Origin of the sequence: Pseudoalteromonas sp. GCY (assembly GCF_016695175.1) — a bacterium.
Lineage (GTDB): Bacteria > Pseudomonadota > Gammaproteobacteria > Enterobacterales > Alteromonadaceae > Pseudoalteromonas.
In genome coordinates, this window is the sequence record NZ_CP068023.1 from 3242304 (window position 1) to 3299974 (window position 57671).

The following is a 57671-nucleotide window of genomic DNA, read 5'->3' on the forward strand; positions in this document are numbered from 1 at the left end:
TGAAATAGGTACTGGTCACCCGTTCAAAAAAAGTACAGGCATGCCTGAGTTCATACAAGCAAATATCTGATTAAGATTTTTACTCGGTGACTCGATGAGCAATGCCAATCTGCATTGAAAAGTGTTCTATTTACCGCACGTCGTTTCAAACGTTGCACGCTAAGTACATGGCTCATTATTCAGTGTTGATTGAAAAACATTAGGTGCATTAACGCATCCTTTATAAAAATGACCAGATACAACACATTGATTAGATTAGGAAGTACATATGAATTCAGTTCCGAAGGCCGGAGAATTTCTGGGTCACCCTAAAGGCCTCTTCTTATTATTTGGTACCGAAATGTGGGAGCGCTTTGGCTACTACGGTATGCGTGCCATCTTAGTTCTTTATCTTGTAGCACAAGTTCAAAATGGTGGTTTCGGTTGGAGTAATGCCGACGCACTAAGCCTTTACGGCACATTTACGATGGCCGTTTATCTCACCCCACTATTTGGTGGTTGGCTTGCAGATAATGTATTAGGTCAGCGCAAAGCCATCATTATTGGTGGTATTTTAATGGCTGCAGGCCATTTTATTATGGGTATTCCTCACAGCGTTGTGGCAGGACAAGAAGTTAACGTCTTCTACCTTGGCTTAGCACTGCTTTGTTTAGGTAATGGCTTATTCAAGCCTAACATCTCAACGATGGTAGGAGATCTATATCAAGAAGGTGACAAGCGCCGTGACGGTGCATTTACTATCTTCTATATGGGTATCAACTTAGGTGGTGCATTAGGTCCACTTGTTGCGGGTTATGTAGCAGCAGTAGTTAACTGGCAGGCAGGCTTTATCGCGGCGGGTGTTGGTATGATCATTTCCGTGGTTATGCAGCTTATCTTAAGCCAGAAATACCTTGGCGATATCGGTAAAGTACCTTCAGCTAAACTTTCCCAACAGATGTCTGACTCACAGACTAAAGAACCGCTTACGAAGAAAGAAAAAGATCGTATCCGTGTAATTTTCACCATGAGTGTTTTCTCGATTATCTTCTGGATGGGTTTCGAGCAGGCTGGTGGTCTGATGAACCTATTCGCAAACGACTATACCAACCGCATGTTTATGGGCTTTGAGATCCCGGCTTCTTGGTTCCAGTCGCTTAACTCTATCTTCATCATTGTATTTGCGCCATTAGTAGCGATGATCTGGTTAAAGCTAGATAACAAAGAACCAAACTCTCCGGTGAAGTTTGCAATTGGTCTGGTGTTCTTAGCTCTTGGTTTCTTAACCATGATGCTTGCACTTGCGACAGAAGGTGGTGAAGCCGGTGGCACACTTCAGATCAGCATGATTTGGTTGGTGTTGTTCTACATGTTCCACACACTTGGTGAACTATGTTTATCACCAATCGGTCTTTCTATGGTAAGTAAACTGGCACCGCTACGCTTGGCATCACTGCTAATGGGTATTTGGTTCCTATGTACGGCTGTTGCAAACAAGCTTGCTGGTCTTGTTGGCTCTTTCATCGGTGAAGGCCAAGAAGCAATGGAAAACGCGATGAGCATCTTTATTGGTTTAGGCGGCGTAGCCTTACTGTCTGCTGTGTTAATGTATCTATTAAGCAACAAACTTGTAGATTGGATGCATGGCGCTGAGGGCAAGCACCAACCGCATACGCAAGAGCATTACCTTGCGGAAGAGCTAGAAGTATCCGCTGAGAAGCAATAATATTTGCTGTAAACCACGCTAATTTAGCGTGGTTTACCTCTCCCGCAACAGCCTCACGTAAAGATTTAAATACACTTAGCGTCATTTTTCCTCTCAATTTAGCCGTGTGATAAAAATCCTATCTCTCATACAACCCATCAACTAAAAACATAAAAGCCAAATAAAATCATAGCAGTACATAAATAAACTTACAAAATATCACGCAAAGCTCCTTGCTGTTTTTAGTCAAAATTTAAGCAAAAATAATTATCGTCACGCCTGTGTCAATTTTGTGTCTTTTACATGGCAATTGTGCAACTAAATTTACAAAGTCTCCTACTGCTATTTACTGCCTCTAACTTCCCCTTTGCAGTAATTTGATTAATCATCCAGTCATAAATACTAACAAGTCACCCAGTGCTTAATACGGGAGTAAAACAATGAGTGAAGTAAATAATCCACTAGGCCTAGTCGGCATCGAGTTTACAGAATATGCAACACCAGACGCTGATTACATGGATAAGGTATTCACTGACTTTGGATTCTCAAAACTAAAGAAATTTAAAGACAAAGATATCGTTTACTACAACCAGCACGATATTCACTTCCTGTTGAATAACGAGCGTGAAGGCTTCTCAGCACAGTTTGCGAAAAGCCACGGCCCGGCAATTTGTTCTATGGGCTGGCGTGTAGAAAATGCGCAAAAGGCGTTTGATACTGCGGTTGAGCGTGGTGCAAAACCTGCGACTGATTCAACACACAAAGACTTACCATACCCAGCGATTTACGGTATTGGCGATAGCCTTATCTATTTCATCGAAAACTTTGGTGATAAAGGGTCAATCTACGAGCAAGACTTCGTTGACCTAGAAGAGCAAAAGGTTGTTGAAGACAAAGGCTTTAAGCGCATCGATCACCTAACAAACAATGTTTACAAAGGGACGATGGAAACTTGGGCTAACTTCTATAAAAACGTATTTGGCTTTACTGAAGTTCGTTACTTTGACATCAAAGGTCAAAAAACGGCGCTGCTTTCTTATGCACTTAAGTCACCATGTGGCACCTTCTCGATCCCAATCAACGAAGGCAAAGACGACAACAATAACCAGATCGATGAGTACTTAGATGAGTACAATGGTCCAGGTGTACAGCATTTAGCATTTTTGACTGACGACTTGGTTGGCTCACTAGATAAACTAGACAAGAGCACCATTGCCACCTTAGATATCGTAGATCACTACTACGACACTATCTTTGACCGTGTGCCATGGGTTAAAGAAGATAAAGAAAAGATCAAGCAGCACCAAATCCTAGTAGATAGCCAAAGCGAAGACTGCTACCTACTACAAATCTTTACTAAAAACCTGTTTGGCCCAATCTTCATCGAAATGATCCAACGTGTTGACGATGGCGGCTTTGGTGAAGGTAACTTCCAAGCGTTATTCGAGTCGATTGAACGCGACCAAGAGCGCCGTGGTGTAATCTAAACACACATATCAAATTAATAAAAAAGCAGCTAGCGATAGCTGCTTTTTGTGGTTTATCAAATTGCTATTACGACTTGAGTTTTTCACTTTTGACCATAACTCAAGTTGAAAGCCAAAATTAAAGGAAAGGCAATGTCTCAAATTAATGAAACACACGACATCCAATTAACAAGTTGGGTAGCTAGTGCGAATGCGGCTGGAACTGATTTCCCTATTCAAAACTTACCTTTTGCAGTATTTCGTCGTAAGAACAGTAATGAAGAGTTTCGCGGCGGTGTTGCGATTGGCGATCAAGTACTAGACCTTGGCGCAGTTGTTAACGCTAACCTATTTTCAGGCGACGCCGCAGAGGCAGCCGAAGCTGCAAATGCCCCAGCATTAAATGAATTTATGGGTATGGGCCAACAGTACTGGTCAGCACTTCGACTAGCCCTGTCTCGCGCATTACGTGAAGGTTCTGAGCTGCAATCAAGCCTTGAAGGCGCATTGGTCGCACAGGATGACGTAGAATACGCTCTACCTTGCCACATTGGTGATTACACTGATTTTTATACCTCAATCTACCATGCAACAGCGGTAGGTAGCCTGTTCCGTCCTGATAACCCTCTGCTGCCAAACTACAAGTGGGTCCCAATCGGTTATCATGGCCGTGCATCGTCTATTGGTGTATCTGGTCAAACTTTCCCTCGCCCTAAAGGCCAGACCAAAGCACCCGATGCAGATACGCCGTCATTCGGCCCTTGTAAGCGTCTAGACTACGAGCTAGAGCTGGGTATTTACCTAGGTAAAGGTAATGAACTTGGCGACTCTATCGCAATTAAAGACGCTGAAGATCACGTTTTTGGTTTTTGTTTATTCAATGACTGGTCTGCACGTGACTTGCAAGCCTGGGAATATCAACCATTAGGTCCATTCCTTGCGAAAAACTTTGCTTCAACGGTTTCTCCTTGGGTTGTAACCACAGAAGCACTTGCACCATACCGTACTCAATGGCACCGTGATGAAAACGATCCACAGCCACTTGAATACTTAGAATCAACGCAAAACCGCGAGTCTGGTGCTATTGATATTCGCATGGATGTCTTACTAGAGACTGAAAAAATGCGTAGCGAAGGCGCTAAACCAAGCAAACTGTCTGAATCCAGCTTCAAACATAGCTATTGGACGGTTGCGCAAATGGTTACACACCACACTGTGAATGGCTGTAACTTCCTACCGGGCGATATGCTCGGCTCAGGCACGCAATCAGGCCCTGCGCATGTAGAAGCGGGTTCATTACTCGAACTATCACGCGGTGGTAAAGAAACTATCACGCTTGAGAACGGCGAAGAGCGTAAGTTCCTAGAAGATGGCGATAAAGTAATTATGCGTGGTTGGTGTGAAGCCCAAGGCTATAACCGTATTGGTTTTGGTTCTGTTGAAGGCACTGTACTTCCAGCAAAATAATCGCAATTATTCGTGAGTTAATCGCAATTTTATTTACTTTCAAATCAAAGGCATGATGATTTCATGCCTTTTTTTAGTTCTAAAAACTGGAAATTTGACTAAAAATTGTTAGAGTGTAGCGCTGATTTAAATCTGAGGTTGAATGTTGCAAGTACTCAAGCGCCTATATCTAAAGCTGTTTAAGCCGACTCAATTAATTGTTCGTCAAGACGCAACTGTCAAGATGTTGAAATTACCATCTTGGGTTCAAGCTTGCTCGATTTTGATTCTGCTCGCTGTCGCTATTTGGATAGCCAATGCCTCACTCAAATTACAAGAAAACGGTGACAAGCTTACTAAAGAACAACAAAACTTAGCGCAGCTGCAAGCCAAGTGGCAAATAGAAAAATCACAGCTTCAAGCGCAATTAGCGCAGCAAAAAGGCATGCTTGACCAACTGTCACAACAGCACAGTGTGCTTGAGTCATTGCTTGACTCGACCCAAACGACTAACGACAACGTAGTAGAAGGCGAGCTAGAAGAAACACCGACAGACCTCGATAGCTCACAACCAAGCACCACAGTCGAATTTGCTCCACAAGCCAGTCTCCTACTCATCCAACAACGACAGCTCAGCGAACAACTTGGGCAATCGTTCAGCGCTGAAATTGCAGCGATGCAAGAATCCATCGACAGTGCGGGATTACAATTATCATCTGACTTCTCAGAAGCACAAGGTGGTCCCTACTTCCAAGCCGACTTAGAATTGGTAGAAGCCAGCTTTATTAATGCCATTGACCAATACGCTGTTTATGCGCAGTTAGCGACAATGATCGGCCAACTGCCAGACACATTGCCTGTCGCTCAGGAAAAATATTATGTCTCTAGTGCTTTTGGTTTTCGTAAAGACCCAATCACTGGCCGCCGTGCCTATCATAAAGGTATCGATCTCGCAGGTTGGCACAAGACACAGATCGTAGCTCCAGCTTCTGGCACCGTTAAACGAGCGGGGAAAAATGGCGGCTATGGCAACTTTATCGAAATTGAGCACGCCAATGATATCACCACACGCTATGGTCATCTTCACACCATAAAGGTAAAAAAAGGCCAGCAAATCAATAAAGGTGATGTAATTGCATTAATGGGTAGCACAGGAAGAAGTACAGCGACACACTTGCACTATGAAGTGATTCAAGGTAAAAAACACCTAAACCCAATTAAAATCGCTCGCGCATTCAATAAGTAACATCTAATTGCAATTGCGCTGCGGTAGCGAGGAATTCGTGTTTAACTCTTTTAAAAACCAACGAAACGACGTCCCGGCTATTATTGCTCAAAGCACTAAAGTCACGGGCGATATTGTCTGTGAAGGTGAGCTGCAATTAGATGGTACCGTCCATGGTAACCTCGACATCGAAAAACTAATCATCGGCAATAAGGGTTTAGTGCAAGGTAATATCCAAGCCAATGAACTGACGATATTAGGTAAGGTAGAAGGTGATATTCAGGCCAAGCAAGTCACACTGCTTCCTAGCGCTCAAGTATTTGGCAACATCGAACACGAAACCCTAACGATTGAAGCTGGTGCGCATGTCGATGGTAAACTGACGCACCGTAACGAGCGAGCCAATAACGTCACGGCAATTGACTCTGCTGACGATCAAACTGTAAACAATTAAGATCTTTTCGCGCTGATATACATGTTAATGTCGGCGTGAAACACTTTCTCTCCCGCAGTATTAAAAACTTCCACCGGTACAACTAGCTCTTCTTTATCTTGCCATGTTCGCGGGTATTCTATTTGCGCCACGGCATGCAGATCGGTCTCGGCTTTAGCTAAATATTGCACTGACATCCCCTTTGGGATCCAGCGATGGGTTTTATGGTCGATGGTTGCGTCTGTCATGACTCCTGCACACAACTCCGCAAGATTACATTGTGCAATAGCGTGAACCGTACCTATGTGGTTATGAATGGCTTTACGGTTACGAATTGTGGCCCTACAAACGCCGGGCTTCAATTGTGTGATTTTAGGCTTAATGGTGCCAAAGTAAGGAGCCTTACGACATACCGCCTTACTGAACATCCATTTACCAAATGGCAACCAACTCATCCTTTTATAAATTTTTAAAAGTGGTGCAGACATAAGATTTTTCTAAAATGATTTTGCTTAAAATTAACACATCTGACCAGTTAATCAACCGTCTACAATTATCAGCGAATAAAATATCTTAAAAATTTGCTAAATCGGCGCTTTGTCCTGTCTTTTCTCATTCTCCACAATACAATAACGGCCAAAAGGAGACGCCATGACCCAATCAAATTCAAAAGCACTGATTTTTATTCTCGCTTTACTTGTTATCTTTTGCCCTTTAGGTATCGATCTCTATCTACCTGCGTTTGTGGACATGCAGTCCAGCCTTCAAGTATCAGAAAGCCAAATTCAGCAAACAGTGAGTATTTATATGTTAGCTGTGGGTCTTGGACAATTGATAGCAGGTCCGCTTGCGGATAAATATGGCCGTAAGCCAGTCGCACTTGTTGGAATCGTTTTGTTTGCACTTGGCGCCGTGATGGCAAGCACAGTCTCCACTTGGCCGCTCATGATGGTAGCTCGAGTGCTACAAGGCCTGGGCGCTTGCGCCACTTTCGTCAGCGCTTTTGCTATTGTTCGTGATAGCTTTGGACACAAAGGCAGTGGCCAAATGATCACTTACCTCAATGGTATTGTATGTTTTATCCCGGCGTTAGCGCCTATTTTAGGTGCATGGCTAACCGTCGAATTTGGTTGGCAGAGTAATTTTAGCTTTTTGTTTGGCTTTGCCATTGTTGGCCTCATCTTGGTTTCTCTTATATATAAAGAGACTCGCCCCGAAGATACGCATTACAGCGGTCATATCCTAGATTTGAGACGTTTTAAGCCGATGCTCAGTAGTACGACTTTCATTTACAATGCCGCCCTAGCGATGCTTGGTATGGCTGCAATGCTCGTATTTGTGATTTCGGCTCCGGGGTGGATCATGGCAAAAATGGGCGGCAGTGTTTCCGACTTCACGTTTTGGTTTACTGGCAATGCGGCGCTGAGTATTGTCGCAAGTTTTATTGCCCCCCACTTCATCAAGCGCAATAGCCAGAAGTCGCTTACCTTTGGCCTCGCCGTTTTTAGCTTTAGCGGCCTGTTGTTACTGGCTTTGCCACAAACTGAAATAGCGCATTTTGTACTGCCTATGTATATGGCATCAGTCGGCTTTGCGTTTACGATTGGAGCAGCGGCAGGTAAAGCGTTATCTGGGTTTGCTAAACAAGCTGGAACGGCTTCAGCGTTGATTGGGGTACTACAGATGAGTGGCGCAGGGGTGCTTGCAACCATGACGCAACCACTGGCATTGGATGCCCCTATTCAACTCGCGTTGCACTTACTACTCGCACTACCTTTCCTGCTATTGCTGGCTACGAAGCATCGTCACCAGCTTCACAGTGCAGCTTAATTGTAATTGATATAATAGCAATTATCAGTACAGTTCCTTTATTAATAACTACGATGTATGGTTAGACGTCCTGTCATAACCATACATTATATCAAAGTAATTAAATATTCTTATTAATTCCACAAATCTGCATAATTTACTCTTTACGAGTTCTTGTTATTGGTTATATGCTAACCACCGTTAAGAAGTTGTTAGTTTTTATTAACAACAATATTCACGCAATGTAACTGAGAAAATAACAATGAAATTAAACAAGTTAACTGGGGCACTACTCATCGCTGGCGCTTGCGCTATGTCACAAGCACAGGCATCTGACGATCGATACATCATTCAGGTCGATAATTCGAAAAAAGGCGTCGTAAAAGCACTTGCTAAAAAGCTTGGCGCTGAGCTGCACGTTGATGGCGATGGCTTCTTCGCTGCAACTTTTACTGGCAAAGATCTTAGTCAAGTAAAGGGCTTATTAAACAACCCACACATCAAACTCGTTGAAGCAGACCAAAAGCGTTACCCAATGGGGATTTATAACGACGACGCAGGCAACCCAATGCAGCAACAGATTACGCCTTATGCGGTGTACCAATCACAAGCTGATCAACTTACTTTCGATGCGAATGCAGGCATGAAAGTATGTGTGATTGACTCAGGTCTTGACCAATCAAACCCCGATTTCATTTGGGGTAATATCACTGGTGACAATGACAGCGGCACAGGTAATTGGTATGAAAATGGTGGCCCACACGGCACACACGTAGCCGGTACTATCGGTGCTGCTGACAATAATATTGGTGTTATCGGCATGGCACCTGGCGTGCCAATGCACATTATTAAAGTATTTAACGCAGAAGGTTGGGGCTACTCTTCTGACCTTGCTCACGCAGCAAACTTATGCTCACAAGCAGGTGCAAACATCATCAATATGAGTTTGGGTGGTGGTGGCTCAAACAATACAGAATCAAACGCATTTGAAAACTTCCGTAATGCTGGTGGCTTAGTGGTTGCGGCAGCTGGTAACGATGGCAACAATGTTCGTTCATATCCTGCAGGCTATCCTTCAGTAATGATGATCGGTGCAAACGATGCAGATAATCAAATTGCAGACTTTTCTCAGTACCCAAGCTGTACTTCTGGCCGTGGAAAGCGCGCGACTAACGACGAGCATATTTGTGTAGAGGTAACTGCAGGCGGTGTTGATACACTTTCAACTTACCCAGCAGACATGGCGACTTCTTCAAGCATGACCGCTGACGGTGCGGCGTTTGCAAGTTCAGCAATGGAAAACAGTGGTAACGCTTCAGGCTCGCTTTACTTTATGGGCACCGCTGAAGCAACTGATGGTGCTGCAAACGGTAAGGTGTGCCTAATTGACCGTGGTAATATTTCATTCCACGATAAAGTAGCAAACTGTGAAGCATCTGGTGGTATCGGTGCGATTATCGTAAATAATGAAGCTGGCATGCTATACGGCACTTTAGGTGATACTAACAGCACATCAATCCCAGCGGTTGGCGCTGCATTTGAAGATCGCACTGCGTTGATGGCAGCTACAAACGCGAACATCAGCATTGGTACGAGTGATTATGGCTTAATGAGCGGCACGTCAATGGCAACTCCTGCTGTTGCAGGTCTTGCAGCACTGGTATGGTCTAACCACCCAGAGTGTACTGGTGAAGAAATCCGTAGTGCATTAAAAGCAACCGCAGCAGATGCTGGCGCTGCAGGTAAAGACGTGTACTTTGGTTACGGTATCGTTAAAGCAGCAGATGCGAGCGCTTACTTAACCGCTAATGGTTGTGCTGGCGGTGGTACAGGTTCAGGTGACGGTGATAACACAACAAGCGTTGAGCTTTCAGCTTCGGGTTATAAGCAAAAAGGTAACAGTTATGTTGACTTAAGCTGGAATGGTGCAAGCACGTCACAAGTCGATATTTATCGCAACGGTAGTAAAATTGTCACAACTAGCAATGATAATAGTCATACAGACATCATCAGTGTTAAAGGCGGCGGTACATACGGCTACCAAGTGTGCGAACAAGGTAGCACTGCGGCCTGTTCAGCAACACAAACTGTTGTGTTTTAACTCCCAACCAACCAATTCAAGAATGCCGGTCTTTTGATCGGCATTTTTTTATTCTACTACTCTCCCCCATCTTTTGTTGATAGCTTGTTCAGATCCCTCTTAAGATCTGGATAAAACGAGTAAGCCTTTGCCCATAGAGATTTGTTCATTTCCATTTCACTTCTACACTCTATAATGGATATGGACAGTCACAGAAGGAGTTCATGAAATGAGTACATCGGGTTATACCCCACCTAAAGTTTGGCAGTGGCCATGGCAAAGTGGCGATGGTAGTAAATTCGCAAATATCAACCGCCCTACTGCAGGCGCAAGATTCGAAAAGTCCCTACCGCAAGGCAAACACCCGTTACAACTCTACTCCCTCGCGACTCCAAACGGCGTGAAAGTGACTATCTTGCTAGAAGAGCTTTTAGCAGCCGGGGTAAAAGAAGCAGAATATGATGCCTTTTTAATTAATATCATGGAAGGTGAGCAATTTAGCTCAGGATTTGTTGCACTTAATCCAAATTCTAAGATCCCCGCGTTATTAGATACCAGCACCAATGAACCTACCAAAATCTTTGAATCTGGCTCAATTTTGCTTTATTTAGCTGAAAAGTTCCAAAAGTTCATTCCTCAAGACCCCACAAAACGCACGGAGTGCCTCAACTGGTTATTTTGGCAAATGGGGGCTGCGCCACTACTTGGTGGTGGGTTCGGTCACTTCTACGCCTACGCACCAGAACACTACGAATATCCAATCAACCGCTACACGATGGAAGTGAAGCGCCAACTGGACTTACTGAATCAACACCTAGCCACAAGAGAATATATTTGTGGCGATGAATACACTATCGCGGATATAGCAATCTGGCCGTGGTATGGCGTGCTAGCCCAAGGACACCTATATGATGCGGCAGAGTTTTTAGACGTCAATGGCTATGAACACGTGATCCGCTGGGCTGGACTCATCGCCTCAAGAGAAGCGGTCAAACGCGGAAAAATGGTAAATAAAACATGGGGAGAACCTCATGAGCAACTTCATGAAAGACACGACGCCAGCGACTTTGAAACCAGCACCCAAGACAAACTAGCGCCATAACCTTACCTTGGTTTAATTCTTGGTTTAACAAGGGTTAGCTTTATCTATCGGGTTTGATTAATCAGATTTAATCAAACCCGATTGACTGTGTATCAGAAAAGAATGGTGTTAGCACTTTGAACAGCATTTTCTTATTAGAGCGTCGAACACATCTGCATTAGTGTTTACCCAAAGATATGAAATCCACTTTGTAATCTTCCGACGATCGCGACTAAACCGCTTCCCATTATCACACCTATGAGAAGCGTTCCGAAAATAAGACATACATAGAGTAGTGTCCAAGCACTGGAAGATTTTGACCTCTCCTGCTCCTCTGAAGTATTGTAGGAACATCGGTAGATTCTACGCAGGCTTCTTTCCACCCCAAAAACAGTGCCACCGATCAAGCCAAAAAGCAGTGCGACCGCGAAAGTAATAACCCGATACTCTGCATTATCAAAACCATCCCATAAAAGAATAGCCCCGTTGATCCAAGCTAAACCAGTACAACCCCATGAGGCAAGTAGATAGATTATCAGCATGCGTGTCATTGATTACCTACTTTCGGCGAAACGGCTATTGAAAAAGTCTATCAGCGCTAATGATTGCGCTTCAGTTTTATATGCTTCAATATCGTAAAACTTAACCACGTTTTCGTCAGAAAAAAATAGCTAACAAAGCAAGGGGGTTATCTCTTGATAGCTTATTAAGAATTAACCGAGATGTTTCTAATTCTGGAAATTTCACTTAAATTCTCTTTGAATTAACGCCGCAATATGGGGCGTATAAATGCTTGGCTATAATCGCGAAGAATGAGCGCCAGCCAAGCTTTAGACGTCCCATCCATGATTGCCTTGTTAGCCACGGCGGGATCACACTTTGTAAAAAGGCTTTAACACCCGGTCTTTTTCTGATCTAATAACGCCCACATTATCACTATCTACTTGTTAATTATGTCGTTATTTAGCCACCTTGAACTTGTTGAAGATAAGCGTTCTTCTATCAATCAACATCATGATCTTGCTGATGTTTTGTTTCTTATCATCTCGGCGGTTTTATCTGGTTGTGAAGGCTGGAAAGATATCGAGGTGTTCGGGCACAGTAAACTGCCTTGGCTCAGGCAGTTCAGAGCATTTAAGCACGGTATTCCAACGCGACATAGCATTGCACGAATTCTTAAAACAGTGGAGACTGATTCGTTGGTTTTGGCCTTGTTCAGTTGGGTCAACGAACAGCGCTCTCAGTCTGGTAAGCCAATTATTGCGTTTGATGGCAAAACCCTGCGCGGTGCCAGTAAAAAGCGTGAGGATAACTTACACTTGGTGTCCGCTTTTGATTGTGAGTCTGGTTTAACTTTGTATCAGCGAACGGTAGAAAATAAGTCCAATGAGATACCGGCAGTTAGGGCCTTATTAGATGTGCTCGATATTTCAGATTCTATCGTCACACTAGACGCACTACATTGTCAGAAAGCGACACTTTCAGCATTGATTTCAAGAGGGGCTGACTATCTGGTTCAGGTCAAAGCAAATCAGAAAACACTCTATAAAGCAGTCACTTCATGTTTTGAAACAGCCTTTGAAGAAGAAAAGAATTTGCCTGAAGATGTACAAGTCAGCAATGGTCATGGACGTCAGGAAACACGCATCACTTATGTTCTGAAGGCCGACAATCTGCCTGAAGAGATAAGAGAAAAATGGCCTGGGCTTACTTCGCTGGTCGCGGTTGAAAGGCACAAAAAATCCGAGTCGATAACAAAAATAGACACGCACTTTTGTAACTCCACCCAATTTAGTACAGCTATTTCGTAGAATTTTATGCAGCCTCAAGATAACCAATTGGTGTCATATCGCCAAGTGAATCATGAGGTCGCTCATAATTATAAATATCTAACCACTCATCAGTGATTTCACGTACTTCTTGCAGTGACTCAAACAAGTATAAATCTAGCACTTCTTCACGGTAACTCCGATTAAACCTTTCCACAAAACCATTTTGGTAAGGACTGCCTGGCTCTATAAATTCCAACTTGATGTCATTTTTCATTGCCCAATCTTCGAGTGCCGTTGAAGTAAATTCTGGACCATTATCCACTCTAATCTGCTTTGGTTTACCGCGCCAAGCAATAATTTGTTGTAGCGTTCTAATAACTCGTTCAGAAGTTAAGCTTGTATCGACCTCAATCGCCAGTGCTTGTCGGTTGAAATCATCCAGCACATTCAGTGTTCTAAAACGATGTCCATAGCTTAATGCGTCACTCATAAAGTCCATTGACCACGATTCATTATGTTGTGTCGGTGCACTTAATGGTTCAGGTGTTCTTGTTGGAACACGGCGCTTTCCCTTACGTCTCAAGTTTAGTTTTAGCATGTTATAAACGCGTTCAACACGCTTTTTATTCCACGGCTTACCTTTATTGCGAAGCCTTTTGAATAGCTTAGGCAACCCCCACCTAGGATGGCGCTCTACCAGCGCAAGTAATGCGTCGATAACTTCATCATCTGACGGTCGTTTATGTTTGTAATAAAAAACTGAGCGGCTTAACCCTGCCACTTCACAAGCAAATGCGACGCTGACGTTAAATTGAGCTCTTAAATGCTCTACCCAAGCTCTGCGCCTACTTGTTTTTACAGCTTTTTTGCGATGATATCCTCAAGCATCGAGTGCTTTAGGCTAAGCGTTGCAAACATATCTTTTAGCTTACGGTTTTCTTCTTCAAGCTCTTTAAGTCGCTTAACGTCTGAAGCTTCCATCCCGCCATATTTTGAGCGCCATTTATAAAACGTACTTTGGCCGATACCATGTTTGCGGCAGATTTCTGGCACAGGAATACCTGATTCAGCTTCCTTGATCATGCTGACAATTTGGGTTTCGGTGAACTTGCTTTTTCTCATCGTAAATTTTCCTATTTTAGTTAATGGAAAATTCTACTTATGAACTGTTTCATTTTTTGGGGGAGTTACACTTTTATGTCACTTCAGTTGAGCCTGATGCACAGATGTTACAAAAAGCTATCCGCCACCATTGGCACATCGAGAACCAGCAGCATTGGGTACTGGATGTCGTGTTTAAGGAAGATGCTTGCCAGATCAGTGAGCCGATTTCCGCGGAAAACATGGCGCTGTTCAGACGGGTCGTTCGCAATCTGGTAAAACAGCACACAGGCCGTAAAGATTCGATACGTGGTAAGTGTGTTCGGGCCAGCTTTGACGATGAATTCAGGGCAGAGCTTATCTTCGGTTAATGGTCGTTAACGAAGTATGCTCTCACCCTGCCTTGTTAGCTGTGTTGTAGCAAATCACCCGCTTTAGTTTGTTTACTTTCGATTATTTGCTGCATTTTATAGAGAAAATCTATTGCTGCATCACAAAATTGAGCAACGTCAAAAAAGAAATTCCAGTTATTCTTACCTTGGTTTCCACTTAAGGTAATTTGACCACCCCACCAAGTGAAATCTTTGTTGTAATTCCTATTGCCTTGATAATCTAAATGAACTTCATCAGCATGAATGATTTTATTGCAAAGAAATCTTAAATTTTTAGATTCCTTGTTAATTTTGTTCTCATAGATATCGATATCATTTTCTGGTTCGAATGGGCAAAACTCATCAAATGATCTGAGCTTGACTGCTAGTTCTATTAAAGATTCGGACACAGAAAGCTTCAAGGTTTTTGAATATGATTCTTTGTCGTAAATACTAATATTTGATTTATACATATACCTACGACATAAATCCTCACCGGCTATAGCTAGACTAGCAAGATTCATCAGTTGCACATTTAACCTTGATATTGAGATGTAATGAGACATCGATTCTCCGAGACAGCTAACGCCCACTTAAGCGGACAAAAATTGCTGGCTATACTGTGTAGCGAAGCGAAACAAAGCCAGCTGTCTTTGTTCCGACTTAAAGTGCTTGTTATATTTCGCCTGTTTCTTCAGCCATATACTTTTTCATTTCTTCTTCATGAAATTTTCTAACATCGTCTTCGCAGCGATGACAAGCAAAGTATTGAATAGTCTCAACATCTCCAGTAACGAAACTATCACAGTTTTCACAGTCTAGTGCAGTCCAGCCACGATCCTCACATTCAATACAAATCCACATTCCTTCCAGCTTAAGTACTGTTGGTTCTTCAAGCTGACAGTTATGGCAGTACGCTAATGGCTCGGCTCCATCGTCATAGCGAGCTTCAGGGTCTTGCTCTCGATATATTTCAGCATATTTCTCCAGCGCATACTCAGAAGTTAATTCAGTCTGGCACTCAGTACACTTATGATCTTTAACCATTAAGTACTTAACTTCTTTATTGCAGTTTGAGCATGGTATTGAAGTTTGGATTGACTTTAACTTTAGATCTTTCACATCACAGACTAGGCACTCGATATCTTCTCCACCCCAGCTATGTGATTTAAGTACTTTAGCCGACTCTAATCCACATGATGTACATTCGACGATACGATTTCCTTTTTTCTTTTCTATCTCAATTTTATCTTTAATTAAGTCAAATTTCGCCTTGAGGAACTCATGGTTTAATTTAACTTTTATATGTATTTTATCTATCGAATCTTGATAGCTTTCAAATATTTCTGACCAATTATTGGTAAGCAGTTCGTGTAAATGAAACCATGATGCCCAATGTTCAATAACCACTTCGGTTTCTTTACCTGCAAACCCAGTATGAGCAAAGTGTACGATCTGATTTCGATGCTCACCTAGGGCTTTAAAATTATCCATAGCCTCTTTTTTTATTTTGTCACCACAGATATTTTTCAAACGAGTGTGAGCTTGCTCTAGGTAAACTGAATGGAAGTCACCGCTTTCGAATTTTTGTTTATCTGCTGATTCAGGTTTTGAAATGATAAGTGACCAGTGCTCTTTCATTAATCTAGCTTTAAAAAACAGCTCTATTGCAGTGTACAAATCAATAAGAGAACTCTTGGGAGACGATGGTAGATTATTAACTGAAGAGTTAAGAAAAAGAATGCCATTATTGACTACAGCATCAAACCAGCCATCTACATCATTTTTGTTTTGTTTAATATAGTTTGCCACCGATGCATCCTTAAGAAATATAACATTTTAGTATTTATGCGACACGCAGTTTGTGTTGCATAATCGCTTGTTGGACTGAGCTGCTACCCGCTCGATGTTGTCAGAGTTGGTGTTATTTATGCTAAGGGAATTTGCTTTTTGGAGGCTCTCACTTTCCTAGCTAGTGTAATCAGCTTAGCTAGTGTTATGTAAGCTTTCCCTGCATCGCTCAGCGCTTATTATGTATTCATTACACCTAAATTTGTCTTAATAAGCAATTATATTTTTTACGCGTACAGAGGCTGTTAGCCTGAGCAATTAAGCAGGTTAACTACTTGATTTTACAAAGCAGCCATAATCAAACATACCCTCCTTGGCTAATATCAAAGCGCATCCATGCGCTTCTCGTTCATTCTTTTTAAACGACGAAAAAGAACGAACCAAGAAAACGTCGCCCTAGCATCACACTCAATCCTCAAACCCTAATCCGATATAGTGCAACCGTCTTGTAAGGCACGTCCTTGTGCCTGACAAGACTTGGCCGACATCCTGTCGGCACATTGCATATCGGCTTATGCTTTTCGGGTGTGATGAAGGGGGGAATAAGTTGCTTGTGAGATCTTCTACGATTTTTGCGATAAAGCTGTTTGCAAGGGTTACAAAAACTATCAGCGTAGCCTCCTAACTCACAGTCTGAATCGTTTTGTGGGAGGCGGTTCACCCGCCGAGAAGTTACGCTTTTCGGGCGTGGTATTGACTGTTGTTTCTGGTTTTATCTACTAAAGCAGCCGATTAGCTTACAAGCACCAAAAAAGCTCTCAGCACCGTTTTCCTCCCTCATCACACCCGAAAGTAAATTGCCAATGAGTCATTTTTCAACGCATGGATGCGTGAGAAGCGGTGACAGGGCCAAGGATGGCCCTTACACTGCGGTGACGTTCATATTGGCGATTTACTTGAGGAGTCAGTGTGATGTTGGGAGTGCCCTTTCTTTTGCGCAACGATTCTTTGGGCATCAAAGAAAAGTAAGTCGTAGCCCATGGATGGGCGTCGAAACCTGTCAGGAGGACAGGCTGACTTTACGATAAATTTCGAGCTACCAGCCGTTAGCAACATAAACCTCCATGTTTAATATCAAAGCGCATCCATGCGCTCCTCGTTCATTCTTTTTAAACGACGAAAAAGAACGAACCAAGAAAACGTCGCCCCAGCATCACACTCAATCCTCAAACCCTAAGCCGATATATAATACCAATTGCACTAAGTCTCCAATCAATTTGAAGGGTGAAATACCATATTAGCGTCGTTAAAAATTTCTCATTTAGAACAACTAAATAGCAAAATTTTTGCCTAGCTACTAAAGCTATTTCTCCGCTTCAAATTGCTCATTTACCTAATACAATTGGTATCGCAACCGTCTTGTAAGGCACGTCCGTGTGCCAGACAAGACTTGGCCGACATCCTGTCGGCACATTGCATATCAGCTTATGCTTTTCGGGTGTGATGGAGGGGAATCGCGCTGTCTGTTAGTTCCGGTTTTATCCAGTAAACCAGTAAACCAGTAAAGTAGCTGATTAGCTTACAAGCACCACAAAAACGATCGGTGTGAACTCCTAATTAACAGTCTAAATCGTTTTGTGGGAGGCGGTTCACCCGCCGAGAAGTTACGCTTTTCGGGCGTGGTATTGACCGTTGTTTCTGGTTTTATCTACTAAAGCAACTGATTAACTTGCAAGCACCAAACAACACTATCAGCACCGTTTTCCTCCCTCATCACACCCGAAAGTAAATTGCCAATGAGTCATTTTAACGCATGGATGCGTGAAAAGCGGTGACAGGGCCAAGGATGGCCCTTACACCGCGGTGACGTTCATATTGGCAATTTGCTTGAGGAGTCAGTGTGATGTTGGGAGTGCCCTTTCTTTTGCGCAACGATTCTTTGGGCATCAAAGAAAAGTAAGTCGTAGCCCATGGATGGGCGTCGAAACCAGTCAGGAGGACAGGCTGACTTCACGATAAATTTCGAGCTATCAGCCGTTAGCAACATAAACCTCCATGTTTAATATCAAAGCGCATCCATGCGCTTCTCGTTCATTCTTTTGAAACGACGCGATCGAGCGAACCAAGAAAACGTCGCCCCAGCATCACACTTAATCCTCAAACCCTAAGCCGATATATAATACCAATTGCACTAAGTCTCCAATCAATTTGAAGGGTGAAATACCATATTAGCGTCGTTAAAAATTTCTCATTTAGAACAACTAAATAGCAAAATTTTTGCCTAGCTACTAAAGCTATTTCTCCGCTTCAAATTGCTCATTTACCTAATACAATTGGTATCGCAACCGCCTTGTAAGGCACGTCCTTGTGCCTGACAAGACTTGGCCGACATCCTGTCGGCACATTGCATATCAGCTTATGCTTTTCGGGTGTGATGGAGGGGAATCGCGCTGTCTGTTAGTTCCGGTTTTATCCAGTAAACCAGTAAAGTAGCTGATTAGCTTACAAGCACCACAAAAACGATCGGTGTGAACTCCTAATTAACAGTCTAAATCGTTTTGTGGGAGGCGGTTCACCCGCCGAGAAGTTATGTTTTTCTGGTGTGATATTGACCGTGCGTTCTGGTTTTTCTCTCAAAGCAGCAAATTTGCTTGCAATCACCAAAAAAACTTTTCAGCACAGTATGTCTCCCTCATCACACCCGAAAGTAAATTGCCAATGAGTCATTTCAACGCATGGATGCGTGAAAAGCTGTGACAGGGACAGGGATGTCCCTTACACAGCGGTGACGTTCATATTGGCAATTTATTTGAGGAGTCAGTGTGATGTTGGGAGTGCCTTTTCTTTTGCATACTTTTCTTTGGGCATCAAAGAAAAGTATGTCGTAGCCCATGGATGGGCGTCGAAACCTGTCAGGAGGACAATAAACCAATACTGCGGTGACGTTCATATTGGCGATTTACTTGAGGAGTCAGGGTGATGTTGGGAGTGCCCTTTCTTTTGCATACTTGTTCTTTGGGCATCAAAGAAAAGTATGTCGTAGCCCATGGATGGGCGTCGAAACCTGTCAGGAGGACAGGCTGACTTCACGATAAATTTCGAGCTACCAGCCGTTAGCAACATAAACCTCCATGTTTAATATCAAAGCGCATCCATGCGCTTCTCGGGTGTGATGAAGGGAAAATGCGGTTGTTTGTGAGCTCGGCTCTTACTTAAGCAGCTGAACTTTTAGGCTACGTTGAGCATAATGATTCAATATTACCCAAAACAAAATCTTAACAATTCAGTGATGTAGATTTCGCCAGAACCCTGTATTATAAGCCTGTTAAAAGCTTAGGAACGGGTGCGCCTGTACGTTAAGCGAATGGATACTAAAATCAATAACTGTGCTTATGGAACTTTTTGCGCGAATGGAATGATATTATGATCAAGAAAACCGCCATCATCATTGCAATATTGGCTGCTATTAGCGGCTGTAAATCGCTAGTTTATAAAGGTAATAAACTTTACGAAGCGGGAATGTACCGCCAAGCTGCTGAATATTATTCACAAGCACTCGCGGAAGACCCTGAGGATCTTGAAGCGAAACAAGGCTTAACACTGGCACGAGATAAGCTTATAGATAAAGGTCTTATCGATGTACGTATGCTGCGCTTAGCAAATAACTACACCGCTGCTGCAACTAGGCTAGAAGAAATCGTAGAGAACCAAGCACAATGGCAAATGAAGCCGACCGGCGCGATGGCAAATACCCAAAGAGAAGAACTGGATTACGCGAGGCAATGGCTACTCGACGAAGCCCGTTCACTCTCAAATACGCCCTACCCCGATAAGTTTAAGCTGTTTGAACATAACTATCGCCATCTGATCAGTAATGCGCAATTAGCAAGCGCCATGAGCACCCACTATGACACGCTAAGAACGCAAGCTCAGAAAAAGTGTGATGAACTTGCAGGACAGGTCAGTGGGCAGCGCTTCTATTTAAAAAGTTTCACGGAAAAATACTGTCTAGCGTGGCAAACTCCAAAACGTTTACGTGTAGATAACCAAGATAAAAGTCGTTATTTTGCGATGAACATACGAGATCGTGTCGATATTGGCTTGCGCTTTGGCAACTCAATCAGAGGACAATATGGCACATTTATCTCAAGCCTAAATACGGCATTTAATAATAGCCTCTGGTTTGATAGTGATGGCAGTCAACAGCTTTCATTAGAGTTATATGCAGATGCAGACTATTACCGCACTAGCAATCAATATATTCAACGTAAGCATTATCAACAGGAAGTTGAACGACCAGACCCAAATAACTCAGATAAGACGCACACCGTAGAAGTCACAAGAGAGTTCACTTACCCGGTGACCATCTACGATGAGAAATTTGATATCAACGTTAATTATGAGGCGAGTTTAGCCCATCGTTATATCAAAGGCAGTGCAAGCGATAGTAAGCATAATAAAACCCGTGCGCATCAGGCTGATTTTGAGCAACTTGATATCACCCCGCTGTCTCCCGACTTTCTCAATCTTTCACAGATAACAGAAAAGACCTTTGACGAATTACTCAAAAAATTCTCTCAAGATCTTACGCTAACTTGGAAGCAAAATTACTGCGGACAGGCACTTGGCACCAATAAAGGTGAAAATATTCTACGCTGTGCCAAGCTTGAACCTGAGCATGACTATATCAACCGTTGGTTTGACCAGCACTTTGGGATCAAGTACTCAGAAATGACGACTTTATACGGTATTTGAGGCTCAGAATGAGTTTTGAAACTCGCCAAAAAGCCGAAAAATGATTATATTGTGCCAACTTTATTTGTATTAGGAATTAAGCTATGCCAAAGGCAAGTGAAATAAAAAAACATGCCGCGATCGAGTATAACGGCCGCGTAATGATTGTTCGTGACATTGAGCGCTCAGTACCACAAGGTCGCGCTGGTGGTAGCCTATACCGTATGCGTATGTACGATGTAGTAGATAACTCTAAAGTAGATGAAACTTTTAAAGCGGAAGAAATGCTGACACTTGCAGATCTTAACCGCCGCCCTGCAATGCTTTCATATGTAGATGGTGATGAATATGTGTTTATGGATGATGAAGACTACACGCCATACCACCTGAATAAAGAGTCTATTGCTGAGCAATTGTTATTTATCGATGAATCAACGAAAGGTCTATCTATCGTCGTGGTTCAGGGCATGCCTGTTTCTATCGACTTGCCTTCAAGCGTAGAGCTTGTGATTGAAGATACTTCTCCTTCAATCAAGGGTGCATCTGCTAGTGCTAGAACAAAGCCTGCGACATTAACGACTGGCCTTGTTGTTCAAGTTCCTGAGCATATTTCAAGCGGTGACAAAATTAAGATCAACACTGCTGAATCTAAGTTCATGGGCCGTGCAGAATAAGTCCATTGCACTTTTGATAGCGAGCCGTAGTGCTCGCTAGCGTCTAAAAATCCCCAAACTTTCTTTGCCGTAGTAGCTTTCTATAATTTTGGCCTTACTCTTAAAAATCGCGCGAAACGCGGTTTACCAAACTTAGTATATCCTTGATATCGATAGGTAATTTGGCTACCAATCGGTGGTGGTGATGCGCGCTCTTCGTCGCTAAACCCCGACCCAATTTTAAACTCCATACCTTGTTCATCTCTCACCAGTAGCGATCCCATCATCCCTTGGTACTTTCCCTTGCCGGGTAAATGCTTAATCACGATGGCTTCGTCATCAAGGTACGGCTTGTATTTTAATACGTTGGTTGTTCTTCCATCTTCGTGCTTGGCATTTTTAGCATGCAAAATAACCCCTTCACCGCCTCGCTTTAAGACACCATGATAATAGTCGTTTAGCTCATCAACGGAGCCAAATGATAGCTGCTTGACGGGCTTAATGTGCGATAACTCAATATGGCTTAGTAGGCTTAAGTAACGCTCATGACGCTGAGAGAATATTTCTGTAGAATTTGGCGCATCAAATACATAATAAGTCACTTGACGCCAGTGCTCATTATTAGGCGAATGGCGCCTTGCAATCGCGCTCACAAAAGCGAAGTTATTGTACCCAGCCCACAACTCGCCGTCTAACCATGTATCAGGTAGCCCCTGCGTAAACCAGTCTGGTGCCTTAATTAAATGACCACCACGCGTACGCAGTTGCGAGCCATCCCAAATAGCCCTCACACCATCAAATTTCTCACTAACAAAGTAATTAGAAATATCTTCATCGCCTTGATATACCGAAGCAAGTTGGATTTTTGTGTGGGTTTCACTTCCATAAAGAAGATTGGAAAAGCCTAAAAAAAGACAGAACAAGAATGGTACGTATCGCATAGCATAATCCTTTGCAGTGGATAGTTAATACCAGTGCTCTTCACCAATGCCGATTGGTATACTGATGAGCCGTTTAGATTCACTGATATTAAAAGTTAACAAATTTCACACTTAAAGATTACACAAGAATCGACGTTTGTAAAATCGAACAAGCTTTGACTCAACATGCCCTGTTTATACCAATTGGCATTATCTTTCAGGGCAAAGCCAGTTAAAAACCGCTTCGAGATCGGTAAATGAATGATCAGCAAGACTTAAATCTTGTTTATTAGAGTGCATATTTGGCACGACAACCGCGGTTAACCCGGCTTCTTTGGCGGAGGTGAGTCCTGTACAGGTGTCTTCTATTGCCACGGCTTCGTGTGGCGCAATGTTTAGCGCAGCGAGCGCTTTACGATAAGGTTCTGGATGAGGCTTTGGCTGTTCGACATCGTCTTTGCACACAATGACAGAGAATAACTCTAGTAACCGATAATGTTGTAAAACAGGAAGCGCTTCTGCTTTGCTACTTCCTGTCACGAGTGCGATTGGACAACGCGCTGAGGTTAATTCAACCACTTGCTTTGCAAAATGCATTAACTTAGGGAGTACTTCCGCAGCGGTTGCGACAAAGACAACATTTTTTTCATCACATAAATCGCGGGCAGAAGGCGCAAGTTGGTGCCTTTCTTTAAGAATATGCGCGGTTTTAAGCGTTGGCACACCAGAAAACTCATCACAAAAATCATGCTCCGTATAAGTAACCAGATACGGGGCTAACACCTTCATCCAACTTTGGTAATGGAGTGCTTCTGAATCAACTAATGTACCGTCAAAATCAAATAAAACTGCCTGAAAACGCATTTACACTCCTTAATTTGGTTGTATTAATTAACCGTTGATCCCTGCTGGTGGCTCAGCAGTAGCTTCTTCACCGCTATCAACTTCAACTAATGTATAGCCTCGTGGCTGTCTAATCACTTTTAGAATTGGCTTATCGAAAGCTGACTTCAGTCTATCTGCATCCGCTTGCAATTCTTCCATCGAACGACCAAAAGGTGCAGCCCCTGTTTCAGACCAATTCGTTACCTTACCATTTAAGTTATATTCCACTTCATGGATTTGATATAAAGCCGCTTCGTCTTTCGTTGCTTCACAATATATCACTCGATAATTCCAAAAACCTGACATATCCACTCCTAACATAAAAATTTCATTAAAAAGCCCGCTTAATGCGGGCTTTAGTTACTCTATTATAATCACTGTAGCGTGAATTAGAAGAATTTCACTTTGAATTCAGCACCAATGAAGCGTGCTTCATTTAGCATACCGGTGTTGTTATTGAAATCTACACCACCGATAACCACTTGCTCGTCAAATAGGTTACGAACAAAAGCAGATACTTCATATTCGTTATCGCCTTCAGACCACATATAACCAGCACGTAGACCTGTTTCAAACAACGCTTCACCTTCAAACTCTACTGATTTATACAAGAAGAAGTCGATCTCGCTACGGTAAGACATGTCACCATATACGAAGAACTCGCCGTTTTCTAACTCTTTCGTGTAGCGAAGAGTTGCGTTTGCAATCCACTCAGGAGCGTGAGGTAGGCTGTTACCGTCCAAAATTGCTCGAGCTTCTGGACCGTTAGCACCCTCAATTATATAGGTTGGGTCCGTCACGGTACACTGCGCACAAACAGCTACTGCTAAGTTATTATCTTCCAACTCAGTTTTGTTATAGCTTAGGTTAAACGTTGCATTTAGCTCATCCGTTAACACCCACTCTGTATCGAGTTCGAAACCATAACCAGTTGTTTTATCAGCATTCACTAAGCGGTTGAAATTCGATCCACCACCTACAGCCGTTAGCTGTTGGTCATCCATCTGATAGTAAAATACCGTCGCGTTTACGCGGCCTTGGCCATCAAGTACATCAGACTTAATACCAGCCTCAATCGAGTTGGTAGTTTCTGACTTAGCGACAGTCACTTCATCACCGAACAAAATACGACCTTGAACACTTGGTGCACGGAAACCGTTAGCCACGCGACCAAACAAGTTTACGTCATCAGTTAGCTTGTAAGTGGCACTTAAATCCCAACTTACGTGGCTATCGCTTGGATTAGCGGTGCCATCAAGTACGTCAGGAGAACCATTCCAAGGCGTTGGGTTTTTAGTACGCTGAGCATAAAACTCTTTCTCATCGTCAGAATAACGCAGACCAGCAGTTACTTTTAAATCATCAGATACAGTGTAATCAAAAGAGCCGAATACCGCCCATGCCGATGTATCTTGATCTTGGTAAGCGTAACCATTTTGCACGCCATATTGGGCATACGCAGCATCATAACCATTCGTATCGAAGCTGTAGCTTTCAATCATGAGATCTTCTTCAAATAAGAAAAGACCTACCTGATAGTTATAGTCGCCAGAGAAGTTGCTTGATAAACGAAGCTCTTGCGTATATTGGTTGTGCTCAGGAATAACATCAGCTGTTTCAGAAGTGAAAATAATCAAACCAGGACCTGAAACGCCAGCACTATTTGGGCCGTAACCACCATCAACGTCTGCACGAGAGTAGATTTCAGCACTTTCCCAAGCAGTAATTGATGTTATAGTATGCTCAGATAAATCCCATTCAAGCTTTAAACTTAAACCTTGAGTCTCTACTTGCTGCGTTGAACGAGAAGCCGCATCGTGATAAACCACATCGTTATCGTACAATGGGTTAATATTGTTTGTGCCTTTCTCGATTAGATTCGCACGAAATGCAATTGGACGACCATCTAAGTCGCGATAGTGGTAGTTAAGTAGGCCGTTAAAATCATCGCCTTCATATAGGAATTGAACACGAACAGCTTGCTCGCTGTAACCACCTAGAGAATCTTCTTTCTCGAAGCCTGGCGCTTTTACATCGATATAATCTTCTTGTTCCTGCCACAATGCAGAAATACGCGTTGATACACGGTCAGTTACTGAGCCGCCTACTGCGCCTTCAAAGTCTACCGCACCGCGGCTACCATAAGAAACAGCAGCATAGCCATCAAACTCTTGGCTTGGTCTAACTGTGTCAAATTTAACAAGACCTGCTGGCGTGTTGCGACCGAATAGCGTGCCCTGAGGACCACGTAATACTTCAATACGTGCAATATCGAATACAGGGAAGCCTTTTAGAATAGGGTTTTCTTGAACCACTTCATCAACAACCAAAGATACAGGTTGAGAAGCATTTAGATCGAAGTCTGTGTTACCTAATCCACGTACGTAAAAACGTGGGAAAGTACGACCAAACGAAGATTCTACTGATAAACTTGGGATCTTCGCATTCATAAAGCGAATGTCCATACCCGCTGAGCTGTAAGCATTCAAGTTATCACCTTGAAGCGCTGAAACAGACACAGGTACTTCCTGCGCGTTTTCAACACGTTTACGTGCGGTAATTTGAATAACTTCTAGTTGATTTTTTTTGGCTTGCTCTTCTTCAGCAAGTGCAGAAAATGAAGTACCTGCCACAGCAGAGAACAACGTAGCATTAATAAGGGTAGCTAACGTAGATCTTTTCATTGCTTTCATGTTGGTTTTCGACCTTTTAGTGCACTCTTTGTTCAACGGTTTAAAATTTGGGCGCCGTTTCACTTAGGCGTGAACGTTCAATTTTTCGCGATTTGAATATAATAACGCGGACCTTACAGTCGAGAGTGCGATACAACTTTGTAAGGCTGAACGAGACGGCGGTAATTATAGCAGGTAATTTCTACTTTGCTTTATAAACCGAACTAAAAAATCAATTTTTTTGCAACTTTCAGCGACGTTAGCTGACAGTTTACGACATTTAGCAACAAAAAACACAAAAAGGCGGACAATTGTCCTTTAAACTTAATGGTATATAAGTTCCAAAAAACAACTTTACCGATAACAGAACCATAACACAGTGGTCGAAACTGTGCCGGTTACCTAAACAATACAAATTTGCGCCCAAACAAACGTATTGACCATATCGGAAACCATGATTGCAATGCCAATGATATGACACCGGTGTAATGATAAAGTTCAAACAAAATTAAAAAGAGGACATTAGACCGATTAAAGGGAAGTTTTAGCCTTTCTATGTTAATTATGAATAAAAGGTTTAAGGTAACTGCATCGATGTGAATTCAGCGCGGCCAGTCTGTTCATTGTATTCAATTATAGCTACCGCGGCAGTCGAGAAGATAGGCATTGTATCCGGGCACAAACGGTCTACCAAGTAACTAACTATTGGCATATGTGCGACTAAAATCCAGGTTTGGTGTGTTGGATACATAGAGATAAGTGTTTCTAAATAATCGATAGCCGTGTGTGCGGATCCACTCGGTACTATGTCTGAACAGGTTTCAACAAATTTGGGAGTTTGAAGTGCAAGCACTTGCTCCGCGGTTTGCTGCGCTCTGGTAAACGGACTGATTAAAGCGGCATCTATCTCAAAGTACTGTTTCAACCACAGCCCCATATCCTTGGCTTGCTTTAGGCCATGCTCGGTTAAGTTTCTACTCGCATCATCAGCCTGCATAGGCTCAGCCTCACCATGACGCATTATCAAGATAGTCTTCATACTGTTCAGCACCTTCTATTTATATCATCCTACATATATTTACTTAAGCGCGATGAGATCCGCATTTAAACTATTGTCGCTAATGGTCTTTCCCTTTTGTACCACTCACAACAGCGGATCTTATGCTTGCTGACTTCTCAATATATGCAGCTGGATATTATTTTCTTCTAAACCGGTAGCTATCTCACTGGTTTGTTCGCTATATTAAAACAAATGAAGGATTAACATGAAATGAAATTCTAATTACCTTCAGTTATCTTTTAACTAATTTATCGGCAGCAGCATATTGAAACTGAGTAATAATGATAGTCGGCAGTACCAATTACTAACACTGGACAATGGTCTTAGAGTCTTGTTGATCAATGACGATTCAACTGCTAAGTGCGCCGTATCATTAACAGTTAATGTCGGCCACTTTGATGACCCAGAAACGCGTCAAGGGATGGCGCACTTTTTGGAGCATATGCTATTCCTTGGTACTGCAGAGCACCCTGATTCAGGTGGCTTTTCTCAATTTATTAGTCAATATGGTGGTCAAAGCAACGCATGGACAGGTACTGAGCATTCAAGCTATTACTTTGACTGCGACGCCGAACAACTAGACGAAGCGTTAGAACGCTTTAGCCAATTCTTTGTGTCTCCACTACTGAGCGAAAGCGATACCGAAAAAGAGCGTGAAGCTATCGATGCCGAGTTTAAGATGAAAATCAAAGATGATGGCCGTCGCATCTATCAAGTTCATAAAGAAACTATCAATCCTCAGCATCCTTTTGCCAAGTTTTCTGTTGGTACCCGAGACACTCTCGCAGATCGTAATGGTAATATCGCCAGTGAATTACGAGCGTTTTTCAATCAATACTATCAGGCCCAATGGATGACTTTGGTGATAGCTGCACCACAACCGCTGGCTACACTTGCGACCTTTTGCTCACCTTTTACAAAAATTGTTGGCAGCAAAGCGCAAAAACCAGCGATCCAAGCGCCTATGTACCGAGAACAAGACCTGCAGCTAGAACTGCAAATAAAGCCTAGAAAACATATGCAAAAACTTATTGTCAGTTTTGCTATGCCCAACCCTACCGATTTATACCGCCATAAAAGTGTGAGCTTTTTAGCCCATTTGTTAGGGTATGAAGGTAAAGGCTCACTGTATTCTATCCTCAAGTCACAAGGTTGGATCAATGCACTATCGGCAGGTGGTGGGATCACGGGCAGTAATTTCAGAGATTTTAATATCAGCTTTGCACTTACCGATGAAGGGATTGAATACTATGAAGACATAGTGGAAATGCTGTTCGAGTACATCGCATTAATTAAGCAAAATACCGCCGCACTACCACGCCTTTATCAAGACAAAAGTACTTTACTGGATATCGCGTTCGATAACCAAGAAGTCGGCCGCATGTTAGACTGGGTAAATTCAATCAGCGTGAATATGCACCACTATGAGGAAGAAGATTTTCTCTATGGTGATTATCGCATGGATGGCTTTTCTCAAGAGCAGCACGAAAAACTACTGATGCATTTGTGCCCTACCAATATGCGCCTTGTGCTTATCCACCCTAACGTGGAGGTAAATAAAAAGGCCAAGTGGTACAACACACCATACAGTGTCTCGCCAATAGCCAAAGATTGGATTGAGTCGCTCTATAATGTGCATATGCCTTTGCCACAAATGTCGCTGCCACTAATTAATCCATACCTCAGCGCAAAAAATCCACTTCATGATGTAGAGAGTGAACAGGATACGCCGATCCGTCTAGCTGATCAGCCTGGATTTGAATTTTGGTTTAAGCAGGATTTGACTTTTAGAGTCACCAAAGGGCATTTTTATCTCGAAATAGATTCCGCCCCGTCCGTCACCTGTCACAAGCATATGGCACTCTCTCGCCTGTTTGCCGATCTCTTTATGGATGCGGTCGCTGAGCGTTTTTATAGCGCAGAATTAGCAGGGCTTAGTTATCATATTAATTCCCATCAAGGTGGCTTAACACTTCACACCGCAGGGCTTACTGGTAATCAAATCACCTTGGTTTTAGAGCTAGTCGAGGCGCTACTGAATCAACCAATCCATGCAGCTCGCTTTGCGGAATATAAAAAGCAACTTATCCGCCATTGGAAGAATCACAATAAGAATAAGCCTGTTAGCGAACTGTTTAGCCGACTTGGTGCGCATTTAATGCCCTGGAACCCAAGTCCTGAAGACTTAGCCAGCGCACTTAAAAGTGCTAGCTTTAACGAATTTCAACTATTTCGAAAGCAGTTTTTTTCAGCCATTCATGTCAAAGCTTTCATGCATGGCAACTGGCAACTAAAACATGCTGAAAAATTAAAAACATCAGTGCACGGGCTATTTTCAAGTAGCGAAATTTTAGAAGATTTAAAACGTCCCTTAAACGAGTTGACGAAATTAACGGAACAACATATCGAACGCGAAGGCAGTGATTATGCCTTCATTGAATATTTTCAATCACGTACCGATTCCGTTAAAGAAAAAGTCACCATGATGGCGATTAATAATCTCATTAATCAAGATTATTTTGAGCAATTAAGAACAAAGGAACAACTTGGTTATTTAGTTGGCGCTGGGTATGCACCATTCAATACACGTGCAGGTATCGCTTTTTATATTCAATCTCCCAACTTTGATAGTGAACACCTACTTGCACGACACAACCAATTTCTTAAGCACTTTTCCAAACAATTGCATCAGCTCGATGAAGTGAGTTGGCAACGTTCGAAAGAAAGCTTGTTGCTACATATATCGGAGCAAGACAAAAATCTAAGGCTAAGGGCGCAGCGTTTGTGGATTTCAATTACCAATGACTTTCACCAGTTTGATATGCAACAAAGATTAATCCAAGCTTTGGCCGACTTGGAATTAGAAGACATCCTTACTTATATAGATAAGATGTTAGAGCCAAATGCTCCACGACTGATTTTAAAGTGTAATTAGCGTTTTAGAGTAAGCAAGGAGTGCTTATCAAACTTTTGAATGCCTAATGAGACTTTTCTCACCTAGTCCAGTCATTTGAGACCTAATCAAAGTTCAAAAAATACGCAACCATACTCGTTAGCACAATGAATTTAATCTGAAACTTTGTTTCGCTGTTGTGAAAAACCGCAATTAACCTGAATTTCCCCTTAATCAACGTTTTCCTTTTGACTACTACAATGGCTTGATTTAGATTAGAGATTGCAGTTATGAATTACGCATTATATGAGCCTAAAAATAAAAACAATAACAATCAATGCACTACTTTTATCACTGACTCCGCATGTAATTTACGCCAGTGACACAAGTGTATTAACAGGTGCCCAGTTAGCTTGGCTCGTACCATGCGTGATTGCTCTGCTCAGCATTCCTTACTTAGTTTGGTCAAATCACCAACTCAAAAAATCCACTCTTCAACTTAAGCACTCAGAACAACGATTTAAAAGTACGATTGAAGGCAGTGGCGATACGCTATGGGACTGGAATATTCAATCAGGTGAGATTGTTCGGATCAACGACAAATACGGCATGAACTCTGCGAAGCCTGGAAGCGTCATCCCCAACCAGCATAGGATCCACCCACAAGACCTATTAATCGTTGAAAAGCTGATGAAACAGCACTTCGCAGAAAAGACACCATTCTTTGAAGCAAGCTATCGTATTAAAGATGAATTAGGCCAGTATCACTGGGTGTTAGACCGAGGCAAAATTATCGAGAAAGATGCTAACCTCAATCCCTTAAGAATGACTGGTACGGTTCGCGATATCAGCCACTTTAAGAGCACCGAGGAAAGGCTAAACCTGTTTGCAAAATGTGTTGAATCACTTACTGACGCGATCGCAATTTATGACCGACACTATAATTTGGTCGACCTAAATCCGAGCTACCTTAAATTATTTGGTGGTCAACGAGAACATTATCTAAATAAACATTTTAGCTTACCAGGCTATGACAATAAGTTTGTTGCTCAGGTAAAGGCTCAGCTTAAACAAACAGAGCATTGGCAAGAAGAGCTCAAACTTCGTAATGCGGCAGACGTACTCTTACCAATCGAAATTACGATTGATGAAATTAAAAATAACCACGGTCAGATCAGTAACTATGTGGTTGTTTACTCTGATTTAACCGAGCGTAAAAAAGCAGAGTCTCAACTCCACAATTTATCTAATCGCGATCGTACGACAGGTCTTCCCAATCGCAATCTGTTCTTTACCAATTTACAAAAGTTGTCATTACAAGGGACGCACCATGCTCTACTTGTCTTTGACTTAGATAACTTTAAAAAGATCAACGATTCGCTAGGCCACCAGTTAGGTGATACGCTACTTGCGAAACTGGCAATGCGGCTAAATAAACTTGCTCGCCAACAAGATACCTTCTACCGACTAGGTGGTGACGAATTTGCACTGGTGATTTCAGGCACCAATGATATTCACACTATTACACGTACAGCAAAACAATTTCTAGCGGCGATTGCGACACCTTTTAAAATTGCTAATCACGAGTTAGTGATCACCTCTTCTGTTGGAATTGTACTGTGCCCTGAAGATGGTAAGTCTCCTGAAAGTCTGCTGAAAAATGCAGATACGGCTATGTATCATGCTAAACAAAAGGGTAACCATTATTTATTCTTTAATGATTCCATGAACGAGCAAGCGGTTAAGCGTCTGCAAATTGAAAACCTGATGCGTTATGGTCTGAAAGAAGATCACTTTGTTGTCTACTATCAGCCAAAAATGAATATTAAAACCGGCGAGCTGGTTGGCATGGAAGCGCTAGTCCGTTTCATTACCCCAAAAAAGGGGGTGATAAGTCCTGGTGTATTCATCCCTATCGCAGAAGAAACCGGACAGATCATCGAAATTGGTGAAGTCGTTTTAGACAAAGCATGCCGTGATGTGAAGCGCTGGATTGATAAAGGACTGTTCAATGGCAGAGTTGCGGTTAATTTATCAGCAAAACAGTTTAGCTTGCCGGATCTCACCACTCGTATCGACATTATCTTGCAAAAAAATCAACTTCCTTCTTATTTTCTTGAGTTAGAAATCACAGAAGGAACGGTGATGGACGATCCAAAAGAAGCAATTTCGATAATGCGCTCACTTAGTGCTAGAGGGATACACTTAGCCATGGACGACTTTGGTACTGGCTATTCGTCACTGGCTTATCTCAAGCAATTTCCGCTGAATACACTCAAGGTCGATAAGGCATTTATCGATGATATGGGTAACGAGCGCGGTAGAAACATGGTGGACTCTATTGTCACTATCGCGCATAACTTGGATCTTCACGTTGTTGCTGAAGGGGTTGAAAATGAAGAACAACTCAATATTTTAGAGCAGCTAAACTGCCAAACAGTTCAGGGCTATTACTATTCAAAACCGCTTTCAAGCAGGGAATTTGAACAATTTTTAAAGCAACACACCCCGAGTGAAAAGCCAAACCTACAGCTCGTGCAATAGCCCTATTTCACTTGGCCTAACCACTTTACGCTTTCCAACTAACTAAATTTGCGCAGCGACGCATCCACGCTCTGCGATAGTGCACTCGAAACAGAATTAACGCCGCGGGGCCTGTTACTACGGCCAAACTTAACCAGCGTTTTCTTGGCATTCCAGTCCATAGAGTTTGAATATACATTACCATCGCACATAAAACTGAAATTATTCCAAAAGCCACTGATACTCCTCAGTTTTTTTAATTCAATAAGAAAACTAAAACATTCTTTATTAGGAAAGAAACATCACATTTCGATACTATTTACTAATGCGGCCGATGAGTCTACACAACGTTTAATATTTAATCAATGAAGAAATTATTGTTGCATATTTTTGTATTATTTAATTTAATAGCGGACTGTTTAGAGGTATAGCATTGCACAAGGGATGTTATGCCGTAACTTTTCCTAATTTGGGAAACAGAGACAAGTGGGAAATTTTTTACGGTCAACTGGCAATGATTTCCTAGCTTAGTCCACCTAGGTTATGAGTGTATTTTTAGCATAATTTGTGAAGCCAACTTAGTCCTTAACTGGAAATTAAAAGTTAGCTTTTCTAATATTGTAGACGACTGAAATTTTAGTGCTTTTACACACTGTACTTATTTTAATCGTCAACTGTGAGTTAAACCGATATAAAACGGTCAGTTATTCAATAATTGTCTGCGTTATAACGCCATAGTATAGACTTTCTGATAGTTTTTACTGATAGACGATTACAGTATTATCACAAGAGCTGCTAAACTTACTCTCATGTAGTATTAACTGTTACTTCAAGGACACGGGCTATGGATCAGAAAAGCGTACATGAATATTTGCAGGCCAAGCCTGCAACCTTTATCACTAAGCCTTTTGCGCAAGACGTAGATGTGTACAAAGTTCAGCATAAAATGTTTGCAACTCTAACTGAGGGGAAGGAGGGGCAAGTAGATGAAAATGGTGAACCTGTTTGGTGGTTAAATGTAAAATGCGACCCTGACGAAGCATTATTGCTTAGAGACAAGTATTCGTCTGTTGTGCCTGGTTATCACATGAATAAGCGTCTTTGGAACACCGTCATCTTAGATGGCACTATTCCAGAAGACGAAATAAAGAAAATGATCGATGATTCTTATCAAATCGTCGTAGATAACCTACCGACCGCACAACGTGAAGAACTTGCTAGCAAAGTCACGCAACGTTAATTAAAACGGCATTTAGATAGATCTAAATGCCGTTTTACCTTTCTATATCCTCATCCTCGCATTTAATCTCTATCTTTAATGTCGATCAACTTGTCTTCAAATCACTCTGGTATTATACAAAAAGAATAACCAAGCGATAATAGAGTGGCGACATGACGAAAAGGATAGCAGTACTGACAAGTGGCGGCGATGCGCCGGGTATGAACTCAGCGATTAGGGCTATCACGTTAAGTGCCCTGAGGTCTGGATTTCAGTGCTTAGGCTTTTTTCATGGTTACAATGGTCTAATTAATCAAGAGTACACCGAGCTAAGTGCGGTTTCCGTCACCGATATCACCCAACTTGGTGGCACAATTCTAAAAAGTGCCCGCTGCCCTGCGATGCTAGAACCCTCAGGCGTACTTCAAGCCGCAAACGCCCTGAGAAAGATCCATATTGACGTACTTATCGTGATTGGTGGTGACGGCTCGTTTAGGGGAATGCAGGCGCTAGCAGCTCAGTGGCAAGGTCAGCTAATTGGTATTCCCGGTACTATAGATAACGACCTTTCGGGGTGTGACAACACCATTGGTTTTTCCACAGCCATCAATACTGCCACCTCCGCAATAGATAAAATCCGCGATACCGCAAATGCCTTTGAACGAGTTTTTATCACCGAGGTGATGGGTCGTCATAACGGGCATATAGCTTACCATGTGGGCATTGCGACAGGTGCTGAGGCTATCATTTCATTTGAAAACTGCATGGCAGAGAATACCTCTCAGGTCTTAGCTCATCTCAAAAATGCCATAGAGCAGCAACATAAGCACGGCAGCTTTTTGATTATACTGGCCGAAAATCTATGGCCTGGCGGCGCTCAAGCGCTTAAAACAGAGTTAAATAGCAATGCCGATATCAATTGCGCACTTTGCGTGTTAGGGCATATTCAACGAGGTGGGGCACCATCTGTTGAAGATCGAATGCTCGCCACGGAATTAGGGATAGCGGCCGTGGAAGTGATTAATGGTAGCATCAAAGCAAACAATGATGTTGCGACGCCTGTTATGGTAGGAAAAATACATGGTGCAATTGTAATTACTGAAGTCGAGAAAGTGCTGAATATGGATAAACCAGTATCACAGGAATGGGTGCAACGATATCAGCACTACCTCGCCGAGCAATAAATACTGTGAGAGTGAAGCACATATTTATTATTCACTCTCACTACACCTTGTGTAAGCGCTAGCCAAACACGCTAAAAGCAGATTCGTTAAGCCACAGGTGACATAAAATACTCGCGATATAACCAAGCAAGATCACGGGTGCCCATTTTAAGTGCCCCATAAAAGTATAATAGCCTCTAGCTTGTCCCATGAGCGCTACACCTGCCGCCGAGCCAATAGAAAGCAAACTCCCTCCTACCCCAGCCGTAAGCGTGATCAACAACCAATGGCCATGTGACATTTCAGGTTGCATCGACAGCACCGCAAACATCACAGGAATGTTATCGATGACCGCGGAAATAATCCCTAAGAATACGTTGGCATACGTTGCAGACCATTCACCATATAATATCTCTGACATTAAATTTAAATAACCGAGAAACCCAAGACCTCCAACACACATAACGATACCGTAAAAGAATAATAAGGTATCCCACTCAGCGCGTGAAACTTTGCTAAAGACATCGAATGGCACAACACTTCCTAGCTTCTCGAGACGCTCTTGATCTCCTTCTCTTTCCGCCATCGCTCGCTTTCGTGCTAATGACCCCGGTAATGTCATTCTTAGAAAGTAACCAAAAAACTGTAGGTAACCGAGGCCCATCATCATGCCAAGGACCGGTGGTAAATGCAGCAAACTATGTGAGAGCACAGCGGTTGCGACCGTCAGTAGGAATAAAGTTAAAATTCTTAAAGCGCCGCGTTTAAGCTCTACTCTTTCGTAAACTGCACTCGGCTTTCTATCCGCCACAAAATAGCTCATTACGAGTGCTGGTATGATGTAATTGACCAGTGAGGGAACAAATAGCGCTAAGAATTCGCTGAAATGCACCATACCGGCTTGCCATACCATCAAAGTGGTAATGTCACCAAAAGGACTAAATGCACCGCCGGCATTAGCTGCTATCACGATATTGATACAGCTTAAATTGATAAACTCTTTGTCACCTTCAGCGACCTTCATCACCACGGCACACATTAGCAACGCCGTTGTTAGGTTGTCTGCAATTGGAGAAATAAAAAAGGATAAGAACCCAGTGATCCAAAATAGATTTTTATAGCTAAAACCCTTTTGGATCATCCACGCTCGTAGTGCATCAAAAAGGCGGCGCTCCTCTAGCGCGTTGATATAAGTCATCGCAACCAGCAAGAACAACATCAACTCCGCAAATTCTAACAAATTGTGCCGAAATGCGTGCTCGGTAACATCGGGTTGTCCCTGATTGACGTAATACGCCCCAATCATGAGCCAAATGATGCCTGCCGCTACAAGCACTGGCTTTGATTTTCGCATATGGAGTTTTTCTTCGAGCATTACAAGTGCGTATGCTAAAACGAAGACAACAATACAAACCAAGCCGAGTGTCGAGCTGGTAAGATCTAAGGTGCCTTGAGCCGCCAAGGCTGGTGATGGGATCACGGATATGACCCATGCGCAACAGAATAGCAGTAGTCCATTGATTTTCATTTTTTTGCCTATCGATGAGTGCAGAGGGATGGCATTTCAGCCAAACTCACTTTAGCATAGATAAAAAGTAATCAGCATTGGACTGAAGTCTAAGGCATCCTGTTTACACTAGTACAAACAGGCCATACATCAGCAGTAGGTATTTATGCTTCAACTTTCGCAGCAGCAACAAACAGAATTACAGCAAAAATTGAGCAACGATGGCTTTGCACGGATTGAAAATATTCTAGACGACACAAACGCTCAACAACTACATGAGTGCCTCTGTAACCTAGACTACCAGCTCGCACTTTTTCATAACGGGGCTGCAAAATCAGTCAAAGACAGTGATATTCTTGCCTTAACACCGCAAGAGCAGCAAGCCTTGCTTGAAGATATACATAGCTATGCATCACGTGGGGTTGGATTTATGTATGGTCGCCACTCCATAGCGTCCACAAGCCCTGACGCGCTGAAAAAGCTCTACAATAACCTCAATAGTAGCGATGTACAGTCCTGCTTTTCCGCTATCTCTGGACAGAACATTATCCGTACCTCTGCCCAAGCAACACGATTTATTGGTGGTCAGTATTTAACTCGACATAATGACATTGTTGAAGCTGAGGGCCGGGTGTATGCCTATGTACTCAGCCTAAGCAAAAGTTGGCACCCTGACTGGGGCGGGCTACTGCAGTTTTTTGAACGTGATGGCACACCCACTAAAAGTTATGCACCTAAGTTTAATTCACTGGTGGTTTTTGATGTAAGAAAAATTCATTCTGTGACTTACATCGCGCCATTTGCAAAGGCGCCGCGACTTTCTGTAACGGGTTGGTTTAGAACAATAGACACGTAAGCTCAACGCGTGTCTATTGTTCTAGGTGTCTATTTTATTAATATTTTTCGCTTATCTTTTCAATGGTTAAGATCAGTGCAAGGCCTGCGACGGCAAGCGCAATACATGCCAGCGTATTTGGATCTTGACCGTATAGCGTACTGTATTGCGCTGGCAAAATATTGGCCTGACTCAATGGCTTTTCGATACCACTGGAATTCACGTAAGTCGTAAGCACTTGTTTCCAAGGCCACAATAAATTAAGCGAGCCAAGTAAAAAACCAGCTAGTAGCGAGAACGTTACTTGCTGATAGTGCGCCAATAGCCAGCTGAGTAGACGCGAAAACGACATTAACCCCACGATACAACCTAGTAAGAATAAACTCACTAAGCCAAATTCAAGCTGGTTCACCGCACTGAGTACATGGCCATACATACCCAGCAACAGTAGGATAAAGCTCCCTGAGATCCCAGGTAAGATCATCGCGCAAATGGCGATAGCACCTGAGATAAAAAACATCCAATGAGATGCTTGCGCTTCAGCTGGTGAAAGGGAAGTAATAACAAAGGCTACGATAGCACCGACTGCGCAGGCGATAATATTTTGGCCGTTCCAATGAGAGACCTGTTTTGCAACATAGATAAAAGAAGCGACGATAAGACCAAAGAAAAATGACCATACCAGTGTTTGGTGTGCTTCCAATAAATAAGTGATCACCTTCGCCAAAGACGCTGCACTGATTAGCAAACCAGAAAATACTGCTAGTAAAAAGCTACCATCAATGTGCTGCCACGTTGCTTTTAGGCCGTCACGGCGCAATGTGCTCAAAGCCTGTAAGTTCACACTTTTAATGGCATTTAAAAAACGTGCATAGATGCCAGTAATAAAAGCAATGGTGCCGCCAGAAACGCCCGGGACAACATCCGCAGCCCCCATTCCAGCCCCTTTTAAAAACATAAAGAGATAGTCTCGTTTGCTATCTTTATACTGCACAAATTTCTCCTTTCATTTCCACTGCCGAGCAGTTTAACTTAAAACGCTAAAAAATAGCGACAGCTAAAGCTTTCGCTTATCGGGTCGATAACCAATTATGATATTTTACGCGCTTGTACCATGATCATCAGAACGCTTTTATTACTTGTTACCGCTTTACCCGCGACGACTTTTGCAGCAGAACACATTGACGCAGCACCGCTTGGTTCTCTTTATCAGCAAGACGCTAGTCGCTTCTACGAGCCATCGCAATTGATAAAACTGGAAAGCGAAAACGAAAGCTTTTATGTATTTCATCAAGAATATATGGCAACCGCTCGTGAAGGTATCGTGATTTTATTACCAGACATGCAAACTCCGCCCCTCAATAACAGCGGCATAAGCTTTCTTGCAAAACGCTTAAGCGATGATGGCTACGACACGTATACCCTTACTCCGCCGGACCTTTCTTACGCACCGAGTCTGCTAGAGCAAGACATCGCGCTCTCCGATGTTGAAAAACCGGCTCAGCAAACGCTTGCCCCCATTTCAGAATCTAATCTCGACGAATATAAAATGGCCCTGATCAGTCGTTTTGAGGTGCTTTATAACACGCTGTCCATCACTCAAACAGAAAAGTTGGTGGTTGTTGCATTTGGTAATAGCGCAGGCTTATTCGGTGAGCACTTAGCAACCCTGCCCAATCTACGTATCGATGCCTTTGCTGTTGTTAGCCCACAACTGCCTAATGCAACGCGGCAAAAACACTTGGCATCCAACCTTTCCCTGATAAGCCCTGCTTTACTGGATGTTTACTACAGTTTTGACAATCCTATTGTGGTCGACAATACGCCAGACAGAGCGCGCTGGGCGAGAAAAAACAGTAAATTTGATTATCGCCAACGAGAGCTTTTTGGAGAAAAAACCGATCCGCTCCAACATCAAAGACTCAGAAAGGAGTTACTCGGTTTTTTACGCGTCTTATAGTTTTTCAGGTTAGCTCTTTTTTAAATATTCATAGGCAGACTGAATATCTTGGCTTTTGCGCTTTGCCACTTCCATCATATGCTTAGGTAATCCCTGAGACACCAATTTGTCAGGGTGATGCTGCGACATCAGTTTGCGGTATGCTTTTTTGATTTCACGTTCATTCGCCCCTTCATTCAATCCCAGTACAGCCAACGCTTTAGCACGGTTTAAGCCGTTATCTTGTGGTGCCGGTTGACGGCCGCCATGTTGCTGGTGTTGATGTTGCGATCTCCCCGACGCCTGAGAGCGACGAAACTCAAACTCTGCTTGGTAGCGCTTTAGCAGGAACAAAAAGTGGGTTTCTGCGAATCCCAAATACTTGCTCACCTGTTTAAGTAAGGCTTTCTCCGCATCAGACACATGACCATCACAAAATGCCATTTGAATTTGAATTTCTAAAAACAACTGCCTCAAGTCATAGCGTCTAGCAAAAGCTTCTTTAAAATCGGTAACCGCTTCTTTTATCGAAAAGTCACTGCTTTTACCCGCGGTAAACGCATGTTGCGCTTCTTTTCGCTCTTCACCCTGCAAGCCCATTTCACTCATAAATGCAGACGCGGCTTGAATGTGGATTTCGCTGACTCGACCATTAGACTTCGCGATATGTCCCATAACAGAAAAACAGCTGGAAAAGAACAAGGCTTGGCGCTCATGCAGATCTTCACCTTTCATGAAACCTTGAAAGCCACCGACTTTATCAAAATCCTGACGCAAACTTTTATCAAATAAATGGCCGAGATAAAAACCTAAAATAGCGCCTAACCAACGACCAAATAAAAAGCCGAAAATTGTGCCTAATAATTTACCCCACATCGCTATACCCTAACTTGTCATTGATCATTTTTAGTCGCTCTGGCGTGCCGATGTCGTCCCATGCGCCCAAATACAGTTCAGTAGAAACTTTATGCTGCTCAAGCCCACTGCGCAGCAACGGCCCTAGTTTTAGAAAGCCAGCCCTAAGCTCAGTAAAAAAACTTTGGTGATATTTACCAATGCCGGACAAGGTATACTTTTGCTGATTGAGCGGCTGATGGGCAAGGCAAAAATCGCCTTCAGGATTATGTTCGGGATTTTCTACCAACACAATGTGCGCCTCGCAATGGCCCTCTGCTGTGCTGCCGAGCTGTAACTGCACTAGACTGCTGACATCATAGTCCGTAAAAATATCGCCATTGAGTACAATAAAGCTGTCATCCTGTTCACATAACATCGGCAATGCTTGAATGATTCCACCTGCGGTTTCCAATCCACCTTCAGGTTCATCACTGTATTCAATATTGACACCGAAGTGACTACCATTGCCGAAATAGTCTTTTATCACCTGACCTTGCCATGCAAGATTTATCACGATATCGCAGATCCCAGCCGCTTTTAAACGCTCGATATGATGCTCAAGTAGTGGTTTTCCTGCGACGTTAAGCATAGGTTTTGGTTGGTTCGCGGTCAGTGGCATCATGCGTTTACCACGACCAGCAGATAAAATTATCGCTTTCATTGTTACTTCTATTTTGTGCTTAATTTGGCCTGAGCTTGAGGCATTATGTCATTCTCCAGCCAGCTTGCAAGCCACTGAAATTCTTTATACTTATTCGCTACTTCAACAAGGTAGCGTAACGTTGGCAAAATATTTTCTAAGTACCCGCCTTTGCCGTCTCGCTGCAATAGGCGAGTAAAAATCCCGGCAGCTTTAAGGTGTCTTTGCATCCCCGTTAAGTCAAAGTAATGTTGATAGGTGCTAAAATCCATATCGCCTAATAAATTTGCCGCTTTTAAGCAATCAAAGCTATGTTGCTGAAGCTCAGTAAACTCATGTGCATCAAGGCGAGTATAACAATCTCGCAACAGCGAAACCGCATCATAAGTGACAGGTCCTTGTACCGCATCCTGATAATCAATGAGATACCACTGAGACTGATGACATATCAGGTTGCGACTATGAAAATCTCGATGCATCGTAACCTGCGGCTGGCGAGTCATCGCATCAACGAGTTTCAACTTCACATTATGCCACTGCACTTGTTGATATTCGGTGGGTGTTAAGCCAAGCCATTTTGTTACAAGCCACTCGTAAAAGATATTAAGTTCCATATCAACGAAATCAGCATCATAGGGCTTCATCCATTCACTCTTTGGTGTTTTGGCTATTTCTGGAATAAGCGCTATCAACGCACGATAATCCTCTAGCCGAGAAGGTAATACCAACCTATCGGCCAAATGCTCAGAACCTAAATCTTGTAACAGTAATAGCCCTTGATCTTCACTATTTGCAAGGATTTGTGGCACATTGAGGCCTTGCTCTGCAAACACCGTATTTAAACCAATAAAAGGGGCATTATCGAGTTTATCGACCGGTGTCTCCATTAAGATCCACGACATCGTTTGTTGTTTGACGCGATAGTAGCACCGGAAACTGGCATCCGAGGTGATAGCCTCACACGTAAAATCGTCGCTATGTATTGCTTGCTGTATAAACTCGACGCGCTGGTTTTTACTATTCATGGATTAACTATTACACCTTCTACTTGTAAATATTTAAATGCTACTGTATTTCCGACAGTTTTCATTTATCATGATGAGCTTATTATTAAATGCTCAGCTAATAGGTTATTAAATGCGCAAAATTTGGGGCTTGGCTGTATTATCCGCGATTCATTCTACAGCTTTTGCTAATACGAACATTGTCGCCGCACAATGTAAAGACTATATGCAGCCAGAAAACTGGAAGCCGTTAGCCTCGCTGCCCAAACATGCCATTGATATCGTTGCCGATGACTTAGAACTACAAGGTACTGATAGTGCTGAGTTTTCGGGTAATGTGGTGATTAACACTGAAACCATGAGCTTAGAAGCTAGACGTGCGCTAATCGATAAAAAAGAAGGCCTGCTCAGCGCTTCTGGACCACTACTCTATCGTGACCAATTTACCAAAGTTCACAGTAATGGGCTATTCGCGGATTTAAATGCTAACACCGTGAGCTTGCTTGGTGCTGAATATGAATTAACAGACCAACAGGGCCGCGGCGGTGCAGAGAAGTTGCATGCCTCGGGCAGCAAAATTTCACTCGACAACTCCAGCTTTACCACATGTCCTGCTGATGACCCATTTTGGAGTATCGAGGCAAGTAGTATTGTACTTTCTCGAGAAGACGGTTGGGGTGAGACCTATAATACGGTGTTCAAAATTATGGACACGCCCATTATCTATTTACCCTATTTTACGTTTCCAATCGATGATAGACGCAAATCTGGCTTGCTGACGCCGACAATTTCCAGCTCAAATAAGTTTGGTTTGGAGCTGATCACCCCTTATTATCTCAACCTAGCCCCCAACTACGACGCGACCTTAACGCCAAGATACATGGCCAATAAAGGATTTCAGCTTATTACCGAGTTCAGATATTTAACTGAACAACATCAAGGTAAAATTGGGGTGGAATATCTCAGTAAAGATGATTCAGAGCCGCAGCTAGACGATCGCTATTTAGTGCATTGGCAACAAAAAAGTTATTTAAGTGATAAATGGCGTGCATTTGTTGATGTCACAAATGTGAGCGACGATAACTATCTCACTGACTTAACATCCGAATACGCCAATGAAACTGACACTCAGTTATATCGCACCGGCAGTCTAAGTTACCTTGGTGAAGACTGGTTAGTCGACTTAAAGTTGCAAGATTTTGAAGTGTTGGGTGATCACAGAGAATCCTACACTGCACTACCGCAAATTAGCTTCCGTACACGTGACAGTTATGAACTTGTCGGCCTTGATTGGGACTTTGAAGGTGAGTTTGCCTATTTTCAAAATGATGCTTTGCCAATCTCAGAGGCATCGCGATTACATCTAGAACCTCGCGTGTCTTTTTCACGCAGCGACTACGCTTGGTCATTTACCTCCGAGGCACGCCTACTTCACACGCGTTATGAACAGAATATAGATGTGCCTGATACAGAGTATGAGGAGTCTGTCACGCGTACATTGCCAAGTTTACGGGTACATGGACAACTGAATTTTGAACGCAGTACCGAGTTCTTTTTTGAACAAGGTACGCAAACGCTTGAGCCACAAATTCAGTACCTTTACACACCTCACAGAGAGCAAAGCCAAATTGGTTGGTACGATACCGCTAAGTTACAAGATGACTTTATTGGTCTGTTTAGAGCACGCCGTTACTCAGGTTATGACCGTATTGCAGAAGCCAATCAATTCACCGTAGGTGCAACCACGCGTGTATTCGATAGCAGTAATGTCGAACGCTTTAACTTCAGTGCAGGTCAGATCATTTATCTTGAGTCATCTGTAAAGCCTTCTGAACAGCTATTTACTGATGATACCAACTATAATGCACTATTTGCCGCTGAATCCATGTTACATTGGCATAAGCGCTGGTACCTCTCAGGTGGGGTGCAATATGATGTGGATAGCAAAGAGTTAGTGCAGTCTCACTTTACTTTGGACTATAAAGGAGACGACAAGCAGTTAGTGCAATTGAACCATCGTTACGTTAATGATGTCTCAGACTATGAAATTGACCAAGTCGGTCTCTTTACAAGTTTACCAATTGACGATAACTGGCAATTTGTAGCAAGCTATCACCGAGATATGACGGCAAATAGAAGTGTTGAATCCTTTGTTGGTGTTCAATATCAGTCTTGTTGTTGGGCTATTCAGGTGACTGCGAATCGTCAAATTGAAACAAACTTAAACCAAACACTTACAAATGATGAAGCAGTGTTTGATTCTGGCTTCAGCCTGAAATTTGTCCTTACAGGGCTTGGAAGCCAAAGCAGTGGTGATGCGAGTAAACTCCTTCAACAGGGTATTTTTGGTTACCGTAGACCGTATTTTTTGAATAAATAGAATTTAGAAAGCCGTATGAATTTAAAAAAGTTGTTATTAGTGGCCTCATTAAGTGCAGGCCTGTTTACTCAAGCACATGCTGAGCGTGTAAAGCTAGATACTGTTGTTGCCACGGTTAATGATGGTGTAATTTTACAAAGCGAAGTCGATCAAATAATAAATCGGGTTAAAGAACAGGCTGAGCAGCAAGGTACCGAGCTTCCTAGCGATAAAACATTACGCTTACAAGCCATCGATAAACTCATCGAGCAATCTTTAATGTTGCAACTGGGTGATCGCATGGGTATGCAAATTTCAGATGCTCAATTAGACCAGACCATTGCAAATATTGCCCAAGATCAAGGCGGTACTATCGCTGACTTGCGTCGCTCAGTTGAAGCGAGTGGCGAAAGCTTTCAGGCATATCGAGAAGAGATCCGTAAAGAAATAACCACAAGCCAAGTGCGCCGTGCAAGTGTTGACCGCCGTATTTATATTAGCCCTCAAGAGGTGACTAACCTGCAAAAGATCTTGAGTGAGCAAACGGGTAACTCGGAAGAGTATGATATCGGCCATATCTTGATTAAGATCCCAAACAAAGCAACTCCAGAAGAAATTGAAGACGCTCGTGAACGCGCTGATAACGTGATTAAGTTTTTGAACGAAGGTAAAGAGTTCAAGCGCATCGCAATTGCCTCTTCAAGCGGCTCAAAAGCGCTAGATGGTGGTCAATTAGGCTGGATGGGAATTAACGAAATGCCAACCTTGTTCGCTGAGGCCATTAAAGGTGCGAAAAAAGACGACATCGTTGGTCCACTGCGTTCAGGCGCGGGTTTCCACATTCTAAAAGTACAAGATATTCGTGGTCGTGAAGTCGTTGAAACCGTTGAGGTGCGTTCACGTCATATCTTAATCAAACCGTCTATTATCCTAAGTGAAGAAAAAGCACGCTCGATGCTAACAGGCTTTGTAAAAGACTTGCGCGCAGGTACCGCTGACTTTGCTACGCTGGCTAAAGAATATTCTGAAGATCCGGGCTCTGCACTTAAAGGCGGTGAGTACGATTGGACAGATCCGACTACATACGTACCAGCGTTTAGAGACACTCTGTTGTCGCTAGAAAAAGATCAGATCAGTGAACCATTTAGAAGTACATTTGGCTGGCACATTGTACAACTGCTAGATAAACGCGTAGCCGATAAAACAGAACAAGCCAAGTTAAATCGCGCACACCGTCTGCTATTTAACCGTAAATTTAAAGAAGAAAGCTTTAAATGGATTAAAGAAATGCGTGACCAAGCGCATATTGAAATTATCGAAGCGGAATAACGGCTATGACACTCAGAATCGCAATTACACCGGGTGAGCCTGCAGGTATTGGCCCCGATCTTGTTATCAAACTGGCTCAGCATACATGGCCTGCTCAGTTAGTTGCGGTGGCTGATAAAAGTATTATAGAAAAACGCGCCAAAGAACTTGGTGAGCAAATCAAGTTACTGCCGTTTGACAGTGATGCTGCGCCTGAAGCGGCACCTGCAGGTGCCATTTACTACCTTCAAGTAGACAAAGGTGCTGAAGTGGTCGCTGGTCAATTAGATGAAGCCAATGGCCATTATGTGCTCGAAACCTTGCGCATTGCCTCTGAAAAGAATATGGATGGAACATTTGCAGCGGTTGTCACGGGCCCAGTTCATAAAGGCATTATTAACCAAGCTGGGATCTCGTTTAGTGGCCATACTGAGTACTTTGCACAGCAGTCTGATACCGCTGATGTCGTAATGCTACTCGCAACCGAAGGGCTGCGTGTGGCGCTAGTTACTACGCATATCCCGCTAGCGTATGTATCAAAGGCGATTACGCCTGAGCGTCTCAGCAAAGTCATACATATTTTACATCACGACCTACAAACCAAGTTTGGTATTGAACAACCAAGAGTATTAGTTTGTGGATTAAACCCGCATGCCGGAGAAAGTGGACACCTTGGTCGTGAAGAAATAGAAACTATTGAACCAACACTGGAAATGCTGAATAAACAAGGCATGAACTTGGTTGGACCGCTGCCAGCTGACACCCTTTTCCAAGCTAAATATTTAGATAATGCTGATGCAGTGCTTGCAATGTATCACGATCAGGGCTTACCTGTGTTAAAATATAAAGGTTTTGGAAACTCAGTAAACATCACCCTAGGATTACCCTTTGTTCGCACATCGGTTGATCACGGTACAGCGCTTGATTTAGCTGGCTCTGGTGATGTTGAAGTGGGTAGTTTTGAATTAGCGATCCGCGAAGCAATTAAGCTCGCAACCAAAAAAGCACAGAATGCATGACAGATAAAGTACATCTCGGACACAGAGCGCGAAAACGCTTTGGTCAAAACTTCTTAAATGACAACAATATTATCGACAAGATAGTAACTGCTATCGACCCAAAACCTGAAGACAATCTGGTTGAAATCGGTCCTGGTTTAGGTGCTATCACTGAGCCTGTTTGTGATTTAAGTGGTCACCTAACCGTTGTAGAACTCGATAAAGATCTTGCCGAGCGCTTGATCCATCATCCATTCTTGGGACCTAAATTAACGGTTCACCAAGGTGACGCGATGAAGTTTGACTTCTCTTCTTTAATCAAAGAAGGGGAAAAACTGAAGATCTTTGGTAACTTACCTTACAACGTATCAACCCCTTTGCTATTTCACTTATTTGAATTTGCCGATCAGGTCGAGCATATGCACTTTATGCTGCAAAAAGAAGTAGTTAACCGTATGGTTGCTGGCCCTGGCAGCAAGGCCTTTGGTCGCTTAAGCGTAATGACGCAGTACTATTGTCACGCTATTCCTGTGATTGAAGTGCCACCACATTGCTTTAAACCAGCACCAAAAGTTGACTCGGCCGTTGTTCGATTGATCCCAAAAGATCCGTCACAACGTACAGCTAAAAGCACTAAACTTTTGAATACTGTTTGCTTAGAAGCGTTCAACCAACGTCGTAAGACACTAAGAAATAGCTTATCGAACCTGTTAACCGAAGAGCAGCTGCAAAACTTGGGTATCGACCCTACGCTTCGCGCTGAAAACCTGTCGCTTAACCAGTTTATTGAAATTGCAAATTGGATATATGACAACTCAAACTAATATTGGCTCACCGATCAAAGTATCGGTAGAGACCTTTTACGTTGAAGCGCAATCACAGCCTGAAAAGGACAAATATGTGTTTGCCTACACAATTACCATCAAAAACCATAGCTTATGTAACGCTAAGCTACATAGTCGTTATTGGCTCATTACCGATGCTAATGGCAAAGAGACCGAAGTCGAAGGGGATGGTGTTGTCGGTGAGCAGCCCACTATTCGCCCTGGCGAGAGCTATCAGTACACCAGCGGCGCGGTGCTCGATACCCCAGTTGGTACGATGGAAGGGTATTATTTAATGCGTAATGAGTTTGGCACCGAGTTTAAAGCGCCAATCAATGTATTTAGACTCTCCTGTCCAAATATTTTGCATTGATACCGTTTTTATTTTGCGGAAGCGGGTTTACCCCGCGTTCCTCATACGTGCTAGACATCAGAATAAAAACATTGAGTTATAAAAAACCACAGGTAATAGATGGCAAAATACGCAATTGGAGACTTGCAAGGCTGCTTCACTCCACTCATCGGGCTACTCGATCAAGTCAACTTTAACCCAAGCCAAGACCATTTATACTTTGTCGGTGACATCATCGCCAGAGGACCTGACTCACTTGCTTGCCTAGAGTTTCTATACCAACACGCAGGCTCTATTAGCATTACACTTGGCAATCACGATCTCCACTTTTTAGCATGTCTAGCTTTGGGAGTCGCTCCGAACCCAAAAGATAAATTAGACGCGGTTTTTGCCAGTCCTAAATGCCAGAAATATGCTGACTTGTTGCGTGCACAACCCCTCGCTATTTGGCTTGAAACGCAGCAAACTTTTATTTCTCATGCAGGTATTCATCCAAGCTGGAATATTACGCAAGCGCTAGAATATGCACGCTTTGCCGAAGGCATTTATCAATCAACAAAAGCCCCTGAGTTTTACGCAAATATGTACGGCGCTCACCCAGGGCTTGATCTCGACAAGCTCAGTGAACAAGATAAGTTTAAAGCCATTGTTAACGTCTTCACTCGAATGCGCTTTCTAAAACAAAGTGGCGAACTGGATCTTAAGAACAAGTCTGGCCTAACAGATGCGGCAGGTCTCACCCCATGGTTTGAGCTCAGCCAAACACCAGCCAACACTACCCTGCTCTTCGGCCACTGGGCTGCTTTGGAAGGCGAAACCAACAAGAAAAATATTATTGCCTTAGACACTGGCTGCGTGTGGGGAGGCCCTATGACGATGATAAATATCGACAGTGGCGAAAAGTACCAGCATAGCTAACCTCTTTAACAGCCCTAAATCAACGTTAAGGTAAGCACTTACTTTAACTTTTATTAAACTAAGCTACACTCGAAGAAAACGTGAAGCTTATACTTTTTATCCGTTGAGCTGCTATTTTTTGTAATCCGACCTTTTTTACTGAAATTTTTTGTCACATCTGCTATAAAATACTTAACTTATCCGCAATAAATCCGATAAGTATCCGTATTGCTTTGTAAATTTTGTAGGACAGCTATGAATTTGACTGTTAGCCAACGTATTTGGGGTGGTTTTATTACCATCACCTTGTTGCTTCTTCTTATCGGGGGCAATTCTTTATTAAGAATTGCGAACATTGACAACTCAACTCAACAGGTTAATAACCTGTCTTTACCAGCACTCTCTAAAAGCTCTGCACTGCAAGTAGAGTTTACTTTAATGAGCAAAATGGCTCAGGGAAGTTTTTATGCGCGTTCAGAAACTGAACTGGCGGCGCTCAAACAGCAATTTGCAGAGCGCCAGAAGATCTTTGACAAAACCTATTCAGAGCTGCAGCAGGTCGTTGCCGCTAATAATAAACTGGCCTCAAGCAGTCGTGATGTTGGCAAAAGTTACGATGCTTTCGTGAAAGCAATGAACAGCTTGGTAAACGAGAAAACAACTGAGCTTTCGTTACGGGACAAATTAAAAGAGCAGTTATCAACTATTGATGTTGCCGCAGAAGACGCGACTATGGTGACGGTTGATATCATTGATTTGGATGGCTTAGAAGATGCTGACAAACGTGCTTTTCAAGCTGCAAATAACTTAGAAAATAACTTTTCTTCTGTGGTAACCAGTGCCAACGATATTGTCACCGTTGAAGACATTAATACACTGGAAATCGTAAGTAGAGATCAAAGCTACCTCGTTGAAGAGCTAGGTCGTAATATTGATTTAATGCGTGGCCCCGTTAGCGCGCTTGATAGCAGTTTATTTACTGATCTCGAAGGCTATTACACCAACTTAAAAGGTGCGGTCAGCGGCAGCAACAGTATCGCGGAAAATCAAAAACGCTTGATCAACGCATTAGCCGAAACACGTAAAGAGCTAGCCGATGCAGAAAAAACCACAAAAGCCGCTCTATCTCAGCTAGATGATTTACTCTCTGAAGCAAGTCAAGTCGCCTTTAACTTACAACAAGGCGTGCGTGCCGATGTAGGCACTGCAAACTTATGGACTTGGATTGGTATGATAGTGGCTACTTTAATGGCAGTCGGCGTAGCTTACATTACCGTTAGCCGTATCACAAAACCACTATCGGAAGTGAATCGAGTTTTAAACATCGTCGCCAGTGGCGATATGACACAGCGCTTAGATGACACCGCAAAAGATGAGTTTGGTGAATTATCTAGAAGTTGTAACACCCTTATCTCTAGCTTACGTGAACTTATCACTGGCATTATTTCTCGGTCAACACAGCTTGCTGCAGCGTCCGAAGAAACATCGACTATCACAACAGAGTCAAGCCAAGCAATCAAGAATCAGCAAGCACAAGTAGAGCAAGCTGCTACCGCTACAACTGAGATGAGTAGTACGTCTCACGGTGTAAGCAACAGCGCGCATCAAGCATTACAAGAAATTAAAAATGCTGATAAAGAAGCTGAGCGTGTTAAAGGTATCTCACATGAGAACAAACACACTATTGAGCAACTCGCAAGAGAAGTGGATGAAGCCTCTCGCGTGATTAACAAACTACACCAAGACAGCGCTTCGATAGGCAGTATTTTGGATGTTATCCGTGGCATTGCCGAGCAAACTAACCTCCTTGCGCTAAACGCTGCAATCGAAGCTGCGCGTGCTGGTGAACAGGGTCGTGGCTTCGCGGTAGTGGCAGACGAAGTGCGCTCGCTTGCAAGTAAGACTCAAGAGTCAACTCAAGAAATTCAAGCAATGATTGAATCCTTACAAGCTGGTGCCGAAGAAGCGGTAGGCGCGATGTCGAAAGGCAAACAGCAGGCGGAGTCGTGCGTAACTCAGAGCGACCTTGCTAATGAAGCACTAAACTCTATCACTGCAGCCGTTTCTCAGGCTCATGATGTGAGTGAAGAGATTGCAAACGCGGCGAATGAGCAACAGCAAGTAGCACAGGAAATTAGTGAACGTTTAGAATCGATTGTAACAATCGCAGAGCAAACGGCTGAAGGCGCGAGCCAAACCTCAATCTCTAGTTCTGAGGTTGCTAAACTCGCCGAAGAGTTACGGTTATCGGTAGAACAGTTTAAGGTTTAGCTATCTAACCTGAGCTTTGAGCAGGAAGCACTCTCAAAGCTTTAGGTTTAGCAAAACCGCTAAGCATAAAAAAACCCATGCATGGCATGGGTTTTTTGTTTCTTTTCTTTGATTATGCAAACAATGCGTTTGCCTTCTCAACGATATTTTCTACCGTAAAGCCAAATAGCTTGAATAGCTCATCAGCAGGCGCTGACTCACCAAACGTTGTCATACCAACGATAGCACCATTTAGGCCTACATATTTGTACCAAAAGTCCTCAATACCCGCTTCGATAGCGACGCGACGCGTTACTGAGCTTGGTAGTACGCTTTCTTTGTATGCTGGAGATTGCGCATCAAAAATGTCAGTCGAAGGCATAGAAACAACACGTACCTTTTTACCTTCTGCACGAAGCTTATCCGCAGACTCAACCGCAAGTTGCACTTCAGAGCCTGTGGCAATAAGGATGATTTCAGGCTCACCGTCACAAGATAGTACATAACCACCTTGTTTAATTGCTGCAACTTGCTCAGCCGTACGTGGCTGCTGTGCAAGACCTTGACGGGTAAATACAAGTGCAGATGGGCCATCAGCGCGTTCAACCGCTTGCTGCCAAGCAACTGCTGACTCAACTTGGTCACATGGACGCCAGCTCGCAAGGTTTGGCGTAGTACGTAAGTTCGCCATTTGTTCTACTGGCTGGTGTGTTGGACCATCTTCACCAAGACCGATTGAATCATGAGTATACACAAAGATGCTTCTTTGCTTCATCAATGCAGCCATACGTACGGCATTACGCGCGTACTCCATAAACATTAGGAATGTCGCACCGTAAGGGATAAAGCCTCTGTGTAGCGCAATACCATTCATGATGGCAGACATACCAAATTCACGCACACCGTAGAAAATATAGTTACCCGCAGCATCTTCTGCCGTTAAGCCTTTAGATTGGTCCCAAAGTGTTAAGTTAGAACCCGCAAGGTCAGCAGAGCCACCCATAAACTCAGGTAGAATTGGGCCATAAGCATTCAATGCATTTTGTGATGCTTTACGAGTTGCTGGGTTTGCAGGATTCGCTTGAAGCTCTGCGATATAGGCTTCTGTTTTCTCAGACCAGTCTGCTGGAAGCTCGCCTTTCATGCGACGCTCAAATTCAGCAGCAAGCTCAGGATAATGCATTTGGTATTCAGTGAACTTAATCAACCAGTCACTTTGTTGATTTTGACCACGTGCTGTTGCGTCCCATTTCGCGTACACATCTTCTGGTATTTCAAATGCGCCGTGTTCCCAACCAAGGAATTCACGTGCAGCTTTGATTTCATCATCACCTAGCGGTGCACCGTGACAATCATGGCTACCTGACTTGTTTGGTGAACCATAACCGATAACCGTTTTACAACAAATAAGGGTTGGCTTGTCAGACTCTGCTTGCGCCGCTTCGATTGCCGCCTTAATCGCATCGCTATCGTGACCATCAACACCGACGATAACATGCCAGCCATAAGACTCAAAGCGTTTTGGTGTATCGTCGCTAAACCAACCTTCAACTTCACCGTCGATTGAAATACCGTTGTCATCCCAAAATGCAATCAGTTTGCCAAGACCAAGGGTACCCGCAAGTGAACAAGCTTCGTGTGAGATACCTTCCATCAAACAGCCATCACCTAAGAATGCATAGGTATAGTGATTAACGATGTCGTAATCTTCACGGTTAAACTGTGCAGCCAATGCTTTTTCAGCAATCGCCATACCTACCGCATTAGTAATACCCTGACCTAATGGGCCTGTAGTCGTTTCAATACCTGGCGCATAACCATACTCTGGGTGACCTGGTGTTTTTGAGTGTAGCTGACGGAAGTTTTTGATGTCATCAATTGATAAGTCATAACCCGACAAATGCAACAGTGAATAAATTAACATCGAGCCGTGACCGTTTGATAATACGAAGCGATCTCTGTCGAACCACTCAGGATTACTTGGGTTGTGCTTTAAAAAATCGCGCCAAAGTACTTCTGCGATGTCCGCCATGCCCATAGGGGCTCCTGGGTGGCCAGACTTGGCCTTTTGTACAGCGTCCATGGAAAGAACGCGAATTGCATTAGCAAGTTCTTTGCGAGATGGCATGAATTCTCCTACCTTTAAATGTGTTTCGCGGGGGTTTGAGCCCATTCTTACTTATTTATATGGCTAACTGCAACGGCAAAGGCCATAAAAAAACGGGTACAGACGGACTTTTTCCGACCATTAAAAAAGTTTGCACAATTTTGGACGTCTAGGCGTAAAATAACTAGTCAATGCCTAGGTTTTTTGGTTAGAATACGCCCCTTAATTTTTCGCGCTGTCCCTGATGTTTGTGAAGCGCAATATTTGTGAGCATAAATACAATGGCTAAACATTTATTTACTTCTGAATCTGTTTCTGAGGGTCATCCAGATAAAATCGCCGATCAGATCTCTGATGCGGTTCTAGATGCCATCCTTGAGCAAGATCCAAAAGCACGTGTTGCGTGTGAAACTTACGTTAAAACCGGTATGGTTATGGTTGGTGGTGAAATCACGACTAGCGCTTGGGTTGATATCGAGGAATTAACTCGTAAGACCGTGCGTGAAATTGGTTACACACACTCTGACATGGGCTTTGACGCTGATTCATGTGCAATCCTTAACACAATTGGTAAGCAATCACCTGATATAAACCAAGGTGTTGACCGTTCTCGTCCAGAAGAACAAGGTGCTGGTGACCAAGGCCTAATGTTTGGTTACGCATGTAACGAAACTGACGTACTTATGCCTGCTCCTATCACTTACTCACACCGTCTAGTTCAGCGCCAAGCGCAAGTTCGTAAAGACGGCACGCTACCTTGGTTGCGTCCAGACGCTAAGTCTCAGGTAACATTCGCGTACGAAAACGGTAAAGCGGTAGGTATCGACGCAGTCGTATTATCTACACAGCACTGTGATTCTGTATCACAAGCTGACCTTGTAGAAGCGGTGATGGAAACTATCATCAAGCCTACACTGCCTGCAGAGCTTATCACTGAAGCAACTAAGTTCTTCATCAACCCAACAGGTCGTTTCGTTATCGGTGGTCCTATGGGTGACTGTGGTCTAACTGGTCGTAAAATCATCGTAGATACATACGGCGGTATGGCTCGTCACGGTGGTGGCGCATTCTCTGGTAAAGATCCATCAAAAGTTGACCGTTCTGCAGCTTACGCAGCGCGTTACGTTGCAAAGAACATCGTTGCAGCTGGCCTTGCTGACAAGTGTGAGATCCAAGTGTCTTACGCAATCGGCGTTGCAGAGCCAACCTCTATCAGTGTAGAAACATTTGGTACAGGTAAACTAGAAGAGACACGTTTAATCGAACTTATCCGTGAACACTTCGACCTACGTCCTTACGGTCTAATCACTATGCTAGACCTTGAGCGCCCTATATATCAGCCTACAGCTGCTTACGGCCATTTTGGTCGTGAAGAGTTCCCTTGGGAAGCAACAGATAAAGCTGACGCACTACGTGCAGCTGCAGGCCTATAATCTCCTGCTGCAAAAAGTAAAAAAGGCGCCTAGTGCGCCTTTTTTAATGCTCAAGAATAATCGTCCTATCCGATGAATACTTCGTCGACATCATCTTTTAAGTTTTGATACTCATCTTCATGCAGATTAAGCTCAATCATCACCTTATCTTTAAATTGGTACCAATCAGCTGCGCTTCTAAAGTGCTTTGCTTCAAAGCAGAGGTTTTCAGCCAGTTTAAGTGCCGCAAAAGTTTGCACATGTTGCGCATTTTTTTGTTCTTCAAGATAGCTAACGTCATGGTGGCGCAAAATCATCTGACATATTTCTTTGGGTAAGTGCCAAGACGTCGCAAGAAAGTAGCCTATCACAGTGTGAGGCACTGGATACTTTTGCTGCTCATAGTAAATCAACGTTTGCTCTGGTCGCTCTATAGACTGCTTTATTACTTCAGCATAATCAGGATATTTTACGGCCATCGCAGGGATCCCGGCATCGTGAAACAAACCGAGCAGCTGCAAATTCTCCATCGGTAATGACGCTTTTAGATAATGGCCAACTACCATTGCCGCTTTTGAAATATCGGCAGCGTTATCCCAAAACTGCTGCAATGAAATGCAGCACTTTGACTGCTCAAATGCGTTTTTAAGCAAATACCCTGTCACTAGCTGAGTAATACAGGTGACACCCAAAAACATCACGGCTTGTTTAATGTCTGTGATGGTACGGGCAAGGCCATAAGCAGGTGAATTAATTACCTTTAATACCGCAGCTGATGCACCAACATCAGCCGCAATAATACCTGCCACGCTAAATAAATCAGGTTCAGGTTGTGATAACTCATTTTGTAAGGCTTGCAATATTTCAGGCTTAGCAGGTAAGTTGAACCCGCCGCGCAAATCATTCAGCACTTTATCGTCAATATCGATCATTGGGCTACCTCAAAATTGATACATCCAAGTTTAGTTCATCGCCTGATATTTGCAGTATTGATTGTAATGAAGTGGTACAAAAAAGCGGGATAAAATCCCGCTTAATCTGATTAGAACCAATATGGTTCGCTATGCACGGAAGATTGTCGACTTTGCTCCATGGCACTGATCAAAAAGTCAGATTTTTGCTTAAGCCATGCTTGCACTTCTTGTAGCTCGTCTGAATTTTGGCTTTGGCAGAGCTGATATAAATACGCCAGTGTTTCTAGCTCATAAATACCATAAACGATATCAATCCACGGCGTTCTAAACGCTTTACGCGCTTCTTTATCGTAAAGCTTGCCCAAACAGTTACCACTTAGTAGCGTGTTTTCTAACTTTATTCTCACATGTAAATAATCTCTTTCAGAAAGAGACTTATCCTGTGGAAGCAAGTTTTTAAGTTCTTGCCAGTCTTTATCAAATAATTGGCTTGCGATTTCTGTGACGGATAGCTCTGCTGCACTCAGCGCTTTTTGATCCCAGTTTTTACGCCACGCTCGATCAACAAGCCAGCGAGTAAGTGAAAGGATCAAACGGTTATAACGGGTGCAATGAAATAAATCTTCAATGTCCGTCGGTGTCGGCTGAACATCTTGCAAATCGGTAATGACCTGCGCCAATTCAGGAAACTGATTAAGTTTCTTATGATAAGCATGGCGCTTTGAGGTATAGGTTTTTAAATGAATTGCATTTTCAACCCAAGCAAGTTCTGACAACAACCATTTTAACTCGTTGCGAATACTCTCAGTCGAGCTTTTATCAACGATGTCATCGAACAACCAAAACGCATGACGAATAAGTGAAACCCCATCAATAACGCGCTTTAACGTCTTGAGACTTGGCTTATTAAAATAGCACTGCTCGTGCTTCTGGACGAACTGAATACCATAACTTACCGTCGCAATTAGCGCTTGCTCTTGTGTTACCTGAGATTTTAGCGGTACAAAGCCTATAAACTTATTTGGTTTTAAAGGCTTATCATCGGCGATGCGATATCCTCTAGCGGCCTTTGAGTATAATCCCAAACGCATACCAGCTTGTTTAATTAGGTGATCGGCTAATAAGAAAAGATCTTCTTTGTTTCCCTCAATCAGCTCAATTTCAAGCTCATTGATTGGCTCCATCTTCCCTTGAGCTGCTATTTCCCCTTTATCCAATACGACTTCGATTTTGGTTCCTGAGTCCGTTTCGATTAACCAAGTGCGACGAATAAAGTTCGTACTGAAAATCGGGAATATGTTTTCTGCGATAGACTCAAGTTGCATGCCGTGAGGCCAAATATTCGCGTCAAACGCTAACAAGTCAGGACGTCCTGACTGAATAGGTAAATTGTACTCAGGTCGTTGATGTAACCCTCCTACAACTTCTCCCGCAAGCTTAATCGTTTGCTCGCATTCATCATTGCAACAACGCGTTCTTAGGCCGATATCTAGCGCACGCAATTCACGATTTGGCGTGTCAAAGTAGGCGTTAGTTAAGTTTTTAGCAGGCTTGTTAGTGACCGTTTTTGCAAACTGTGTGATGAGTGCAGGGATCAGCGGAACTTCATTATCTGAAACCAAAAATTTCAGTTCTATTTCAGTGTCCATTAGGGCAGTGTTTTACCTATTTGTCTAAGGGAGGATAAAAATATACAAAGGAGACAAAGTTTGCAATCTTTTTATCCGATGAGAAGTCCACCAAATATGCGCTAAATCAATAGATAGTCAGGCGAATTTCGCTGAACGTCAACGGATTAATAACACCGAATCATTGCGCTAAATGCTGCAATTTTCATTATGTAATCAATTATTTCGCGCCATTCAAAATAAACAAAGCCTTGCTATTAGGCCGCGAAATCCCTACTATTTTGTAAACTTTACGACCCAAAGAATAAAAGGCCCACGCATGTTCAACTTTAAGCAATTTATCATTGCGAGCCTGCTCTTCACCAGCTTTGTAAGCTTTGCCGAAGAGCCAGACGAAAATAGCACAGTAAACGCGGCAACACCAAACGGCTATATTAGTGACAATCTTTTTATTTTCATGCACACAGGTCCAAGTAAAAATTATCGAATTTTAGGTTCTGTTGATGCTGGTACGCCAATCACTATTTTGAGTGGCGCTAATGACGAGTTTGTCCAAATTAAAGACGACAAAGCAAGAGAAGGTTGGGTAGAAAGTAAATTTGTCACCACGGAACCGGGTTTAAAGCAACAATTAGAAACGGTTAACCAAACCTTGGTGGAAACCCAAGAGGCGCTGAACGATGCCCAGCAGCAGCTTCCAATGCTGCAGCAAAACAATACCAATTTGCTAGCGGAAAATGCTTCACTTCAAGACACTATTTCAGGGCTTGAAAAGCAGCTACAAGATGAGCGTTTAGCACAACAGCAAAAAGTCCAAAA

The 57671-nt window shown here is 43.0% G+C and carries 43 protein-coding genes and 2 pseudogenes (1 of these 45 only partly in view); 27 read left to right on the forward strand and 18 right to left on the reverse strand.

The features are described 5' to 3' along the window. Positions 1 to 268: 268 nt before the first annotated feature. The 5 genes from JJQ94_RS19910 to JJQ94_RS19930 all read left to right on the forward strand — a co-directional run bounded on the left by JJQ94_RS19910 (position 269) and on the right by JJQ94_RS19930 (position 6275). Entirely contained in the window at positions 269 to 1705 is a 1437-nt protein-coding gene (locus JJQ94_RS19910; protein WP_099030085.1) for a peptide MFS transporter, read from the forward strand. A 419-nt stretch (positions 1706 to 2124) separates the two neighbouring features. Beyond that, the gene (hppD, locus tag JJQ94_RS19915) at positions 2125 to 3171 is read left to right on the forward strand and encodes a 4-hydroxyphenylpyruvate dioxygenase (RefSeq protein ID WP_099030084.1); all 1047 of its coding nucleotides are present in this window, start codon (positions 2125 to 2127) and stop codon (positions 3169 to 3171) included. A 132-nt stretch (positions 3172 to 3303) separates the two neighbouring features. Beyond that, on the forward strand, positions 3304 to 4617 hold the full coding sequence (fahA, locus tag JJQ94_RS19920) for a fumarylacetoacetase (RefSeq protein WP_099030083.1): 1314 nt from the start codon (positions 3304 to 3306) through the stop codon (positions 4615 to 4617). 142 nt (positions 4618 to 4759) lie between these two features. Beyond that, positions 4760 to 5842 carry a M23 family metallopeptidase gene (locus tag JJQ94_RS19925; RefSeq protein ID WP_099030082.1) on the forward strand — a complete coding sequence of 361 codons (1083 nt, stop codon included), beginning with the start codon at positions 4760 to 4762 and terminating at the stop codon, positions 5840 to 5842. 37 nt (positions 5843 to 5879) lie between these two features. Beyond that, positions 5880 to 6275 carry a bactofilin family protein gene (locus JJQ94_RS19930; protein WP_099030081.1) on the forward strand — a complete coding sequence of 132 codons (396 nt, stop codon included), beginning with the start codon at positions 5880 to 5882 and terminating at the stop codon, positions 6273 to 6275. On the opposite strand, the gene JJQ94_RS19935 is transcribed toward JJQ94_RS19930, so the two are convergent. Continuing rightward, positions 6272 to 6742 carry a hotdog fold domain-containing protein gene (locus JJQ94_RS19935; protein ID WP_039493837.1) on the reverse strand — a complete coding sequence of 157 codons (471 nt, stop codon included), beginning with the start codon at positions 6740 to 6742 and terminating at the stop codon, positions 6272 to 6274. The two genes, JJQ94_RS19930 and JJQ94_RS19935, sit on opposite strands and share 4 nt — an antisense overlap. A 163-nt stretch (positions 6743 to 6905) precedes the next feature. Here JJQ94_RS19935 and JJQ94_RS19940 point away from each other — a divergent pair, with 163 nt between their 5' ends. The 3 genes from JJQ94_RS19940 (at position 6906) to yghU (ending at position 11245) form a co-directional block, all read left to right on the forward strand. Continuing rightward, positions 6906 to 8084 (forward strand): multidrug effflux MFS transporter, encoded by a 1179-nt coding sequence (locus JJQ94_RS19940; protein WP_099030080.1) that lies wholly within the window; start codon positions 6906 to 6908, stop codon positions 8082 to 8084. A 241-nt stretch (positions 8085 to 8325) separates the two neighbouring features. Beyond that, positions 8326 to 10164: a S8 family serine peptidase gene (locus JJQ94_RS19945; RefSeq protein WP_099030079.1), complete on the forward strand. Its 1839-nt coding sequence runs from the start codon at positions 8326 to 8328 to the stop codon at positions 10162 to 10164. 208 nt (positions 10165 to 10372) lie between these two features. After that, a complete protein-coding gene (gene yghU / locus JJQ94_RS19950; RefSeq protein WP_099030078.1) occupies positions 10373 to 11245 on the forward strand; it encodes a glutathione-dependent disulfide-bond oxidoreductase in 873 nt (290 codons plus the stop codon). A 164-nt stretch (positions 11246 to 11409) separates the two neighbouring features. On the opposite strand, the gene JJQ94_RS19955 is transcribed toward yghU, so the two are convergent. Further along, on the reverse strand, positions 11410 to 11775 hold the full coding sequence (locus JJQ94_RS19955; protein WP_099030077.1) for a hypothetical protein: 366 nt from the start codon (positions 11773 to 11775) through the stop codon (positions 11410 to 11412). 402 nt (positions 11776 to 12177) lie between these two features. Here JJQ94_RS19955 and JJQ94_RS19960 point away from each other — a divergent pair. Beyond that, positions 12178 to 12999: pseudogene (locus JJQ94_RS19960) on the forward strand (ISAs1 family transposase); the annotation flags it as partial. Positions 13000 to 13039: 40 nt separating this feature from the next. Here the strand turns inward: JJQ94_RS19960 and JJQ94_RS19965 are convergent. Beyond that, positions 13040 to 14118 (reverse strand): IS3 family transposase gene (locus tag JJQ94_RS19965; RefSeq protein WP_442960328.1). Its coding sequence is split into 2 segments (ribosomal slippage): positions 13040 to 13866 and positions 13866 to 14118, totalling 1080 coding nucleotides; the frame shifts between segments, so codons are not numbered across the junction. A 62-nt stretch (positions 14119 to 14180) separates the two neighbouring features. On the opposite strand from JJQ94_RS19965, the pseudogene JJQ94_RS19970 reads away from it, so the two are divergent. Next, positions 14181 to 14468: pseudogene (locus JJQ94_RS19970) on the forward strand (ISAs1 family transposase); the annotation flags it as partial. A 35-nt stretch (positions 14469 to 14503) separates the two neighbouring features. Here JJQ94_RS19970 and JJQ94_RS19975 read toward each other — a convergent pair. Together JJQ94_RS19975 and JJQ94_RS19980 are read right to left on the reverse strand one after the other, a co-directional pair. Beyond that, positions 14504 to 15034 carry a hypothetical protein gene (locus tag JJQ94_RS19975; RefSeq protein WP_141557608.1) on the reverse strand — a complete coding sequence of 177 codons (531 nt, stop codon included), beginning with the start codon at positions 15032 to 15034 and terminating at the stop codon, positions 14504 to 14506. A 109-nt stretch (positions 15035 to 15143) separates the two neighbouring features. Next, positions 15144 to 16280 carry a hypothetical protein gene (locus JJQ94_RS19980; protein ID WP_099030526.1) on the reverse strand — a complete coding sequence of 379 codons (1137 nt, stop codon included), beginning with the start codon at positions 16278 to 16280 and terminating at the stop codon, positions 15144 to 15146. 3402 nt (positions 16281 to 19682) lie between these two features. Between JJQ94_RS19980 and JJQ94_RS19985 the strand changes: the two genes are divergently transcribed. After that, a complete protein-coding gene (locus JJQ94_RS19985; RefSeq protein WP_099030525.1) occupies positions 19683 to 21014 on the forward strand; it encodes a tetratricopeptide repeat protein in 1332 nt (443 codons plus the stop codon). 83 nt (positions 21015 to 21097) lie between these two features. After that, positions 21098 to 21667: an elongation factor P-like protein EfpL gene (gene efpL / locus JJQ94_RS19990; protein ID WP_010606026.1), complete on the forward strand. Its 570-nt coding sequence runs from the start codon at positions 21098 to 21100 to the stop codon at positions 21665 to 21667. 80 nt (positions 21668 to 21747) lie between these two features. Here efpL and JJQ94_RS19995 read toward each other — a convergent pair whose 3' ends face one another. The 5 genes from JJQ94_RS19995 to sixA all read right to left on the reverse strand — a co-directional run bounded on the left by JJQ94_RS19995 (position 21748) and on the right by sixA (position 27162). Next, a complete protein-coding gene (locus JJQ94_RS19995) occupies positions 21748 to 22587 on the reverse strand; it encodes a DNA ligase (protein WP_099030524.1) in 840 nt (279 codons plus the stop codon). A gap of 189 nt (positions 22588 to 22776) precedes the next feature. Further along, positions 22777 to 23430 carry an HAD family hydrolase gene (locus JJQ94_RS20000; RefSeq protein ID WP_099030523.1) on the reverse strand — a complete coding sequence of 218 codons (654 nt, stop codon included), beginning with the start codon at positions 23428 to 23430 and terminating at the stop codon, positions 22777 to 22779. A 27-nt stretch (positions 23431 to 23457) separates the two neighbouring features. After that, positions 23458 to 23757, reverse strand: a complete 300-nt coding sequence (locus tag JJQ94_RS20005) for a hypothetical protein (protein WP_010374748.1) — start codon at positions 23755 to 23757, stop codon at positions 23458 to 23460. Positions 23758 to 23840: 83 nt separating this feature from the next. Beyond that, positions 23841 to 26144 carry a TonB-dependent receptor gene (locus JJQ94_RS20010; protein ID WP_099030522.1) on the reverse strand — a complete coding sequence of 768 codons (2304 nt, stop codon included), beginning with the start codon at positions 26142 to 26144 and terminating at the stop codon, positions 23841 to 23843. Positions 26145 to 26700: 556 nt separating this feature from the next. Next, a complete protein-coding gene (gene sixA / locus JJQ94_RS20015; protein WP_099030521.1) occupies positions 26701 to 27162 on the reverse strand; it encodes a phosphohistidine phosphatase SixA in 462 nt (153 codons plus the stop codon). 286 nt (positions 27163 to 27448) lie between these two features. Here sixA and JJQ94_RS20020 point away from each other — a divergent pair, with 286 nt between their 5' ends. From JJQ94_RS20020 to JJQ94_RS20035, 4 genes are all read left to right on the forward strand, one after another. Next, a complete protein-coding gene (locus JJQ94_RS20020) occupies positions 27449 to 30118 on the forward strand; it encodes an insulinase family protein (RefSeq protein WP_099030520.1) in 2670 nt (889 codons plus the stop codon). A 264-nt stretch (positions 30119 to 30382) separates the two neighbouring features. Beyond that, on the forward strand, positions 30383 to 32620 hold the full coding sequence (locus JJQ94_RS20025; protein ID WP_099030519.1) for a putative bifunctional diguanylate cyclase/phosphodiesterase: 2238 nt from the start codon (positions 30383 to 30385) through the stop codon (positions 32618 to 32620). A gap of 823 nt (positions 32621 to 33443) precedes the next feature. Continuing rightward, positions 33444 to 33839 carry an MmcQ/YjbR family DNA-binding protein gene (locus tag JJQ94_RS20030; RefSeq protein ID WP_010374742.1) on the forward strand — a complete coding sequence of 132 codons (396 nt, stop codon included), beginning with the start codon at positions 33444 to 33446 and terminating at the stop codon, positions 33837 to 33839. A 152-nt stretch (positions 33840 to 33991) separates the two neighbouring features. After that, complete coding sequence (locus tag JJQ94_RS20035; RefSeq protein WP_099030517.1) at positions 33992 to 35002, forward strand: 6-phosphofructokinase; 1011 nt, start codon at positions 33992 to 33994, stop codon at positions 35000 to 35002. A 58-nt stretch (positions 35003 to 35060) separates the two neighbouring features. Here JJQ94_RS20035 and nhaD read toward each other — a convergent pair whose 3' ends face one another. Next, entirely contained in the window at positions 35061 to 36509 is a 1449-nt protein-coding gene (gene nhaD, locus JJQ94_RS20040) for a sodium:proton antiporter NhaD (protein WP_099030516.1), read from the reverse strand. Positions 36510 to 36654: 145 nt separating this feature from the next. On the opposite strand from nhaD, the gene JJQ94_RS20045 reads away from it, so the two are divergent. Next, positions 36655 to 37344: a 2OG-Fe(II) oxygenase gene (locus JJQ94_RS20045; RefSeq protein WP_099030515.1), complete on the forward strand. Its 690-nt coding sequence runs from the start codon at positions 36655 to 36657 to the stop codon at positions 37342 to 37344. Between the two features lie 37 nt (positions 37345 to 37381). On the opposite strand, the gene JJQ94_RS20050 is transcribed toward JJQ94_RS20045, so the two are convergent. Then, positions 37382 to 38317 (reverse strand): DUF368 domain-containing protein, encoded by a 936-nt coding sequence (locus JJQ94_RS20050; protein WP_099030514.1) that lies wholly within the window; start codon positions 38315 to 38317, stop codon positions 37382 to 37384. A gap of 120 nt (positions 38318 to 38437) precedes the next feature. Here JJQ94_RS20050 and JJQ94_RS20055 point away from each other — a divergent pair, with 120 nt between their 5' ends. Next, complete coding sequence (locus tag JJQ94_RS20055; protein WP_099030513.1) at positions 38438 to 39283, forward strand: DUF3530 family protein; 846 nt, start codon at positions 38438 to 38440, stop codon at positions 39281 to 39283. A 9-nt stretch (positions 39284 to 39292) separates the two neighbouring features. Here JJQ94_RS20055 and djlA read toward each other — a convergent pair whose 3' ends face one another. Genes djlA through JJQ94_RS20070 form a run of 3 tightly spaced genes read right to left on the reverse strand, consistent with a single transcriptional unit; the run spans position 39293 to position 41824 of the window. Beyond that, a complete protein-coding gene (gene djlA, locus JJQ94_RS20060; RefSeq protein WP_099030512.1) occupies positions 39293 to 40138 on the reverse strand; it encodes a co-chaperone DjlA in 846 nt (281 codons plus the stop codon). After that, on the reverse strand, positions 40128 to 40820 hold the full coding sequence (murU, locus tag JJQ94_RS20065) for an N-acetylmuramate alpha-1-phosphate uridylyltransferase MurU (RefSeq protein WP_099030511.1): 693 nt from the start codon (positions 40818 to 40820) through the stop codon (positions 40128 to 40130). Before murU ends, djlA begins: the two co-directional genes overlap by 11 nt. An 8-nt stretch (positions 40821 to 40828) precedes the next feature. Then, the gene (locus JJQ94_RS20070) at positions 40829 to 41824 is read right to left on the reverse strand and encodes an aminoglycoside phosphotransferase family protein (protein WP_099030510.1); all 996 of its coding nucleotides are present in this window, start codon (positions 41822 to 41824) and stop codon (positions 40829 to 40831) included. Positions 41825 to 41936: 112 nt separating this feature from the next. Here JJQ94_RS20070 and lptD point away from each other — a divergent pair, with 112 nt between their 5' ends. The 7 genes from lptD (at position 41937) to JJQ94_RS20105 (ending at position 50812) form a co-directional block, all read left to right on the forward strand. Beyond that, positions 41937 to 44183: an LPS assembly protein LptD gene (gene lptD, locus JJQ94_RS20075; RefSeq protein WP_069023559.1), complete on the forward strand. Its 2247-nt coding sequence runs from the start codon at positions 41937 to 41939 to the stop codon at positions 44181 to 44183. A gap of 15 nt (positions 44184 to 44198) precedes the next feature. Beyond that, positions 44199 to 45491 carry a peptidylprolyl isomerase SurA gene (gene surA / locus JJQ94_RS20080; protein ID WP_099030509.1) on the forward strand — a complete coding sequence of 431 codons (1293 nt, stop codon included), beginning with the start codon at positions 44199 to 44201 and terminating at the stop codon, positions 45489 to 45491. Between the two features lie 5 nt (positions 45492 to 45496). Next, positions 45497 to 46489 (forward strand): 4-hydroxythreonine-4-phosphate dehydrogenase PdxA, encoded by a 993-nt coding sequence (gene pdxA, locus JJQ94_RS20085; protein WP_099030508.1) that lies wholly within the window; start codon positions 45497 to 45499, stop codon positions 46487 to 46489. Then, positions 46486 to 47292 (forward strand): 16S rRNA (adenine(1518)-N(6)/adenine(1519)-N(6))-dimethyltransferase RsmA, encoded by an 807-nt coding sequence (gene rsmA / locus JJQ94_RS20090; RefSeq protein WP_099030507.1) that lies wholly within the window; start codon positions 46486 to 46488, stop codon positions 47290 to 47292. Before pdxA ends, rsmA begins: the two co-directional genes overlap by 4 nt. Beyond that, on the forward strand, positions 47276 to 47665 hold the full coding sequence (gene apaG / locus JJQ94_RS20095) for a Co2+/Mg2+ efflux protein ApaG (RefSeq protein ID WP_010374721.1): 390 nt from the start codon (positions 47276 to 47278) through the stop codon (positions 47663 to 47665). Before rsmA ends, apaG begins: the two co-directional genes overlap by 17 nt. A 99-nt stretch (positions 47666 to 47764) precedes the next feature. Further along, complete coding sequence (locus JJQ94_RS20100) at positions 47765 to 48562, forward strand: symmetrical bis(5'-nucleosyl)-tetraphosphatase (RefSeq protein ID WP_099030506.1); 798 nt, start codon at positions 47765 to 47767, stop codon at positions 48560 to 48562. 234 nt (positions 48563 to 48796) lie between these two features. Next, the gene (locus JJQ94_RS20105; protein ID WP_099030505.1) at positions 48797 to 50812 is read left to right on the forward strand and encodes a methyl-accepting chemotaxis protein; all 2016 of its coding nucleotides are present in this window, start codon (positions 48797 to 48799) and stop codon (positions 50810 to 50812) included. A 112-nt stretch (positions 50813 to 50924) separates the two neighbouring features. On the opposite strand, the gene tkt is transcribed toward JJQ94_RS20105, so the two are convergent. Then, complete coding sequence (gene tkt, locus JJQ94_RS20110; protein WP_099030504.1) at positions 50925 to 52919, reverse strand: transketolase; 1995 nt, start codon at positions 52917 to 52919, stop codon at positions 50925 to 50927. Between the two features lie 260 nt (positions 52920 to 53179). On the opposite strand from tkt, the gene metK reads away from it, so the two are divergent. Beyond that, positions 53180 to 54331 carry a methionine adenosyltransferase gene (gene metK, locus JJQ94_RS20115; protein ID WP_099030503.1) on the forward strand — a complete coding sequence of 384 codons (1152 nt, stop codon included), beginning with the start codon at positions 53180 to 53182 and terminating at the stop codon, positions 54329 to 54331. Between the two features lie 65 nt (positions 54332 to 54396). On the opposite strand, the gene JJQ94_RS20120 is transcribed toward metK, so the two are convergent. Together JJQ94_RS20120 and JJQ94_RS20125 are read right to left on the reverse strand one after the other, a co-directional pair. Continuing rightward, on the reverse strand, positions 54397 to 55242 hold the full coding sequence (locus tag JJQ94_RS20120; RefSeq protein ID WP_099030502.1) for an HDOD domain-containing protein: 846 nt from the start codon (positions 55240 to 55242) through the stop codon (positions 54397 to 54399). Between the two features lie 110 nt (positions 55243 to 55352). After that, positions 55353 to 56873 (reverse strand): CYTH and CHAD domain-containing protein, encoded by a 1521-nt coding sequence (locus tag JJQ94_RS20125; RefSeq protein ID WP_099030501.1) that lies wholly within the window; start codon positions 56871 to 56873, stop codon positions 55353 to 55355. Positions 56874 to 57045: 172 nt separating this feature from the next. Between JJQ94_RS20125 and JJQ94_RS20130 the strand changes: the two genes are divergently transcribed. Further along, positions 57046 to 57671 carry the 5' portion of a TIGR04211 family SH3 domain-containing protein gene (locus JJQ94_RS20130; protein ID WP_039493911.1) on the forward strand. It continues 112 nt past the right edge of the window, so 626 of the gene's 738 nt are visible here — the first part of the coding sequence; its start codon is at positions 57046 to 57048; its stop codon lies beyond the right edge, outside the window.

Bases quoted from the DNA above. Each gene is read 5' to 3' on its own strand.
- JJQ94_RS19940 (WP_099030080.1), top strand. From the start codon at position 6,906: ATGACCCAATCAAATTCAAAAGCACTGATTTTTATTCTCGCTTTACTT.
- JJQ94_RS20000 (WP_099030523.1), bottom strand. From the start codon at position 23,430: ATGCGTTTTCAGGCAGTTTTATTTGATTTTGACGGTACATTAGTTGAT.
- JJQ94_RS20100 (WP_099030506.1), top strand. From the start codon at position 47,765: ATGGCAAAATACGCAATTGGAGACTTGCAAGGCTGCTTCACTCCACTC.
- JJQ94_RS19945 (WP_099030079.1), top strand. From the start codon at position 8,326: ATGAAATTAAACAAGTTAACTGGGGCACTACTCATCGCTGGCGCTTGC.
- JJQ94_RS19995 (WP_099030524.1), bottom strand. From the start codon at position 22,587: ATGCGATACGTACCATTCTTGTTCTGTCTTTTTTTAGGCTTTTCCAAT.
- nhaD (WP_099030516.1), bottom strand. From the start codon at position 36,509: ATGAAAATCAATGGACTACTGCTATTCTGTTGCGCATGGGTCATATCC.
- JJQ94_RS20035 (WP_099030517.1), top strand. From the start codon at position 33,992: ATGACGAAAAGGATAGCAGTACTGACAAGTGGCGGCGATGCGCCGGGT.
- apaG (WP_010374721.1), top strand. From the start codon at position 47,276: ATGACAACTCAAACTAATATTGGCTCACCGATCAAAGTATCGGTAGAG.
- tkt (WP_099030504.1), bottom strand. From the start codon at position 52,919: ATGCCATCTCGCAAAGAACTTGCTAATGCAATTCGCGTTCTTTCCATG.
- JJQ94_RS19975 (WP_141557608.1), bottom strand. From the start codon at position 15,034: ATGTCTCATTACATCTCAATATCAAGGTTAAATGTGCAACTGATGAAT.
- JJQ94_RS20120 (WP_099030502.1), bottom strand. From the start codon at position 55,242: ATGATCGATATTGACGATAAAGTGCTGAATGATTTGCGCGGCGGGTTC.
- JJQ94_RS19955 (WP_099030077.1), bottom strand. From the start codon at position 11,775: ATGACACGCATGCTGATAATCTATCTACTTGCCTCATGGGGTTGTACT.
- JJQ94_RS19985 (WP_099030525.1), top strand. From the start codon at position 19,683: ATGATCAAGAAAACCGCCATCATCATTGCAATATTGGCTGCTATTAGC.
- JJQ94_RS19935 (WP_039493837.1), bottom strand. From the start codon at position 6,742: ATGTCTGCACCACTTTTAAAAATTTATAAAAGGATGAGTTGGTTGCCA.
- efpL (WP_010606026.1), top strand. From the start codon at position 21,098: ATGCCAAAGGCAAGTGAAATAAAAAAACATGCCGCGATCGAGTATAAC.
- metK (WP_099030503.1), top strand. From the start codon at position 53,180: ATGGCTAAACATTTATTTACTTCTGAATCTGTTTCTGAGGGTCATCCA.
- JJQ94_RS20045 (WP_099030515.1), top strand. From the start codon at position 36,655: ATGCTTCAACTTTCGCAGCAGCAACAAACAGAATTACAGCAAAAATTG.
- lptD (WP_069023559.1), top strand. From the start codon at position 41,937: ATGCGCAAAATTTGGGGCTTGGCTGTATTATCCGCGATTCATTCTACA.
- hppD (WP_099030084.1), top strand. From the start codon at position 2,125: ATGAGTGAAGTAAATAATCCACTAGGCCTAGTCGGCATCGAGTTTACA.
- pdxA (WP_099030508.1), top strand. From the start codon at position 45,497: ATGACACTCAGAATCGCAATTACACCGGGTGAGCCTGCAGGTATTGGC.
- JJQ94_RS20010 (WP_099030522.1), bottom strand. From the start codon at position 26,144: ATGAAAGCAATGAAAAGATCTACGTTAGCTACCCTTATTAATGCTACG.
- JJQ94_RS20055 (WP_099030513.1), top strand. From the start codon at position 38,438: ATGATCATCAGAACGCTTTTATTACTTGTTACCGCTTTACCCGCGACG.
- JJQ94_RS20030 (WP_010374742.1), top strand. From the start codon at position 33,444: ATGGATCAGAAAAGCGTACATGAATATTTGCAGGCCAAGCCTGCAACC.
- fahA (WP_099030083.1), top strand. From the start codon at position 3,304: ATGTCTCAAATTAATGAAACACACGACATCCAATTAACAAGTTGGGTA.
- JJQ94_RS19910 (WP_099030085.1), top strand. From the start codon at position 269: ATGAATTCAGTTCCGAAGGCCGGAGAATTTCTGGGTCACCCTAAAGGC.
- JJQ94_RS20070 (WP_099030510.1), bottom strand. From the start codon at position 41,824: ATGAATAGTAAAAACCAGCGCGTCGAGTTTATACAGCAAGCAATACAT.
- yghU (WP_099030078.1), top strand. From the start codon at position 10,373: ATGAGTACATCGGGTTATACCCCACCTAAAGTTTGGCAGTGGCCATGG.
- sixA (WP_099030521.1), bottom strand. From the start codon at position 27,162: ATGAAGACTATCTTGATAATGCGTCATGGTGAGGCTGAGCCTATGCAG.
- JJQ94_RS20005 (WP_010374748.1), bottom strand. From the start codon at position 23,757: ATGTCAGGTTTTTGGAATTATCGAGTGATATATTGTGAAGCAACGAAA.
- JJQ94_RS19925 (WP_099030082.1), top strand. From the start codon at position 4,760: ATGTTGCAAGTACTCAAGCGCCTATATCTAAAGCTGTTTAAGCCGACT.
- murU (WP_099030511.1), bottom strand. From the start codon at position 40,820: ATGAAAGCGATAATTTTATCTGCTGGTCGTGGTAAACGCATGATGCCA.
- djlA (WP_099030512.1), bottom strand. From the start codon at position 40,138: ATGTGGGGTAAATTATTAGGCACAATTTTCGGCTTTTTATTTGGTCGT.
- JJQ94_RS20125 (WP_099030501.1), bottom strand. From the start codon at position 56,873: ATGGACACTGAAATAGAACTGAAATTTTTGGTTTCAGATAATGAAGTT.
- JJQ94_RS20025 (WP_099030519.1), top strand. From the start codon at position 30,383: ATGAGCCTAAAAATAAAAACAATAACAATCAATGCACTACTTTTATCA.
- JJQ94_RS20105 (WP_099030505.1), top strand. From the start codon at position 48,797: ATGAATTTGACTGTTAGCCAACGTATTTGGGGTGGTTTTATTACCATC.
- surA (WP_099030509.1), top strand. From the start codon at position 44,199: ATGAATTTAAAAAAGTTGTTATTAGTGGCCTCATTAAGTGCAGGCCTG.
- rsmA (WP_099030507.1), top strand. From the start codon at position 46,486: ATGACAGATAAAGTACATCTCGGACACAGAGCGCGAAAACGCTTTGGT.